The 55,611-nt window shown below is 63.1% G+C and carries 55 protein-coding genes and 1 tRNA gene (1 of these 56 only partly in view); 31 read left to right on the top strand and 25 right to left on the bottom strand.

Annotation, left to right across the window (positions count from 1 at the left end; translation table 11 throughout):
* The 5 genes from KHO18_RS15325 to lpxC all read left to right on the top strand — a co-directional run.
* Window positions 1-345 carry the 3' end of a cell division protein FtsQ/DivIB gene (locus tag KHO18_RS15325; RefSeq protein ID WP_144201258.1) on the top strand. Its footprint begins 567 nt before the window's first position, so only the last 345 of its 912 coding nucleotides appear in the window; its start codon lies off the left edge, out of view; the stop codon is at window positions 343-345.
* Entirely contained in the window at window positions 342-1,574 is a 1,233-nt protein-coding gene (gene ftsA, locus KHO18_RS15320; RefSeq protein ID WP_092298565.1) for a cell division protein FtsA, read from the top strand. Before KHO18_RS15325 ends, ftsA begins: the two co-directional genes overlap by 4 nt.
* Before the next feature lie 191 nt (window positions 1,575-1,765).
* Window positions 1,766-2,956, top strand: a complete 1,191-nt coding sequence (gene ftsZ, locus KHO18_RS15315; protein WP_092298568.1) for a cell division protein FtsZ — start codon at window positions 1,766-1,768, stop codon at window positions 2,954-2,956.
* 361 nt (window positions 2,957-3,317) lie between these two features.
* The gene (locus tag KHO18_RS15310; protein WP_211943469.1) at window positions 3,318-3,824 is read left to right on the top strand and encodes a peroxiredoxin; all 507 of its coding nucleotides are present in this window, start codon (window positions 3,318-3,320) and stop codon (window positions 3,822-3,824) included.
* Window positions 3,825-3,993: 169 nt separating this feature from the next.
* Window positions 3,994-4,911, top strand: coding sequence for a UDP-3-O-acyl-N-acetylglucosamine deacetylase (gene lpxC / locus KHO18_RS15305; RefSeq protein ID WP_144201263.1), 918 nt, complete (start codon window positions 3,994-3,996; stop codon window positions 4,909-4,911).
* A gap of 69 nt (window positions 4,912-4,980) precedes the next feature.
* On the opposite strand, the gene KHO18_RS15300 is transcribed toward lpxC, so the two are convergent.
* Complete coding sequence (locus KHO18_RS15300) at window positions 4,981-5,490, bottom strand: DciA family protein (protein ID WP_144201265.1); 510 nt, start codon at window positions 5,488-5,490, stop codon at window positions 4,981-4,983.
* A gap of 103 nt (window positions 5,491-5,593) precedes the next feature.
* Between KHO18_RS15300 and KHO18_RS15295 the strand changes: the two genes are divergently transcribed.
* The 6 genes from KHO18_RS15295 (at window position 5,594) to KHO18_RS15270 (ending at window position 14,331) form a co-directional block, all read left to right on the top strand.
* Complete coding sequence (locus KHO18_RS15295; protein WP_211943468.1) at window positions 5,594-6,535, top strand: M23 family metallopeptidase; 942 nt, start codon at window positions 5,594-5,596, stop codon at window positions 6,533-6,535.
* Window positions 6,536-6,736: 201 nt separating this feature from the next.
* Window positions 6,737-9,529: a preprotein translocase subunit SecA gene (gene secA, locus KHO18_RS15290; RefSeq protein ID WP_144201269.1), complete on the top strand. Its 2,793-nt coding sequence runs from the start codon at window positions 6,737-6,739 to the stop codon at window positions 9,527-9,529.
* A 110-nt stretch (window positions 9,530-9,639) separates the two neighbouring features.
* Window positions 9,640-10,866 (top strand): bifunctional glutamate N-acetyltransferase/amino-acid acetyltransferase ArgJ, encoded by a 1,227-nt coding sequence (gene argJ / locus KHO18_RS15285; RefSeq protein WP_144201271.1) that lies wholly within the window; start codon window positions 9,640-9,642, stop codon window positions 10,864-10,866.
* Between the two features lie 21 nt (window positions 10,867-10,887).
* Window positions 10,888-11,787: an ATP-binding protein gene (locus tag KHO18_RS15280; RefSeq protein ID WP_144201273.1), complete on the top strand. Its 900-nt coding sequence runs from the start codon at window positions 10,888-10,890 to the stop codon at window positions 11,785-11,787.
* Window positions 11,784-12,224: an NUDIX domain-containing protein gene (locus KHO18_RS15275; protein WP_144201275.1), complete on the top strand. Its 441-nt coding sequence runs from the start codon at window positions 11,784-11,786 to the stop codon at window positions 12,222-12,224. Before KHO18_RS15280 ends, KHO18_RS15275 begins: the two co-directional genes overlap by 4 nt.
* Window positions 12,225-12,288: 64 nt before the next feature.
* Window positions 12,289-14,331, top strand: a complete 2,043-nt coding sequence (locus KHO18_RS15270; protein ID WP_211943467.1) for an OPT family oligopeptide transporter — start codon at window positions 12,289-12,291, stop codon at window positions 14,329-14,331.
* A gap of 29 nt (window positions 14,332-14,360) precedes the next feature.
* Here KHO18_RS15270 and KHO18_RS15265 read toward each other — a convergent pair whose 3' ends face one another.
* The 6 genes from KHO18_RS15265 to pilB form a co-directional block, all read right to left on the bottom strand.
* Window positions 14,361-14,552, bottom strand: coding sequence for a DNA gyrase inhibitor YacG (locus KHO18_RS15265; RefSeq protein ID WP_144201279.1), 192 nt, complete (start codon window positions 14,550-14,552; stop codon window positions 14,361-14,363).
* A 10-nt stretch (window positions 14,553-14,562) separates the two neighbouring features.
* Window positions 14,563-15,321: a cell division protein ZapD gene (gene zapD, locus KHO18_RS15260; protein ID WP_144201281.1), complete on the bottom strand. Its 759-nt coding sequence runs from the start codon at window positions 15,319-15,321 to the stop codon at window positions 14,563-14,565.
* A gap of 200 nt (window positions 15,322-15,521) precedes the next feature.
* Window positions 15,522-16,130, bottom strand: coding sequence for a dephospho-CoA kinase (coaE, locus tag KHO18_RS15255; RefSeq protein WP_144201283.1), 609 nt, complete (start codon window positions 16,128-16,130; stop codon window positions 15,522-15,524).
* 54 nt (window positions 16,131-16,184) lie between these two features.
* Complete coding sequence (locus KHO18_RS15250; RefSeq protein WP_144201285.1) at window positions 16,185-17,051, bottom strand: prepilin peptidase; 867 nt, start codon at window positions 17,049-17,051, stop codon at window positions 16,185-16,187.
* Window positions 17,052-17,054: 3 nt separating this feature from the next.
* A complete protein-coding gene (locus KHO18_RS15245) occupies window positions 17,055-18,320 on the bottom strand; it encodes a type II secretion system F family protein (RefSeq protein ID WP_144201287.1) in 1,266 nt (421 codons plus the stop codon).
* 36 nt (window positions 18,321-18,356) lie between these two features.
* A complete protein-coding gene (pilB, locus tag KHO18_RS15240; protein WP_144201289.1) occupies window positions 18,357-20,084 on the bottom strand; it encodes a type IV-A pilus assembly ATPase PilB in 1,728 nt (575 codons plus the stop codon).
* A 395-nt stretch (window positions 20,085-20,479) separates the two neighbouring features.
* On the opposite strand from pilB, the gene KHO18_RS15235 reads away from it, so the two are divergent.
* Both KHO18_RS15235 and KHO18_RS15230 read left to right on the top strand, forming a co-directional pair.
* Window positions 20,480-21,583: a site-specific integrase gene (locus tag KHO18_RS15235; RefSeq protein ID WP_211943466.1), complete on the top strand. Its 1,104-nt coding sequence runs from the start codon at window positions 20,480-20,482 to the stop codon at window positions 21,581-21,583.
* An 83-nt stretch (window positions 21,584-21,666) separates the two neighbouring features.
* A complete protein-coding gene (locus KHO18_RS15230; protein WP_211943465.1) occupies window positions 21,667-22,128 on the top strand; it encodes a TrbI/VirB10 family protein in 462 nt (153 codons plus the stop codon).
* Between the two features lie 442 nt (window positions 22,129-22,570).
* Here the strand turns inward: KHO18_RS15230 and KHO18_RS15225 are convergent, their stop codons facing one another.
* Window positions 22,571-23,053: a very short patch repair endonuclease gene (locus KHO18_RS15225; protein ID WP_211943464.1), complete on the bottom strand. Its 483-nt coding sequence runs from the start codon at window positions 23,051-23,053 to the stop codon at window positions 22,571-22,573.
* Between the two features lie 41 nt (window positions 23,054-23,094).
* Here KHO18_RS15225 and KHO18_RS15220 point away from each other — a divergent pair, with 41 nt between their 5' ends.
* Entirely contained in the window at window positions 23,095-24,648 is a 1,554-nt protein-coding gene (locus KHO18_RS15220) for a DNA cytosine methyltransferase (protein WP_211943463.1), read from the top strand.
* A gap of 48 nt (window positions 24,649-24,696) precedes the next feature.
* On the opposite strand, the gene KHO18_RS15215 is transcribed toward KHO18_RS15220, so the two are convergent.
* From KHO18_RS15215 to KHO18_RS15200, 4 genes are read right to left on the bottom strand one after another with little or no spacing between them, the layout of a single operon-like run.
* Window positions 24,697-26,742 carry an AIPR family protein gene (locus KHO18_RS15215; RefSeq protein WP_211943462.1) on the bottom strand — a complete coding sequence of 682 codons (2,046 nt, stop codon included), beginning with the start codon at window positions 26,740-26,742 and terminating at the stop codon, window positions 24,697-24,699.
* Entirely contained in the window at window positions 26,732-27,697 is a 966-nt protein-coding gene (locus KHO18_RS15210; RefSeq protein WP_211943461.1) for a PD-(D/E)XK motif protein, read from the bottom strand. The genes KHO18_RS15215 and KHO18_RS15210 overlap by 11 nt, the downstream gene beginning before the upstream one ends.
* On the bottom strand, window positions 27,681-30,392 hold the full coding sequence (locus tag KHO18_RS15205; RefSeq protein ID WP_211943460.1) for a Z1 domain-containing protein: 2,712 nt from the start codon (window positions 30,390-30,392) through the stop codon (window positions 27,681-27,683). The genes KHO18_RS15210 and KHO18_RS15205 overlap by 17 nt, the downstream gene beginning before the upstream one ends.
* Before the next feature lie 2 nt (window positions 30,393-30,394).
* Window positions 30,395-31,900, bottom strand: a complete 1,506-nt coding sequence (locus tag KHO18_RS15200; protein ID WP_211943459.1) for an ATP-binding protein — start codon at window positions 31,898-31,900, stop codon at window positions 30,395-30,397.
* An 899-nt stretch (window positions 31,901-32,799) separates the two neighbouring features.
* Between KHO18_RS15200 and KHO18_RS28450 the strand changes: the two genes are divergently transcribed.
* Complete coding sequence (locus tag KHO18_RS28450; RefSeq protein ID WP_244844818.1) at window positions 32,800-33,135, top strand: hypothetical protein; 336 nt, start codon at window positions 32,800-32,802, stop codon at window positions 33,133-33,135.
* A 97-nt stretch (window positions 33,136-33,232) separates the two neighbouring features.
* Here KHO18_RS28450 and KHO18_RS15190 read toward each other — a convergent pair whose 3' ends face one another.
* Window positions 33,233-33,748: a hypothetical protein gene (locus KHO18_RS15190; protein ID WP_244844821.1), complete on the bottom strand. Its 516-nt coding sequence runs from the start codon at window positions 33,746-33,748 to the stop codon at window positions 33,233-33,235.
* A gap of 290 nt (window positions 33,749-34,038) precedes the next feature.
* On the opposite strand from KHO18_RS15190, the gene KHO18_RS15185 reads away from it, so the two are divergent.
* The 7 genes from KHO18_RS15185 to KHO18_RS15155 all read left to right on the top strand — a co-directional run bounded on the left by KHO18_RS15185 (window position 34,039) and on the right by KHO18_RS15155 (window position 38,088).
* Window positions 34,039-34,257 (top strand): hypothetical protein, encoded by a 219-nt coding sequence (locus KHO18_RS15185; RefSeq protein WP_211943458.1) that lies wholly within the window; start codon window positions 34,039-34,041, stop codon window positions 34,255-34,257.
* Window positions 34,258-34,631: 374 nt separating this feature from the next.
* A complete protein-coding gene (locus KHO18_RS15180; RefSeq protein ID WP_244844817.1) occupies window positions 34,632-34,958 on the top strand; it encodes a plasmid mobilization protein in 327 nt (108 codons plus the stop codon).
* Entirely contained in the window at window positions 34,948-36,600 is a 1,653-nt protein-coding gene (traI, locus tag KHO18_RS15175) for a TraI/MobA(P) family conjugative relaxase (RefSeq protein WP_211943457.1), read from the top strand. The genes KHO18_RS15180 and traI overlap by 11 nt, the downstream gene beginning before the upstream one ends.
* Before the next feature lie 26 nt (window positions 36,601-36,626).
* Window positions 36,627-36,962: a hypothetical protein gene (locus tag KHO18_RS15170; RefSeq protein WP_211943456.1), complete on the top strand. Its 336-nt coding sequence runs from the start codon at window positions 36,627-36,629 to the stop codon at window positions 36,960-36,962.
* 133 nt (window positions 36,963-37,095) lie between these two features.
* Entirely contained in the window at window positions 37,096-37,326 is a 231-nt protein-coding gene (locus KHO18_RS15165) for a hypothetical protein (protein WP_211943455.1), read from the top strand.
* Window positions 37,323-37,679, top strand: a complete 357-nt coding sequence (locus KHO18_RS15160; protein WP_211943454.1) for a cyclic-phosphate processing receiver domain-containing protein — start codon at window positions 37,323-37,325, stop codon at window positions 37,677-37,679. Before KHO18_RS15165 ends, KHO18_RS15160 begins: the two co-directional genes overlap by 4 nt.
* A 121-nt stretch (window positions 37,680-37,800) precedes the next feature.
* Window positions 37,801-38,088 carry a hypothetical protein gene (locus KHO18_RS15155; protein WP_211943453.1) on the top strand — a complete coding sequence of 96 codons (288 nt, stop codon included), beginning with the start codon at window positions 37,801-37,803 and terminating at the stop codon, window positions 38,086-38,088.
* A gap of 40 nt (window positions 38,089-38,128) precedes the next feature.
* Here KHO18_RS15155 and KHO18_RS15150 read toward each other — a convergent pair whose 3' ends face one another.
* The 8 genes from KHO18_RS15150 to KHO18_RS15115 all read right to left on the bottom strand — a co-directional run bounded on the left by KHO18_RS15150 (window position 38,129) and on the right by KHO18_RS15115 (window position 43,777).
* Entirely contained in the window at window positions 38,129-38,380 is a 252-nt protein-coding gene (locus tag KHO18_RS15150; protein ID WP_211943452.1) for a hypothetical protein, read from the bottom strand.
* A complete protein-coding gene (locus KHO18_RS15145; protein ID WP_211943451.1) occupies window positions 38,364-38,906 on the bottom strand; it encodes an HAD domain-containing protein in 543 nt (180 codons plus the stop codon). The genes KHO18_RS15150 and KHO18_RS15145 overlap by 17 nt, the downstream gene beginning before the upstream one ends.
* A gap of 84 nt (window positions 38,907-38,990) precedes the next feature.
* Window positions 38,991-39,236 (bottom strand): toxin-antitoxin system HicB family antitoxin, encoded by a 246-nt coding sequence (locus KHO18_RS15140; RefSeq protein ID WP_211943450.1) that lies wholly within the window; start codon window positions 39,234-39,236, stop codon window positions 38,991-38,993.
* Between the two features lies 1 nt (window position 39,237).
* Complete coding sequence (locus tag KHO18_RS15135) at window positions 39,238-39,879, bottom strand: division plane positioning ATPase MipZ (protein WP_211943449.1); 642 nt, start codon at window positions 39,877-39,879, stop codon at window positions 39,238-39,240.
* A 134-nt stretch (window positions 39,880-40,013) separates the two neighbouring features.
* On the bottom strand, window positions 40,014-40,403 hold the full coding sequence (locus KHO18_RS15130; protein WP_211943448.1) for a hypothetical protein: 390 nt from the start codon (window positions 40,401-40,403) through the stop codon (window positions 40,014-40,016).
* 632 nt (window positions 40,404-41,035) lie between these two features.
* Complete coding sequence (locus tag KHO18_RS15125) at window positions 41,036-41,914, bottom strand: plasmid-related transcriptional repressor protein (protein WP_211943447.1); 879 nt, start codon at window positions 41,912-41,914, stop codon at window positions 41,036-41,038.
* An 807-nt stretch (window positions 41,915-42,721) separates the two neighbouring features.
* Window positions 42,722-42,798 (bottom strand) — tRNA-Pro (locus KHO18_RS15120).
* Between the two features lie 49 nt (window positions 42,799-42,847).
* The gene (locus tag KHO18_RS15115; RefSeq protein ID WP_144201291.1) at window positions 42,848-43,777 is read right to left on the bottom strand and encodes a polyprenyl synthetase family protein; all 930 of its coding nucleotides are present in this window, start codon (window positions 43,775-43,777) and stop codon (window positions 42,848-42,850) included.
* Here KHO18_RS15115 and KHO18_RS15110 point away from each other — a divergent pair.
* From KHO18_RS15110 to proB, 5 genes are all read left to right on the top strand, one after another.
* Window positions 43,755-44,039: a hypothetical protein gene (locus KHO18_RS15110; RefSeq protein ID WP_144201293.1), complete on the top strand. Its 285-nt coding sequence runs from the start codon at window positions 43,755-43,757 to the stop codon at window positions 44,037-44,039. The two genes, KHO18_RS15115 and KHO18_RS15110, sit on opposite strands and share 23 nt — an antisense overlap.
* Window positions 44,040-44,314: 275 nt before the next feature.
* Window positions 44,315-44,626: a 50S ribosomal protein L21 gene (gene rplU, locus KHO18_RS15105; protein ID WP_006576525.1), complete on the top strand. Its 312-nt coding sequence runs from the start codon at window positions 44,315-44,317 to the stop codon at window positions 44,624-44,626.
* A 53-nt stretch (window positions 44,627-44,679) separates the two neighbouring features.
* Complete coding sequence (gene rpmA / locus KHO18_RS15100; RefSeq protein ID WP_061955320.1) at window positions 44,680-44,940, top strand: 50S ribosomal protein L27; 261 nt, start codon at window positions 44,680-44,682, stop codon at window positions 44,938-44,940.
* A gap of 96 nt (window positions 44,941-45,036) precedes the next feature.
* Window positions 45,037-46,152, top strand: a complete 1,116-nt coding sequence (gene cgtA, locus KHO18_RS15095) for an Obg family GTPase CgtA (RefSeq protein ID WP_144201295.1) — start codon at window positions 45,037-45,039, stop codon at window positions 46,150-46,152.
* Window positions 46,153-46,225: 73 nt separating this feature from the next.
* The gene (proB, locus tag KHO18_RS15090) at window positions 46,226-47,344 is read left to right on the top strand and encodes a glutamate 5-kinase (RefSeq protein ID WP_144201298.1); all 1,119 of its coding nucleotides are present in this window, start codon (window positions 46,226-46,228) and stop codon (window positions 47,342-47,344) included.
* A gap of 114 nt (window positions 47,345-47,458) precedes the next feature.
* On the opposite strand, the gene KHO18_RS15085 is transcribed toward proB, so the two are convergent.
* Window positions 47,459-48,022, bottom strand: a complete 564-nt coding sequence (locus KHO18_RS15085) for a CNP1-like family protein (protein ID WP_144201300.1) — start codon at window positions 48,020-48,022, stop codon at window positions 47,459-47,461.
* Window positions 48,015-48,725, bottom strand: coding sequence for an RNA pyrophosphohydrolase (locus KHO18_RS15080; protein WP_144201302.1), 711 nt, complete (start codon window positions 48,723-48,725; stop codon window positions 48,015-48,017). Before KHO18_RS15080 ends, KHO18_RS15085 begins: the two co-directional genes overlap by 8 nt.
* Before the next feature lie 185 nt (window positions 48,726-48,910).
* On the opposite strand from KHO18_RS15080, the gene KHO18_RS15075 reads away from it, so the two are divergent.
* Genes KHO18_RS15075 through KHO18_RS15065 form a run of 3 tightly spaced genes read left to right on the top strand, consistent with a single transcriptional unit; the run spans window position 48,911 to window position 52,343 of the window.
* Window positions 48,911-50,632 carry a proline--tRNA ligase gene (locus tag KHO18_RS15075; RefSeq protein ID WP_211943446.1) on the top strand — a complete coding sequence of 574 codons (1,722 nt, stop codon included), beginning with the start codon at window positions 48,911-48,913 and terminating at the stop codon, window positions 50,630-50,632.
* Window positions 50,633-50,664: 32 nt separating this feature from the next.
* Entirely contained in the window at window positions 50,665-51,420 is a 756-nt protein-coding gene (locus KHO18_RS15070; RefSeq protein WP_144201306.1) for a lytic transglycosylase domain-containing protein, read from the top strand.
* The gene (locus KHO18_RS15065) at window positions 51,417-52,343 is read left to right on the top strand and encodes a 2OG-Fe(II) oxygenase (RefSeq protein WP_144201308.1); all 927 of its coding nucleotides are present in this window, start codon (window positions 51,417-51,419) and stop codon (window positions 52,341-52,343) included. The genes KHO18_RS15070 and KHO18_RS15065 overlap by 4 nt, the downstream gene beginning before the upstream one ends.
* A gap of 42 nt (window positions 52,344-52,385) precedes the next feature.
* Here the strand turns inward: KHO18_RS15065 and KHO18_RS15060 are convergent, their stop codons facing one another.
* On the bottom strand, window positions 52,386-52,928 hold the full coding sequence (locus KHO18_RS15060) for a hypoxanthine-guanine phosphoribosyltransferase (RefSeq protein WP_144201310.1): 543 nt from the start codon (window positions 52,926-52,928) through the stop codon (window positions 52,386-52,388).
* Window positions 52,929-52,986: 58 nt separating this feature from the next.
* The gene (gene ffh / locus KHO18_RS15055; protein WP_144201312.1) at window positions 52,987-54,390 is read right to left on the bottom strand and encodes a signal recognition particle protein; all 1,404 of its coding nucleotides are present in this window, start codon (window positions 54,388-54,390) and stop codon (window positions 52,987-52,989) included.
* 115 nt (window positions 54,391-54,505) lie between these two features.
* Between ffh and KHO18_RS15050 the strand changes: the two genes are divergently transcribed.
* A complete protein-coding gene (locus KHO18_RS15050; protein WP_144201314.1) occupies window positions 54,506-55,456 on the top strand; it encodes a cytochrome C assembly family protein in 951 nt (316 codons plus the stop codon).
* Window positions 55,457-55,611 lie beyond the last annotated feature (155 nt).

The following is a 55,611-nucleotide window of genomic DNA, read 5'->3' as shown; positions in this document are numbered from 1 at the left end:
CGGCTGTCGAACGGCATGGTGATCGAGCTGGGCCGAGAGCAGACCGATGAGGATCGGGCAGCCATGGAGGCGCGGGTCAAGCGCTTCGTGGCCGCCTGGCCGCAGGTGACCGAGCAGGTGGGCAAGCAGGTGGAGTACGCCGACCTGCGCTATCCCAACGGCTTCGCGATCCGCGCGGCCAACGTCAGGTTCCTGACCGACGCCCAGGCTGCCGCGGCAGCAAAAGCGGCAAACGCGGCGGCGGCCAAAGCCTCCGGGGGAACGACGCCGGCAGCGGCGTCGGCAGGCAATCCCAATAACAATCCGACGCGACTCAAGAGCAAGAACGCGGAGAAAACCCGATGAGCAAGGAATACAAGGACTTACTGGTCGGTCTCGACATCGGCACCTCGAAGGTGGCGGCGGTGGTCGCGGAACTGCGCCCCGACGGCAGCTACGAAGTGATCGGGATGGGCCAGTCCGAGTCCAAGGGTCTGAAGAAGGGGGTCGTGGTCAATATCGAGGCCACCGTGCAGTCGATCCAGCGCGCGCTGGAGGAGGCCGAGCTGATGGCCGACTGCAAGATCGCCGAGGTCTTCACCGGCATTGCCGGCAGCCATATCCGCAGCTTCAACTCGAGCGGGATGGTGGCCATCAAGGACAAGGAGGTCACGCAGACGGACGTGGCCCGGGTGATCGAGACCGCCAAGGCGGTCAACATCCCGACCGACCAGCAGATCCTGCACATCCTGACGCAGGAATTCATCATCGACGGCCAGGAGGACGTGCGCGAGCCCATCGGCATGAGCGGCATCCGCCTGGAGGTCAAGGTCCATATCGTCACCGGCGCGGTCAGCGCGGCGCAGAACATCGTCAAGTGCGTGCGCCGCTGCGGGCTGGAAGTGCATGACCTGATCCTGCAGCCGCTGGCGTCGAGCCTGGCCGTGCTGACGGAGGACGAGAAGGAACTGGGCGTGGTGCTGGTCGATATTGGCGGCGGCACCACGGATATCGCCATCTTCAGCGAGGGCGCGATCCGGCATACGGCCGTGATCCCGATCGCCGGGGACCAGATTACCAACGATATTGCGATGGCCCTGCGCACGCCGACGCCGGACGCCGAGGACATCAAGATCCAGTACGGCATTGCCAAGCAGGCGATTGCCGACCCGGACGACATGATCGAGGTGCCGGGCGTGGGTGACCGTGGCACGCGCACGCTGAGCCGCCAGGCGCTGGCGGCCGTGATCGAGCCGCGCATCGAGGAACTGTATTCGCTGGTGCACCAGGTGGTGCGCGAGTCCGGCTACGAGGAACTGCTGTCCTCCGGCGTGGTGATCACCGGCGGCACGGCGATGATGCCGGGCATGGTGGAGCTGGGCGAGGACATCTTCCTGAAGCCGGTGCGCGTGGGCGTGCCCGAGTATCGCGGCAACCTGCACGAGGTGGTGAAGAGCCCGCGCTACTCCACGGTGATGGGCCTGCTGCTGGAAGGCCGGGTGCAGCGCATGCGTGGCCGCAAGGTGGCCGTGCAGAGCGGCTCGGTGAAGCAGGTGTGGACGCGCATGAAGGAATGGTTTGTCGGCAACTTCTGACGCCGGATGTGGTCAGGTTGTTTTAGGGATTTTTTTAGGCGTTTTACGAGTCAGCCATGCGTCGCGGTCAGCGAATCGCACGATGGCACGTTGAGCAGGTTTCTTCTTCTATTTTGGTTTCTTGTTCAGGAACCAAGGGCTGCGGCGGGGAGGCTGCAGCGTTTGGGGACTGATTTTTCACGGAGGCAGTGATGGACTTTGACATGATCGAATCGGAGATGCAGGACGGCACCATCATCAAGGTGGTGGGCGTGGGCGGTGCGGGCGGCAACGCCGTGCAGCACATGATCAGCCGTGGCGTGCAGGGCGTGGAATTCATCTGCATGAACACCGATGCCCAGGCGCTCAAGCGCTCCACGGCATCGCGCGTGCTGCAACTCGGTAACACGGGTCTGGGCGCCGGCGCCAAGCCGGAGGTGGGTCGCAACTGCGCCGAACAGGCGCGCGAGCAGATCGCCGATTCCCTGCGCGGTGCGCACATGGTCTTCATCACTGCCGGCATGGGCGGCGGCACCGGTACCGGCGCCGCCCCGATCGTGGCGCAGGTGGCCAAGGAAATGGGCATCCTGACCGTGGGCGTGGTCAGCAAGCCGTTCGACTTCGAAGGCGCACGTCGCGCCAAGGTGGCCGAACATGGCTCGGGCGAGCTGGAATCGTCGGTGGACTCGCTGATCGTGGTGCTCAACGAGAAGCTGTTCGAGGTGATGGGCGACGACGCCGAGATGGACAAGTGCTTCCAGTGCGCCGACGACGTGCTGCACAACGCGGTGGCCGGCATTGCCGAGATCATCAACGTTGACGGCCTCGTGAACGTCGACTTCGAAGACGTGAAGACGGTGATGGGCGAGCAGGGCAAGGCCATGATGGGCACGGCTACCGTGTCCGGCGTGGATCGCGCCCGCCTGGCTGCCGAGCAGGCCGTCGCCAGCCCGCTGCTGGAAGGCGTGGACCTGTCCGGCGCGCGCGGCGTGCTGGTCAACATCACGGCCAGCCGCTCGCTGAAGCTGTCGGAAACCAAGGAAGTCATGAACACCATCCGCAGCTACGCCGCGGAAGATGCCACGGTGATTTTCGGCACGGTGTACGACGACTCGATGGGCGACGCGCTGCGCGTGACCGTGGTGGCAACGGGCCTGGGCCGTTCGGCCAAGAAGCAGCAGCCGATGACGCTGCTGAAGACTGGCACGGACAACATCCCGATGCAGATGATGGGCGGCATGACCGCTGCCCCGGCGCATGCCTCGCCGGACTACAGCGGCCTGGATACGCCGGCCGTGTGGCGCAGTTCGCGTGAGTCGGCATCGGCTCACGTGGCGGCGCTGCAGGAAAAGGGTGTGGACACGTACGACATCCCGGCCTTCCTGCGCAAGCAGGCGGACTGAGTTGGCTACCGGCAGGGCGGCGGCTGCGGCCGTGCGCCTGGCGGGTTGCACGTGGTCTGATCCGCGAAGCCTGAGCGCTCCCTATCCGCTCGGCATTCGCCAGGACTGACGTAGCCCGTCAGCGCGCCCGGCTGCGCCGCGCCCGCGTCGGCACTGTCTCCGCCCGCATCCCGTTGCCGGGACAGGCGTGCCATCGGCCGCCTCCCCGGACTGTTTCCCGCCTTCCCGCGGCGGGATGCCTCGTCGTCCGCGCGGCGTGCCGAACCGGTGCGCCGCGCAGTCGTTTTTGTGGCCTATGATTGCAGTCAGGGTTTTCACCAGCCCCGACTTTCGTCTGTTCGGTCTTTAGGAAATCGCCCCCATGATCAGTGTTGGCCAGCGCGTCCCCGACGCCACCCTGTACGAATTCTTCGAAGCCGAGACCGGCGGTTGCGCGCTCGGTCCCAATGCCTTCCCGGTGGCCGAGTTGGTCAAGGGCCGCCGCATCGTCGTGTTCGGCCTACCCGGCGCGTTCACGCCGACCTGCTCTGCCAAGCACGTGCCCGGCTTCGTGCAACTGGCCGACCAGTTCCAGGCAGCCGGTGTGGACGAGATCTGGTGCCACGCGGTCAATGACGCCTTTGTGATGGGCGCCTGGGGCCGTGAGCAGCAGACCGGCGGCAAAGTCCGCATGATGGCCGACGGCGCTGCACAATGGGCTCGCGCGCTCGGGCTGGACCAGGACCTGAGCCAGCGCGGCCTGGGCGTGCGCGCCAAGCGCTACGCGATGGTGCTGGATGACGGCGTGGTCACCCACCTGTTCGTGGAAGCCCCTGGCGAATTCAAGGTCAGCAGCGCCGAAGCCGTTCTTGAGGCGTTGCGCGCCTGACACGGATTGGCCCGGTCGGAGTGATGTTTGGTCGACTTTGGTAACACTGGTTAACACCCCGACACAAAGTGGTGCGGCGCAATACACCAAGCGGTGGTAGTATCGCGTTATTAAAATTTGTGCCCAATAGCTTTTTATAATGTGGGCCACCTAAGAGATTGAGGCTGTCATGCTCAAACAGCGCACCATCAAATCCCTGGTGAAGACGGTTGGCATCGGTTTGCACTCGGGTCGCAAAGTGACGCTGACCCTGCGACCGGCCCCCGTCGATGCAGGCATCGTGTTCACCCGTGTCGATCTGCCGGAACCGGTGGAAATCCCCGTGGCCGCCAGCGCCATCGGCGACACGCGCCTGGCGTCCGTGCTCCAGAAGAACGGCGCGCGCGTCTCGACGGTGGAACACCTGATGTCGGCCTGCGCTGGCCTGGGGATCGACAATCTCTATGTCGACGTGGATGCCGAGGAAATCCCGATCATGGACGGCAGCGCAGCGTCGTTCGTGTTCCTGCTGCAGTCGGCGGGGATCGAGGAGCAGTCGGCGGCCAAGCGTTTCATCCGCGTGAAGCGCGCCGTGGAAGTGCGTGACGGCGACAAGCTGGCCCGCCTGGAGCCGTATTTCGGCTTCAAGCTCTCGTTCACGATCGACTTCCGTCATCCGGCCGTCGACAAGACCGGCCAGGCGTTCTCGATCGATTTCGCCGACACGAGCTACGTGCGCGAGATCGCCCGGGCCCGCACCTTCGGTTTCGCCCACGAGGTGGAAGCGCTGCGCGAGATGGGCCTGGCCCGTGGCGGCAGCCTGGACAACGCCATCGTGCTGGACGAGCACCGCATGCTGAACAACGAGGAACTGCGCTACGGCGACGAGTTCGTGCGCCACAAGATCCTCGACGCGATTGGCGACCTGTACGTGGTCGGCCATCCGCTGATCGGCGCGTATGTGGCCAACAAGTCCGGCCACGGCCTGAACAACCAGCTGCTGCGCGCGCTGCTGGCGGACCAGGAAGCGTACGAAATCGTGACGTTCGACAAGCTGGAGGAAGCGCCCACCGCCTTCCTGCCGCAGGTGCAGCCGGCGTTTGCCTGAGCATCCGCCCCCCCGGCGCAAACGACAACGGCCTCCCTTGGGAGGCCGTTTCTATTGAGTACCGCGGCGTCAGCGGTTGCGATGCCGCGCCAGCAGCGCCTCCACCGCTTCCTTCAGCGGCGAGGATTCCAGGCTTTGCGCCAGTTGATCCATGCTGGTCAGCCCCAGCGGCGGCAGGTTGGCCGTGCGCGGCTGCCGCGTGACCGGGCCAGTGTCCCAATCCCCGCGCCCGACCTCCGGTTGTACCCGTACCCGGATTGCGGTAACCTGCGAGCCCCGCTGTTGCAGCCGGGTAAGCAGGGTCGGCACCACTTGCCGTACCCGCGCGGCCGCCGCGCCATGCGCGGCCAGCAACAGCAATGTCGCTTCCGGCTGCGGGCCCCGGTTGTCATGCTTGACACCGGCCACGGCGATTCCGTCCTGCAGGCCGCGTGGCAGGAGCGACAGGACTTCCGTTTCCAGTGACGCCAGTTCGCGCGCCGTCTGCATCAGCGCCGAAACCGGCCCGGACTTGGTCAGCCAATCGTTGAGTGGCTTGGCAACCGGCGTCTGGAGAGCGTGGTGAGTGAACATGCGCATGCGCGCATTCTAGCGCGCAATCCTGGCCACCGAGAGCCGGGATGCCACGCCCGCATGCGCGACGAGGCCGGTCGGCCTCTTTTTGTCGGCGAAGGGGTAGGTCATGCAAATCATCGTGCTGCATTCGCGCGCGCCGCGGGTGTTCCGTCTTCAGCTCACGCCGCTGCGCGCCGGGCTGCTTGCCATCGTGGTGTGCCTGCTCGTGGCCGCCGCATCTTCCGCCATCACCTGGTATGTCGCCCGTGCCCAGCCGGGCGGCGAGGCCTCCGGGCAGGCGCGCGACAACGCCTACCTGCGCGCCAACCTTGCCGTGCTGGCCGCCCGCGTCGGTGAACTCCAGGCCCAGATGGTCCGGCTCGATGCGCTCGGCGAGCGCGTGTCCGGGCTGGCCGGCATCGCCCCCCAGGACTTCGACTTCCGCCATCGCCCAGCCCGGGGCGGCCCCGCCGGCGCCGAGCGATCCACCGCGCTGACGCTGCCCGACCTGCGTGACGAACTGGCGCGGCTTGGCAAGCAGGCCGAACATCGCGTGGATTTCTTTGATGTGATCGAAGGGGCACTCATCGACCGCCAACTGCGCGAGCGCCGCACGCCGAGCGTGATGCCGGTGGCGGTGGGCTACGATGGTTCGAGCTTCGGCACCCGCATCGATCCGTTCTCGGGCCGGCGCACCCGGCACGATGGCGTGGATTTCGTCGCCCCGACCGGCACGCCGATCGTCGCGGCGGCCGGCGGGGTGGTCGTGGCGGCCGAGTGGCACCCCGAGTACGGCAACATGATCGACATCGACCATGGCAATGGGCTCAAGACCCGCTATGCGCATGCGTCGAAATCACTGGTGAAGGTGGGCGATCTGGTCCGCGCCGGGCAGGAGGTGGCGCGCGTGGGCAGCACGGGCCGGTCCACCGGCGCGCATCTGCACTTCGAGGTCCATGTCAACGGCGTGCCGCGTAACCCGATCGGGTTCCTGACCGCCGCCGCGCCGAACCCGGCACCGGCGATTGCCACGGCGCCCGTGCCGACCGATCGCGCCGCCATCCGCTAACGGCGCGGAACATTGAAGGCGGCGGGATAGTCCCAACCTGTCGAAGGTGGTCTGGCGGCTGTTGCGCCAGCGCAGAAGGAGCCCGTTTGGGCCCCGGCCACGACACCGCCACATGATAAACTCGGCGTTTTGCGCCAATCCACCCATTCCTCGCCGTCGTCCAAGCCGTATCCGGGCCGCGCGCGCAGGGGAAAGCACTCGATGATCACGGGCCTTCTCAAGAAAGTCTTCGGCAGCCGCAACGAACGGCTGATCAAACAATATCGCGGCATGGTCGCGAAGATCAACGCGCTCGAGCCGAAATTCGAACAGCTTTCGGATGACGACCTGCGCGGCATGACCGAGACCTTCCGCCAGCGCCATGCGGGCGGGGAGTCGCTCGAGGCGCTGCTGCCGGAGGCGTTCGCTGTCTGCCGCGAGGCCAGCAAGCGCGTCATGAAGATGCGCCACTTCGACGTGCAGCTGATCGGCGGCATGGTCCTGAACGACAACAAGATCGCCGAAATGCGTACCGGCGAGGGCAAGACGCTGACCGCCACGCTGGCCGTGTACCTCAATGCCATTACCGGCAAGGGCGTGCACGTGGTGACCGTGAACGACTATCTGGCCCAGCGCGATGCCGAGTGGATGGGCCGCCTGTACAACTTCCTGGGGCTGTCGGTGGGGGTCAACCTCTCGCAGATGCCTCATGACGAGAAGCAGCGCGCCTATAACTCGGACATCACCTACGGCACGAACAACGAGTTCGGCTTCGACTACCTGCGCGACAACATGGTCTACGACCCGTCGCAGCGCGTGCAGCGCCCGCTGCACTACGCGATCGTCGACGAAGTGGACTCGATCCTGATCGATGAGGCGCGTACGCCGCTGATCATCTCGGGCCAGGCCGAGAACCAGACCGACCTGTACCAGCGCATGAACGGCATTCCCAAGCTGCTCGTGCGCCAGATCGGCGAGGAAAAGGCCGACGGCACCGGCGTGGAGACGCCCGGCGACTACTACGTGGACGAGAAGGGCCATCAGGTCTACCTGACCGAGGCCGGCCACGAGAAGGCGGAAGAGATCCTGGCCCAGCAGGGCCTGATCGGCGAGGGCGAATCGCTCTACGCGCCGCAGAACATCACGCTGATGCACCACCTGTACGCAGCCCTGCGCGCGCACAGCCTGTTCCACCGCGACCAGCACTACGTGGTGCAGAACGACGAAGTGGTGATCGTCGATGAATTCACGGGCCGCCTGATGACGGGCCGCCGCTGGTCCGACGGCCTGCACCAGGCCGTGGAAGCCAAGGAAGGCGTGACGGTCCAGCAGGAAAACCAGACGCTGGCGACCATCACCTTCCAGAACTACTTCCGCATGTACGAGAAGCTGGCCGGCATGACCGGCACGGCGGACACGGAAGCGTACGAATTCCAGGAAATCTACGGCCTCGAGGTCGTGGTGATCCCGACCAACCGCCAGGCCCAGCGCAAGGACCTGCAGGACCAGATCTACAAGACGTCGAAGGAACGCTACGACGCCGTGGTGCGCGACATCCGCGACTGCTACGAGCGTGGCCAGCCGGTGCTGGTGGGCACGACGTCGATCGAGACGTCCGAGTACCTGTCGGACCTGCTGAACAAGGAAAAGCTGCCCCACCAGGTGCTGAACGCCAAGCAGCACGAGCGCGAGGCCGAGATCGTGGCCCAGGCGGGCCGTCCCAAGATGATCACGATCGCCACGAACATGGCCGGTCGCGGTACCGACATCGTGCTGGGCGGCAATGTGGAGAAGCAGGCCGGCTTCATCGAGATCGACGCAAGCCTGTCGGATGCCGACAAGGCCGCCCGCATCACCCAGCTCAAAGACGAATGGCAGTCGCTGCACGACCAGGTCAAGGCGGCCGGCGGCCTGCATATCGTCGGCACCGAGCGCCATGAGTCGCGCCGGATCGACAACCAGCTGCGTGGCCGTGCCGGCCGCCAGGGCGACCCGGGTTCGTCGCGCTTCTACCTGTCGCTGGACGACCAACTGCTGCGCATTTTCGCCGGCGACCGCGTGCGCGCGATCATGGAACGGCTGAAGATGCCCGAGGGCGAGCCGATCGAGGCTGGCATCGTCACACGCTCGATCGAATCGGCGCAGCGCAAGGTGGAAGGCCGCAACTTCGACATCCGCAAGCAGCTGCTCCAGTACGACGACGTGGCCAACGACCAGCGCAAGGAGATCTACAAGCTCCGCAACGACGTGCTGGAATCCAACGACGTCGGCGAGATGGTGGGCAACCTGCGCGAGAGCGTGCTGGTGGAGCTGTTCCGCGACCACGTGCCTGCCGAGACCATGGAAGAGCAGTGGGACATCGCCAGCCTGGAAGCGCGCCTGCGCGACGACTGGGGCCTGGACGTGCCGCTGGCCAAGACCATCGAGGGCGCCCAGAGCATCGAGGACGAGGAACTGCTGAACCTGGTGATGACCACGGCGCGCGAGACCTACGACGCCAAGGTCAATCAGGTGGGCCGGGAATCGTTCGCTGGCTTCGAGCGCTCGGTCATGCTGCAGAGCATCGACACGCACTGGCGCGAGCATTTGGCCGCGCTGGACCACCTGCGCCAGGGCATTCACCTGCGCGGCTATGCGCAGAAGGACCCGAAGCAGGAGTACAAGCGCGAGTCGTTCGAACTGTTCGCGCGCCTGCTGGACGTGATCAAGAGCGAAGTCACCCGCGTGATCTTCAATGTGCAGATCCAGTCGCCGGAGCAGCTCGAGCAGGCTTCGGAGCAGATCGAGGAAGGGCTGGCGCACCTGGAGAATGTGCAATACAAGCACGACGAGTTTGCCGAGCGCGCCGAGCCGGTGGAAGACGCCTCGCTGGCGCGCCGCAGTACCGCGCAGGCTGCCATGGCCGCGATGGGCGCGGACGTGGCGGTGGCCGGCATGCCGAAGGTGGGCCGCAACGATCCGTGCCCGTGCGGATCGGGCAAGAAGTTCAAGCAGTGCCACGGCAAGCTTAGCTGAGCCGGGGACCCTCTCCCTCTCCCGCGACATCGTCCGGGAGAGGGAAGTCACAGACCGCACAATGCCCGCGCAAGCGGGCATATTTGTCAGATGCAACCAAGGAGCCGCACATGCCCGTGAACCTGCCGCTGCCCCAGGCAGAGAATTTGAAATCCGTTGCCGGCGTGGAGCTGGGTTGGGCCGAGGCGGGCATCCGCAAGGCCAATCGCAAGGATGTGCTCGTGGTCCGCGTGGCCGAGGGCAGCACCGTGGCCGGCGTGTTCACGCAGAACCGCTTCTGCGCCGCGCCGGTGCAGGTCTGCCGCGAGCACCTGGCCACGGGCCCGGGCATCCGCGCGCTGGTGGTCAACACCGGCAATGCCAACGCCGGTACCGGCGAGCCGGGCCTGAAGGCTGCGCGCGCCACGTGCGACGCGCTGGCCGCTCAGCTTGGCATCGCCGCCAGCCAGGTGCTGCCGTTCTCGACCGGCGTGATCCTGGAGCAACTGCCGGTCGATCGCCTGACTGCCGCGCTGCCGGCCGCCATCGCCAATGCACGCGCCGACAACTGGCTGGCCGCCGCCGAGTCGATCATGACCACCGACACACAGCCCAAGGCCGCGTCGCGCACGGTGCAGATCGACGGCAAGACGGTCACGATGTCCGGCATCAGCAAGGGCGCCGGCATGATCCGCCCGAACATGGCGACCATGCTCGGCTTCATCGCGCTGGACGCCGCCGTGGCGCAGCCGGTGCTCCAGGCGCTGGTGTCGCACGCCGCCGACCACTCGTTCAACAGCATCACGATCGATGGCGATACGTCCACCAATGACTCGTTCGTGCTGATTGCCACGGGCAAGGCCGGGGTATCCATCGACCGCGCCGACGGCCCGGCCTTCGCCGCGCTGCGCGACGCCGTGACGTCGCTGGCGCAGGAACTGGCCCAGATGATCGTGCGCGACGGCGAGGGTGCCACCAAGCTGATGACGATTCGCGTGGAAGGCGGCAACAACGTGGCCGAGTGTCGCCAGATCGCCTACGCGGTGGCGCACTCGCCGCTGGTCAAGACCGCGTTCTACGCCTCGGACCCCAACTTGGGCCGCATCCTGGCCGCCGTGGGCTACGCCGGCGTGAACGACCTTGATGTCGATCGCGTGAACCTGTGGCTCGATGACGTCTGGGTGGCCCGCGACGGCGGCCGCAACCCCGACTACCGCGAGGAAGACGGCCAGCGCGTGATGAAGCAGGCCGAAATCACCGTGCGCATCGCACTGGGCCGCGGCAATGCCGAAGCCACCGTGTGGACCTGCGACCTTTCGCACGACTACGTGTCGATCAACGCCGACTATCGTTCGTAATTTCCTGAATTCGCCCCCGCCATGTCTGACCTTGCTGCCCGCCTCGATAGCTTTCTCGCCCGACTGGAACAATGGCTGCCGCCGCAACTCAGCGACGCGGACTGGCAGGAGGCGGTAGCGTTCCGCTGGCGCAAGCGTCAGAGCCTGTTCGGCAACATCGGCTATCTGCAGGCGATCAAGCAGCTTCCGCCGATCCATCTGGACGATCTCAAGAACATCGAGCGCCAGAAGGACGCCATCGTCGCCAATACGCGCCAGTTCGTGCAGAAGCTGCCGGCCAACAACGTGCTGCTGACCGGCGCGCGCGGTACCGGCAAGTCGTCGCTGATCAAGGCTTGCCTGAACGCGTATGTGAAGGAGGGGCTGCGGCTGGTGGAGGTGGACAAGGACGACCTGGGTGACCTCGGCGATATCGTCGAACAGCTGGCCCAGCGGCCCGAGCGCTTCGTGATCTTCTGCGATGACCTGTCGTTCGAGGACGGCGAGTCGGGCTACAAGTCGCTGAAGTCCGCGCTGGACGGCTCGGTGGCCGCCCAGTCGGACAACGTGCTGATCTACGCCACGTCCAACCGCCGCCACCTGCTGCCCGAGTACATGAAGGACAACGAGACCTACCAGCACACGGCCGATGGCGAAATCCATCCGGGCGAGGTGGTCGAGGAGAAGATCTCGCTGTCCGAGCGCTTCGGGCTGTGGCTGTCGTTTTATCCGCCCAAGCAGGACGAGTACCTGGCCATCGTCGGCCATTGGCTGGGGCACTTCGGCTGCAGCGCCGAGGACATTGCCGCCGCGCGTGGCGATGCGCTGGTCTGGGCGCTGGAGCGCGGTTCGCGCTCGGGCCGGGTGGCGTGGCAGTTTGCGCGCGACTGGGGTGGCAAGCACGGCAAGCCGTTCGTGGCCGACGTGGAACCCCAGGCATGAGCGGCGCTGGCACGGTGGTCTCCGCGGACGGCCAGGCGCGCCCGGTCACGGAGGTGGCCGTCGGCGTGCTGGTGCGGCCCGATGGCCGCTTCCTGCTGGCGCAACGCCCGGCGGGCAAGCCGTACGAGGGTTACTGGGAATTCCCGGGCGGCAAGCTCGAGCCGGGTGAGACCGTCGAGGCCGCGCTGACGCGCGAGCTGCACGAGGAACTCGGCCTCGACGTCACGCGCAGCGAGCGCTGGCATACGCTCGAACATGACTACCCGCACGCCTATGTGCGGCTCTATTTCTGCAAGGTCACCGACTGGGTTGGCCAGCCGGTCGGCCGCGAAGGCCAGGCGTTCTCATGGCAGTACGCCCCGGTTGATGTCGGCCCGCTATTGCCGGCGACGATCCCGGTCGTGGCATGGCTCGCGGAGGAGCGCCCCACGCCCTGAGTGGCCGCATGCCAGTCCCGTCGCCCCCGTCACCAGAAGCTGAACAATAAACACTGGAGGCCCAATGCAACGTGTCGACCGCATCGACGATGCCATCTCCCTGCCCGAGCTGACGCTACGCGGCATCATCCTGGGCGCGCTGATCACCGTGGTGTTCACTGCGTCCAATATCTACCTCGGCCTGAAAGTCGGCCTGACCTTCTCCTCCGCCATTCCGGCCGCCGTGATCTCGATGGCCGTGCTGCGGCTGTTTCCGGGCGCCAATATCCTCGAGAACAACATGGTGCAGACGCAGGCGTCCGCCGCGGGCACCTTGTCGTCGATCATCTTCATCCTGCCGGGGCTGGTGATGCTCGGCCACTGGCAGGGCTTTCCGTTCTGGCAGACGCTGTCGATCTGCGCGGCGGGCGGCATGCTTGGCGTGATTTTCAGCATTCCGCTACGTCACGCGATGGTCGTGAAGAGCGATCTGCCGTATCCCGAGGGCGTCGCGGCGGCCGAGATCCTGCGCGTGGGCAGCGCCAGCCAGGCGCCCGGCGAGACCCGGCAGGCCACCGGACTGGCCGACCTGCTAGCCGGCGGCGTGGCGGCGGGCCTGTTCAGCTTCGCGGCGGGCGGGCTGCGTGTGCTGGCCGAAGGGGCCAATGCGTGGCTGGCTGCGGGCGCATCGGTGGTGCGGCTGTCGATGGGGTTCTCGCTGGCGTTGGTCGGCGCCGGGTATCTGGTCGGCATCGTCGGCGGGCTGGCCATGCTGCTGGGCCTTGTGCTCACCTGGGGCGTCGCCGTGCCGTGGCTGACCGCGATCACGCCGATGCCGGCCGGGGCCACGCTGGCGAGCTTCGGTACCTCGGTCTGGAGCTCGCAGGCACGCTTTATCGGTGCCGGCACCATCGGGATTGCCGCGATCTGGACGCTCGCCACGCTGTTCAAGCCGATGGTCGAGGGCGTGCGGGCGTCGATGGGCGCGCTGCGCGGGAACGGCCGGGGCCAAGGCGCGGAGGAGGGCGGCGAGATGGCCCGGACCCAGCGCGACCTGCCGGCGGTCTGGATCGGCGCCATCACGCTGGTGCTGCTGGCCGTGCTGGCGGTCACGTTTGGCCATTTCCTCGCCCCGTCGCCGCTCGATGCCGGCGCGATGTGGCGGCTGGTGGCCTGCGCCGTGCTGTTTGCCTTCGTGTTCGGCTTCCTGGTGGCGGCGGCCTGCGGCTATATGGCGGGGCTGGTCGGCTCGTCCGCCAGCCCGATCTCGGGCATCGGCATCATCGCCGTGATCCTGGTGTCGCTGCTGATCCTCGGCGTGGGCACGCTCGACGGGCTGATGGGCACGCCGGAAGGCGGCAGATTCGCGATTGCGCTGGCCATCTTCACCACGTCGGCGGTAGTGGCGGTGGCGTCGATTGCCAACGACAACCTCCAGGACCTGAAGACGGGCTGGCTGGTCGGCGCCACGCCGTGGCGCCAGCAGGTGGCGCTGCTGATCGGCTGCGCCGTGGGCGCGGCGGTGATTCCGCCGGTGCTGGAGCTGCTCTACAACGCGTACGGCTTTGCCGGCGCGCTGCCCCGGGCCGACATGGACCCCGGCCAGGCACTCGCGGCGCCGCAGGCCACGCTGATGACGGCCATCGCCACGGGCATTTTCACGCACCAGCTGAACTGGACCATGATCCTGATCGGCGTGGCGCTGGGCGTGGTGCTGATTGCCATCGACGAAATGCTGCGCCGCCGGGGCGGCGTGGCGCGCCTGCCCGTGCTGGCGGTGGGCATCGGCATCTACCTGCCGCCGACCATCAGCTCTGCGCTGGTGGTGGGCGCGGTGCTGTCGTGGTGGCTGCTGCGGGGCGAGCGCCGCCGCGCCGAGGCACGTGGCGATGACGTGACGCTGGCGGTGGCGCACGCCGAGCGGCGCGGCACGCTGCTGGCGTCGGGGCTGATCGTCGGGGAGAGTCTGGTCGGTGTGGCGCTGGCGGGCATCATCGGCCTGTCCGGCAAGGAAGCGCCGCTGGCGCTGGTCGACGCGGGGTTTGCCACCACAGCCGAGTGGCTGGGGCTGGCGGTCTTCGTGCTGGTCTGCGTGGGATTCTACCGGCGCGTGCTGGCGGCGCGGTAGTCAGGAGAGGCCGGGCGGCGGGGCGCCGCTCAGTCGTCCTCGTCTTCGGGCAGGTCCGCCGAGGGCGTCTCGCCGGGCTTGCCGCCAATCACATACTTCTCGGCCGCCCAGGCGCCCAGGTCGATCTGCTTGCAGCGGTCGGAGCAGAAGGGACGGAACTTGTTTTCCTGCACCCACGGCACATCCTTGCCGCAGGTGGGACATTTGACGACGGCTGGCATCGGGAAGACTTCAGAAATTGCAGAGCTTGAGCAGGAACGGGATGTCGGCATCGACCGAACGCGGTCGCATGTCGCCGTCCTGCTGGGTGAAACGGACCCAGAGCATGTACTTGTTGGCGCTCATCTCGGGGATGAAGGCCAGCAGCGAGTCGTCGAGGTAGACCTGCATCAGCTGGTAGCTGCGGCCTGACAGCATCTGCTGGTAGCTGCCGCCCGTGGCGATGACCTTGCCGCTCTGGCCGGACTCGCGCAGCAGCCGCAGCACGATCGACGTGCCCATGCGCAGCGACGTGAGCGGGCGCGCCCACTTGAGGATATCGGCCTGGCGGTCCTCGGCAGGGCGGTGCTGCCACGCGAAATAGGCCGGCAGGTCGAATTCGCAGGTGCCGCCCGGGATGATGGCGCGGCTGCGGATGCTCGTGAGCCACTCGTTGTCGGCCAGCAGCTGGCCAGCCTTGCCCACGGTTTGGTTCAGCGCGGTAATGCCCTGTTCGATCTCGGCAATGACGTTGGCCAGCGCGTCCTGGTCGATCTGCGGATTGGCGCGCAGCGGCGAGAGCGCCTGGCGCTGGCGCTCCAGTTCCTTGATCAGGTCGGTCTTGAGGTCGGCGCGGCCGGCCACGTCGATGATCTCGAAGATCGTCGTAATGGCCACGTGATGCTGCTGCGGGTGAACCTGCCCGAGGAAATAATCCAGCCGATCGAACAGGTCTTCCAGGCGCAGGAGCGTCCTGATGCGTTCGTTGAAAGGATATTCGTACAGGATCAAGGGAGGTATCCGTGCTGCGCGCCGAGGGGCCGGAAGCCGAAGGGCAGTTTCAATCGAGTGCCGGAGGACGGCGGTCTGGCGGAACTTCGGAAAATCCGTCAGTTAGCACGCTTTTCCCGGCATGTTCAGCGCATTCTATGCGAGTCGCGCCCCGAGGACAAATGCAATCTGCCCGTGCGGCGTACTCGGGGCGTGCCGTGCTAGCCGGCGTGCTGGCGATACTTGGCGTCGAGCCGCGCCACCTGGGGCGCGAGGGCTTCGGGCGGGCCGTCGTTGTCGATCACATCGTCGGCCACGGCCAGCCGCGCGGCGCGCGTGGCCTGCCGGGCCATGATCGCCAGCGCCTGCGCGCGCGTGAAGCCGTTGCGCGCCATCACACGGGCGATCTGGGTCTCTTCCTGGCAGTCGACCACCAGCACGCGGCCCACGCGGGCGCGCCAGCTGCCGGATTCCACCAGCAGCGGCACCACATAGATCAGATACGGATGCTGGCCGCCCGCGCGGACGGCGGCGGCACGGGACTCCGTCAGCGAACGGATCAGCGGATGGGTGATGCCCTCGAGCGTGGCCTTGGCCGTGGGGTCCGAGAAGACCAGGGCGCGCATGGCGTCGCGGTCCATGGCGCCGTCCGGCCGCAGGCAGCCGGGGCCGAACGCCGCCACGAGCGGGCCGATGGCGGCGCCGCCGGGCGCGGTGATTTCATGCGCGAGCAGGTCGGTATCGATCAGCGCGGCGCCGCGTGCGGCAAACATGTCGGCAACGCGGGTCTTGCCGGAGCCGATGCCGCCCGTGAGTCCGATTTCCAGCATGGAGAAGCGTGTCGGTAGCGTGGAGGAATGGCGCCAACGATACCAGTTTTCCCGTCAGCGGCTGAAGGTCAGCCCCAGCGGCAGCACATCGGCGCCGAAGAACAGCACGATCAGCCCCGCGCCGGCGATGAACGGCCCGAACGGGAACGGCGTCTCGCGGCCCTGGCGCCGCACGACCAGCAGCACGATGCCGAACACCGCGCCCACGATCGACGACAGCAGCACCAGCGCCGGCAGCGCCTGCCAGCCGAACCAGGCGCCCAGCGCGCCCATCAGCTTGAAGTCGCCATAACCCATGCCCTCCTTGCCGCGCACGAGCTTGAACAGCCAGTAGACGCTCCACAGCAGCAGGTAGCCGGCGGCGGCGCCAATCACGGCATCGGCCAGCGGCGCGAAGGCGCCGTTCAGGTTCAGCAGCAGCCCGAGCCAGAGCAGGGGCAGCGTGATCTGGTCCGGCAGCAACTGGGTGTCGGCGTCGATCATGGTCAGCGCGACCAGGCTCCAGACCATGACGATGGCGGCCAGCGCCTGCACGGTCGCGCCGAAATGCCACATCGCCAGCGCGCTCAGCACGGCCGTGGCCAGTTCCACCAGCGGATAGCGGATACCGATGGGCGCCTTGCAGGCCGAGCATTTCCCACGCAGGAGCAGGTAGCTGATCACCGGCACATTTTCCCAGGCGGCGATCTGGTGGCCGCAGTGCGGGCAGGCCGAGCGCGGCACCATGAGGTTGTAGCGGTCCGGGTGGGGCAGCGGCTCGTCTCGGAGTTCGGCCAGATAGTTGGCCTCGTCGTGCTCCATCATCCGGGGCAGGCGATGGATCACCACGTTGAGGAAACTGCCCACCAGCAGGCCCAGCAGGCCGGCCGCCACGATCAGGAACAGCGGCGGCACGGCTTCAAGCGCGGATACAGCCTGCATCGGTCACACCACCTGGCCCAGCTTGAAGATCGGCAGGTACATCGCCACCACCATGCCGCCAATCAGCACGCCCAGGATCACGATGATCAGCGGCTCGATCAGGCTGGAGATGGCCGCCACGGCGTCATCGACCTCGCGCTCGTAGAATTCCGCCACCTTGAGCAGCATGTTGTCCAGCGCGCCAGACTCCTCGCCAATCTGCGTCATCTGGAGCACCATGTTGTCGAACACGTGCGTGGCCTGCATGGCGTTGGTCAGGCTGGTACCGATCCGCACGGCCTGTTCGATTTCCCGCGTGGCATCGTAATATAGCCAGTTACCGGCGGCGCCGGCCACGGATTCCATCGACTCCACCAGCGGCGTGCCGGCGGCGAACATCGTGGCCAGCGTGCGGGTCCAGCGTGCGATCACGGCCTTGCGGAACAGGCTGCCGAAGATCGGCAGCTTCAGCAGTGCCTTGTCGTGCCAGCGCTGGACCTTTTCGGAGGTCTTGCGCGCCCGGATGTAGAAGATGATCGAGGCAATCGGTATCCCGATCACCAGATACCAGTACGTGACGAAGAAGTCGGACATGTTGATCACGACCATCGTCGGCGCAGGCAGGGCGGCGCCGAAGCTCGAGAACACGCCCTTGAACGCCGGAATCACGAACAGCATCAGCACCACGGTCACGGCGAAGGCCACGCAGAGCACCGAGATCGGGTAGATCATCGCGGACTTGATCTGGCTCTTCAGCGCGATGGTCTTTTCCATGTAGAGCGAAAGGCGCTCCAGCAGGGCATCGAGAATACCGCCCTGCTCACCCGCGTCGATCAGGTTGCAGTACAGCGTGTCGAAGTACTTCGGCTGGCGCCGGAACGCCGTGGCCATGCTGCTGCCGGCCTCGATGTCGAAGCGGATGTCGGACAGCAGCTGGGTGAAATTGGGGTTGGCGTGGCCGCGCGCGATGATGTCGATCGATTGCAGCAGCGGAATGCCGGCCTTGAGCATGGTCGAGAGCTGGCGCGTGAAGTACGCAATATCCTTCTCGGTGATCTTCTTGCCGCGCGCCGCCTTGCGCTTCTTCATCTTGACGACGGTCAGCCCCTGCTTGCGCAGCGTGGCGACGACCTCCGCCTGGCTTTCGGCCCGTTGCTCGCCCTTGAAGCCCTTGCCCTTCCGGTCCTTGGCTTCCCACTCGAAGATGTATTGCGTGGGCGCCTTCCGCCCTGATTTGGCCCGCGACGGCGCTGCCGTCCGGGCGCCCGCCGCTGGTGCGCGCGTCGCCATGATTTGACCCCCGACTAATGTCTATTGACTATTGTTTTACGTATTGGTGGTCGCCAGCACTTCTTCGAGTGACGTGACGCCCTGTTTGACCTTGAGCAGGCCAGATTCCCGCAAAGATAGCACGCCGTCCCGGCGCGCCTGCTCGGCGATTTGCAGCGCCGTGCCGTGCGACAGAATGATCTGCTGCATGGCTTCCGTAATCGGCATGACCTGGTAAATACCGCAGCGGCCCTTGTAGCCGCTGCCATTGCAGCGCTCGCAGCCCACCGGGTGGTAGGGCTGCCAGCTGCCGTCGGTGTCGGCCTCGGTGAAGCCGGCGTCGAGCAGGGCCGGCTTGGGAATGTCGCCCGCACGCTTGCAGGTGCAGAGCCGGCGCGCCAGCCGCTGCGCCGTGATCATCAGCACCGACGACGCGATGTTGAACGGCGCCACGCCCATGTTCATCAGGCGCGTGAGCGTGGTCGGGGCGTCGTTGGTGTGCAGCGTGGAGAGCACCAGGTGGCCCGTCTGGGCGGCCTTGATCGAGATATCGGCGGTTTCCAGGTCGCGGATTTCGCCGACCATGATGATGTCCGGATCCTGCCGCAGGAACGACTTCAGCGCCGCCGCGAAGGTCAGGCCGGCCTTGTCGTTCACGTTCACCTGGTTGATGCCGGGCAGTTGGATTTCCGCCGGATCCTCGGCCGTGGAGATATTGATGTCGCCCTGGTTCAGCATGTTCAGGAACGTATAGAGCGACACCGTCTTGCCGCTGCCGGTGGGGCCGGTGACCAGCACCATCCCGTACGGCCGCTTGATCACCTCCAGCAGCAGCGCCTTCTGCGCGGGCTCGTAGCCGAGCTGGTCGATGTCGAGCTTGTCGGACGAGGATTCCAGAATCCGCATCACGATCTTCTCGCCGAACAGCGTGGGCAGCGTGGAGACGCGGAAGTCGATCGCTTTCTCGATGACCTCCTTGGCGTCCTTGTCCTTGGGCAGCGAGAGCAGCAGCTTCATGCGGCCGTCCTGCGGCACGCGCTTTTCCGAGATGTCCAGGCGCGACAGCACCTTGATCCGGGTGGCGATCTTGTCGCGGATATCGAGCGGCGGACGCGCCACTTCCTGCAGCACGCCGTCCACGCGGAAGCGCACGCGGTAGAAGAACTCGAAGGGCTCGAAGTGCAAGTCCGATGCGCCGCGCTGGAAGGCTTCGGTCAGCAGCTTCTGGAGGAAGCGCACCACGGGGGCATCGTCGATTTCGTTGCCCGGCGTGCCCTTGCGGGCGCCGGCCGCAGCGGCCACCGGGTCGTACTCGATCATCTTGGTGGCGGTGGGCGTCACGGGGGAGATGTTCTTCATCGTCCCGAGCGCCTCGCCGGCGGCGCGCACGTGCTTCATCAGCTTGTCGTGCTCCACCACCACGGTTTCCACCGGCAGGTTGAACTTCTGCTTGATGGCGTCCACACCGGCCTGGTTGGTCGGGTCGGACAGCGCCACGATGAGCCGGTTCTCACGGCGGCCCAGCGGCAGCAGGCGGTGGGCGTGGAATTCGCGGTTGCCGGCCAGCGCGGGCGGCACGCGGTTGAGGTTGTACTGGGCCAGGTCCAGCAGCGGCAACTGGTACTTGTCGGCGGCGAAGATGGCCACGTCGTGGGCAGACATGGTGCCGCTGCCGATGATCTCGTCAATCAGCTGCGACTTCTTCTCCCGGGCCGATTGCTCAAGCTGCGCGAGTAGCGCGGGGGCGATCCGTCGGCTCTGGGCGAGCGCAAGGCCTAGTGTCATGGCGAAATACGAGCGATAAGCGCACGATCGGATGAAGCCGGCCGGCGGCGCGTTTGACTGCGGCGGGATCGGGTGCAAAGGGTCCCGGACCGGGGCAGTTTGCCGTCGGGGTCACTTTTTGTAAAGCGACGGGGCGGGCGCGTTGGCGTTTGCGCGACACGTCCGCAACCCTACTTGCGCGGGGGAAGGAGAAGGGGGGCGGGAAACGAAAAAAGCCGCACATTGCTGTGCGGCTTTTTCGTGGACATCACGCTGGCGCATGACATCGAAATCTGGTCGGGGTGAGAGGATTCGAACCTCCGGCCTCTACGTCCCGAACGTACTATGAGTCGCTTATTTGACGGGAGTGTGAGGCAAAAGTATCATTTGTTGGGACAATTTTGGGACAGTTTGGAATGGGCACGATCACCAAGCGAGGGGAGCTTCAATGGCAGGCGAAGGTTCGGAAAGAGGGGTTTCCGAATCAATCCCGCACGTTCATGTACAAGGAAGACGCCGAGAAGTGGGTGCGGACCATCGAGCGCGAACTGGAGACAACCGGCTTCGTGGATCGTCGCGAGGCTGAAAAAAACACGCTTGGAAATGTGCTTCAGAGGTATCGGAGGGAGGTTACGCCTTCCAAGAAGTCGGCCGATATCGAGTCGATCAAGATCAACGTCATCCTAGGTGACGCAATTCTCCCCAAGCTCAAGATGTCTGCCGTCACTAGCAGCGCTGTGGCCAGCTGGCGGGACCGTCGCCTCAAGACGGTCAGTGGGGCGACCGTGAATCGCGAGATCGACGTGCTGTCCACGGTGTTTAACCATGCCCGCCGCGAATGGGGCATCCACGTCGAGAATCCAATTCGGTATGTGAAGCGCCCCGACAAGGCCAAGGCGAGAGATCGTCGCTTTTCAGCAGATGAGGAGGCCTACTTGCTCGCCGCCTTAACGGGTGGGACTCGCCAGGCTGATGGCACGTTCAGTAAGGGGGCTCGCAACCCGTGGTTAATGCCGCTTGTCCGGCTCGCCATGGAAACGGCCATGCGCCGCGGTGAGTTGCTTGCCCTTGACTGGGAAAACGTGGACTTGAAGCGCCAGACCGCACATCTGCCCGACACAAAGAATGGTGACGCCCGTACGGTGCCTCTTTCGACCAAGGCAGTTGGCATCCTTGAGGCGCTTCCCTCGCCCGATGCAGACGCAGATGTGGCTGATGCTACGCGTACAGGGAAGGTCTTTGCGACAACTGCCTTGGCGCTTCGCAAGGGTTTTACGCGAGCCATCACGCGCGCGCAGGAGCAGTACATCGCCGATTGTAGGGAGGCCAAGCGAAAGCCGCTGGCCGGCTTTCTTGTTGATGTTCACTTTCATGATACGCGTCACGAGGGGGCTTCCCGGCTGGCCGAGAAGCTGTCGAATGTCCTAGAGTTGTCTGCCGTGACCGGGCACCGGGACCTGAGGATGCTCAAGCGTTACTATCACCCGCGTGCCGAAGAACTCGCGAAAAAGCTCGGCTAAATTGCCCTCCCATCTGTGATGAAAGTATCAGCTGTCGACGTCTTGACTGTAGAATGCGAAGTGAAAGTCTCACGGGAGGGGAAATGAAGAATTTGAGATCCACATTCGCTTTGCTTGCAGCGCCCGTCCTTGTTACGTCAGCGCTTGCCGTTGAGCCAAAAGTGCTTCAGCTAGAGGAGCCTATTCGGCTTTCGGCAAGACAGGTGCAGCCGTTTGAGGTGGTTTCGGGTACGTACATTCCCCTTGTCTTGCTAAATGTGGATGCAGTAATGGTTACGGCTCAGGTCTCAAGGGATGTGTACGATTTCTACCAGAATGTTGTAATTCCAAGGGGCAGCCGGCTGGTAGGTAAGGAGACGCGGCAGATAAAGGAAAGGCACGAAGTTATTTGGACCGGTTTGCAGATCCCATCTATCGCCGGGACGCTTCGCCTTGATCCTCCTATCCACGCAACGATGCCTGATGGATCTTCAGGTGTGGTGGATTTCAAGCCGGCAGCGATTGTCGGTGCAGTTACGAGTGAGCCGTTTGTCGTTCCACATTAACTAGGGCGCAAAAGGGGTCCATTTGCCTTTTGTGTGTAGGTGGATTCCGTGGGCTGTCCTGCTGTGGCGCAAAATCGAGTAAATGAAAGCGCGAGCGCGCGGGAAAGTTGAGAGTCTTGGTTCGACCCCAAGCCGACGGTCGTCACTGGCAGGAGCGGCCGCTTAAGGAAGTCCCCGGGTCGCAGGCGCAGGTTTGGATAGCGCTCAGGCGCTCCGTTTTAACCAGAACGTGCGCCTGCTCAATGCCGCTGCTGCCATGTGGCTTGGCAATAAGGTCGGGCGCAATGCCACTGCCTCTGTTCGCGCTGCGGCAATCTGCATCAGTGGGGGCTACTGCTATGCGCGGGACTCAAGGCCGGTTCAGAAAGTCCCTTCCCCACGATCAAATTTTTGCCCATTCGACCAATTCAGAGCACGTTTGAACGCCTGCTTTTATTGGTGCTCAGCTTAGAAATTCTCGCTGCTTCGCTACATCATTGCCACGAGCCGGCCATTCATAAACCGCGTCCGGCATTCCGGTGATGATGTCAGGTAACCATGCGAGCTGGGTTACCGCATTCGCCTCCCGTAGCCCGCATTCCCAGATTATAATTACGGTCCAGCCAGCAGCTCGTAACGCTTCGACATTCTTCGTGTCCCGAGACACGTTCGCTTCGAATTTCATTTGCCACTTCTGATCGTTGGACCGCGGATTGGTCGCGTACCTGCATCTTGGATGACGATGCCAGAAACAGCCGTGGACGAAAATGGCAGTCCGGTACTTGGGCAGCGCCAGATCCGGCCGCCCGGGCAATTTCTTGTCGTGCAGCGTGTACCTGAATCCACGCCGGTGCAAGAAGCGACGCACAGCTAACTCCGGCTTCGTATCCTTGGATCTGATTCCGGCCATCATCCGGGAACGCGTAGCCTTGTCGACAACGTCCATATCCTGGTATCCTGGCTGGTAAAGAAACTAATTCAGAAGGTATGCGCCTCAATAGCCACATTCCCATCGTCGACCTGTTTGCAGGTCCTGGAGGCCTAGGGGAGGGATTTTCATCCGCTGAGGGGCAACCGTTTCGCATTGCCGTATCCGCTGAAATGGAGCAATCCGCCCACGCGACGCTGCGGCTGCGTGCTTTCTATCGGATCCTGAAGCGAGGAGGCGAAAGTGCGCTTGCGCCATATTACAGCTTCTGCAACGGTGACGCCGAAGTGCCATATGACACCGCCAGTCTCGATGCATGGGACGAGGCAGGCAAGGAAGCGCTGCAGCTTACGCTCGGCGAGTCGAAAGACAACAAGATTCTGGACGACACCATCCGGCAGAGCGGCATCGGACCTGACGTCGACTGGGTGCTGATTGGTGGCCCGCCCTGTCAGGCCTACTCGCTGGTTGGGCGCTCGCGCAATCGAGGCAAAAAGGATTACCGGCCGGAGGACGATCACCGCCATTTTCTCTACCGTGAATACCTGCGCATCATCCGGCGCTACCGGCCATCGGTATTCGTGATGGAAAACGTGAAGGGCATCCTTTCGTCGTCCGTGAACGGTCAGAAGATCTTCCACAGCATTCTGAGCGACTTGGCGCGCAGTGGCTACCGCATCCACTCGCTGTCAACCGATACGCATTACAACCGGCAAATGGATCCGGACGAGATTGACGCTCGCGATTTCATTGTCCGTGCCGAGGACCATGGCATTCCACAGGCCCGGCATCGCGTCATCCTTGTTGGCGTCCGGGACGACCTTGACGTGTGGCCCCGCCCCCTTGCCCAAGTACCGAAGTCAGAACGATCGACCGTCTCCGAAGCGATCGGGAAGCTGCCGAAACTTCGCAGCCGAATCAGCAAGGGCAAGGACGATGACGAGACTTGGTTGGCTCTGCTTGCCGCCCATCTCAAGCACTTGGCGAAAGAGTCCGCCAAGGAGGTAGAGCTGCGTCCGCTGTCAGAGGAGTTTGGCCAGCACGCGCGTTCATTGATTGCCAACCTTTCGACTGGTGGACTGAGGACGGACAAGTACACCTCCGCATCATGCTCAGTTCCAGAGCTTCGGAAATGGTACGGTGCGAGCAAGCAGCTCAAGGTCTGGCTGAATCACGAGGCTCGAGGCCACATGCAAGAGGACCTTCGTCGGTACGTCTATGCTGCAGCGTTTGCGGAGACGTATGGGCACTCACCGAAGGGCCATGAGCAGTTCAGCTTGCCGGGATTGAAGCCGAACCATGAGAACTGGGAGACCGGCAAGTTTTCGGACCGCTTCCGCGTGCAAATCGCAAACGACCCGGCAACGACCGTGACCAGCCACATTGCGAAGGACGGGCACTACTTCATCCACTACGACCCGAAGCAGTGCCGCAGTCTGACGGTACGGGAGGCAGCACGGCTGCAGACCTTCCCCGATGACTACTTCTTCAAGGGGAGTCGCACCCAGCAGTATCATCAGGTGGGGAACGCCGTCCCGCCGCTATTGGCAAAGAAAATTGCTGACACGATCGCAGCGGCAATTAGCGAACAACGCGTAAAGTCGGCGGCGTAAAAGTAAGCCGAGCCAATCTCGCTGATTGGCTCGGCTTACGCAGCCTTGTTATCCGTTGGCACCGTCAAATATGCCACGGATCTCGACAAGCCTTAGCGCCTGCTTTTCCGTCGGTATCTTTCTTGGCATGGCACAGGCGATATCCAGAATCGTCAGATCCGACGGTTTGAGATCGACGCTTGCCCCGGCCCAGTGGCGGACGCTCTTCCAGTAACCTGAACCCGCGTTCACCACGCTGATGTAGGCTTCAGCCTCGCTGAGGCCCTTCTGTTCCTTCCTGGCATCCTTCGTGTCTGCGAGCGCATCGCCACGTTCCTTGAGCAGCTGCACGAACGCGTCGGAAAGAGATAACGGCACCTTCTGCGTCGCATCCCAGCACGCTTTGCGCTTGCACCATTCCGTAACGTTGATGACGTTGTTTCTCGCCGCTCCGTCAATGATCTCTTGCTGCGCCAGCCGGCAGGACTCCAGAAGCTGCTCCTCGAATGCTCCGCTGAGCCCCTGCTCGCGCCAGATGCGCTGCAGATCCAGCTCCAGCTCCATTTCCTGTACCCTCCGAACGAGCATTGCGATTCCATACGTGACTGTCTGGGCACGATAGCCTTGCGCATACCATGGAGCCCGCCGCACCAGTGACTCGGCTCGCCTGAATATGATGGCTTCCGCCACAGCGCGCTTGAACCAGAGTTCGTTGAAGTCATGCTGGCTATGCTCCCAAGCCGCGCCAATGTACTCGGCGAACTTGGCGAAGTTCTTTTGCCCGCCCAGGCTGACGTCGTGCGGCAAACAGCGGAATGTCTGCACGTACTTTGCAAGGTCGGTTTTGTCGATGACCTGGGTCTTGGGATTCCTGGTCTGGAATTCGCGCTTCTTTGCCTCCGTCAGGTATGAGGCGGCATTGATGTATTGGCCTTTGGTGCGCTCGTAGAACCAGTGGGTCAGTATCTGGGAGCCGTCCTTGGCCGGGGCTGAAAGGCGACGGGACAAGTTCTCGATAACGATATGGAAAGGGTGGTTGGAGAAAAAGTCCGAGTCGCTTATCCGGTTCTGGCTGTTGGCGAACCGGGGAATCTTGGGCACAAGCTCCGAGGCGATTTCGGGCGGTACAACGGACAGTTTCATCTGCACGCTGACCTGGTCTATTGGCGCGCCCTTGTCCTTCTTGAATGCGTTGAAGATTGAGGCGGTGGTCTGCCCACCGTTGACGATCTGAAGGTTCGTGACCTTTTGCAGATAGGTGACGCCGCCATGGCGCTGCTCGGCCACTTCTTCCGCAGTAGCAGAGATGCCGTTGTTGTAGGGGAAAAAGCGTGTCGGCTCGTCGAGTATGGTTTTTCGGATGCCCTTGTTGACCCTGCCGCGCGCTTGCAGAAACGTTCGTACGTTCTGTTCGAGCAGTCGGCTTCCGTAGTGGTCGTAGATGCGTGCCAGCCAATCTCCGGGAATCACAGCGAGGAAGCACTGCACTTCACCGCTGCCGTCGTCGGCGGGAAGGCACACCAGCGGCTGTCCGAAAAGCTCTTCGAAATCGACGACGATTTCTTCCGGCTTTCCGGTGCCAATTGTGCGTGCGAGTCGCTCGAGGTCCCAAATGCGATACGACCAGTCCCGGCCGCTCTCTTGGCGGGAAGGAAGCTCCTTCACACTTCCAGTCAACTGCGCATTCGTCAGGAGATAGAACCTCACGCGCTGAATCTGGTCACCCTGCTCAAGTATTGTCCTGGCAAGGCCGTACGCCGGGTGCGCAACCTCCATCTGTTCGACGAATGACGTCGTGCAAGCCTTTTCGAAGAACGTCTCGGCGCGTTTAAAGCCTTGAGTCATTTCCGCTTTCGACATGCGCTCGACTTCGTTGCCAGGTCTGCAGTCAACGACATAGAGCTCCAGCAGACCGTCTTCCCAGTTTAGCGAGTACCCGTCAACGCGCATGCCGCGATGGATGTACTTGCACGGCACGAAGTCCTCGATGGAACCGGCCTCCCCAAGATACTCGGCCACGACCTCGGCAAACGCGTCGTCGGTGAAGTTATCGGACGTATCGGCGCGGACGAGAACATCCTGGGCCAGTTCTTCGCGAAACGCGTCAAGATCCACTGCTTGCTCCCATGGTTGTCCAATCAGGTTCGCTCTCGAACGGCAGACAGGCTTGCAGCTCGAGGACATATTGCACGCTTCGCACACCAACCGGAATATGCTCGGCGACTATGCGAGGAAACCCTTCCCTCACTTCGAAAAATGTCGCGGAAGAAATTGCAAAGAATCGGATTGCGTATTCGGGGCGGTCCAGGTAACCAGCCTGAAGCAGGCGGTCCTCAAATGCATCACGTGCTTCGGCATTGGTCAGACAATCCCGTATGTCGTCGACGAGGGCTGCCGGCGATCGTGCCGCATGTCCCTGCTCGGATGCCTCGCCGATCCCGTAGCACACGAGATGCAAGGTGCCCCCCAACGGCCACAGCTGCGTTGCCGACGAAATTGTGACGGCAGCCGCGCCACCTACAAGCCTCGTCTTCACTTCGAACGCCGCGGTACCGACAGTGAAGTCCTGAGGAGCTCCGGACGGCCCGTTCCAGAAAAGTACTGCCGACTGCCCGAACCTTCGAATGAGCTCGGACTGCAGAAAGGTGAGTTCCCCGAAAAGTCCGCGCAGTTCCTGGTCGCTAAGAACTCCGGCATTCGACTTGCCAAAGAAGCGCTGCCAGATTTCGAGGTGGGACCGTACGGCATCCGGTACCAACGTGGCCGACGCAATGCGTCTCGTACGCTCCAGCAAACTGTGACAGAGTGCAACAAAGATATCTTCGGTGCTGCCGTCAATCAGCCGCAAAATCAGCCGGTCGAACGAATGCTCCACCGCAACGCCCTTCAGATTCGGCATCGGGCAATCGGAATCCTGTTCTGCTCCGCGGTACAGAAAGAGCTTGCGTCCCTTAGCGTCAAGCGCCCAGAAGAAGTCGTGCGGATGCGTCGCATCGGCGCGGCGTGCGCGGAGTTCCCCGACATTGGCGGTTGCTTCGATACCGGCCCATGGGTTAGTTGCCGACGGCATCGGTGACCTCATCATCCTCGTCTTCAATCTGTTGCTGATATTGCTCTTGCCACCAGACGGTGTTCACCATGTATTCCACTTCCGCTCCGCGCCCATTCTCCTTGGTTCCCGGGAAGCTGATACCCCATGCGCAGACCGGCCTAGCCAAGGAAGCCTGGTTTTCATCGCCTTGACGGAACAGATCGAGAACGTGCAGCATCAGTAGCGGCCTTGTCCGACGGCTCCGATAAGCGGCGTCCGATACATTTGCGTTCTCGGCCTCGTCAGCGACCGCGTCAATCTGTTCCTTCGTCAGGCCGGCTCGCTCTGCGCCACGGGAGGCGACTCTCATCTTGGCGCCACCAACTTGGTAGCAGCCGCCCGTAAACACACATGCGCGTGCCTGCGGCACGATGTGCAAGGGACCCACTTGCTGCTTTTCTCCCTTTTTCAGGGTGTACAGGCAGACGTCCCACTCGCCGAGATTCTCCGGGTCGGCCTTGATGAACTCGATAATGGGACGGGACTGGGTGATGGCACCGGCATCGTCATGGTTTTCGAAAGACTGCAGGAACTGGCAAACGTCATTCGCGTTGATATGGGACCACATGTACCCAAGGTCAGATTCGACGTTATCGTTGTGCTGCGCCGCCTTCGCGGTCTCCAGCGCTTCGATAAATGCACCCAGTTTCTTGAAGTTGCTCTCAATCACGGACGGCGCCGATTTTAGGAAAACCGTTTCGACCAGCCTTCCCGCCAGCGAGACGGAATGGACGACTTTACGGCCAGTTCGCATCTTGTTGCGTGCCGTGACGATGAGAGAATCTGGGTGGGTTCTGACTTTCAAACCGAATTCCTCCGGCTTGCGTCCCTGCTGCTCCATAAATCTGAACTCGGCCCTGAGCTCGTCGATGGCCATCGAGATGTGCGAATACCAGCCGACCGCTTCGTCGGTCATGTAGATGCTGCATAGGTCGAGGTAGCCGTCCCGGTAGCCGAACCAGCGCCCCATCTGCAGCAGCGTGTCGTACATGATGGAGTTGCGGATGAAGTAGCTCGTGGTTAATCCTTCAAGGGTGAAGCCACGGGAGAGGCTGAGGCCACCAACTGCAATCACGTGCAGGCCATTCTCGCGGTAATTCCGGTAATCGAGACGGTCGGGAGATGAGTTGTTGATCGTCCTGACCACCACAGCGCCCGCGCTGTTTGCGAGGACTGGCTTGGCTTGTTCCCAAGTCTCGCCATCGGACGGCGGAAACCGGTCCCATGTTTCCTTCAATGACTGCATCGTGGGGTCGCGCAGTGCCACCTTGTCGGGCAAAGCCGCATGGAGCTTGACCGCATTCAGCACTTCTTCGAGATAGTTGGTGAGCAGCGCGGTGACTTGTCGCTGTACCGAATTGAACCTCGAGACGTTCACCAGCATCGACGAATGGTCCTGTCCTCGCCCGCGCAGAATGCGTACTGCTCGGCCCAGCACGAAACGGCGAGCCGCTTCAAGCAAACTGGGCGGAAGCGTCTCCACCTTGTGGTCAATCTTGTGTTTTTCCGGAAAGCATGCGACATGATCGGAAACCGACTCGACCAGATGTGCAAGGTCGCCGTTGTCGCCAAAGATGCGCGCAGCACTGACATAGTTGTCCGGCGCATCCAGGTTGACGATGAAATCCTTGGGGAAGAGGTCATCTTCCAGCATCGCATGACTGGAATCAGGGTCGATGAAGATGTTGGCGAACGGCGTCGCCGTATAGCCCACATAACTATTCTGTTCGAACAGCGCGAGCAGCTTCCGAATTAACCCGTTTATCTTTGTCGGGTCGCCCTCGCCCTTGGCCACGTTTACCGACGCGTTGTCGGCCTCGTCGTCGATGAGCAGCATCGGAATGCCCTGAATCTTCCCGCCCTTGATGTCATTCAGGCTAAGAAACCACTCGTGAAGATTCTGCAGCACGGTGGCCTGCTTCTTGATGACAAATACGACAGGCTCGCTGATCGCATTGAGTGAAAACGTGGCCGCCTTTGCAGAATCCTTGCGGAAGTCGTGTTCGCGTGACGTCAGACTGAACGGCAATCGGGTGACGTCGGAAATGCGGCCGACGCCCGTCTTGATGTCCTTGAGCGGCAGGTTTCGGTCTTTCTTGTCAGTATCGACGCCGATGAAGGCTTCCTCCACCCGCTGCTGAGTCTGACTTCGCAGGTTGTTGTGCACGCCAGCAAGGAGAATGATGACCTTGTAGCCGTAGTCCGCACTCTTGCAGACGACGCCATTGTAGTTGGCAGTCTTGCCTGACTGTACGTGGCCTACAACAAGGCCGCGCCTCTTCCAAGGACCACTTTTTTCCGGATTTTCGAGCAGGCCTACGATCTTATCGGTATCGCGGCCGATTGTGCCGACGACCTCTTTGGCGAATCCGGACTGCAGAAGCCAATCACGATAGCGGTTCCAGTAGAACAGGTCAGTGTCGGCGCGACGCTCCGGAAGCCATTCGTTGAACGGCAATTGCACCACGGCAGCATCCGGCATCGACAAGTCAAGCTTTTCTTCGATGGAACGCGATATTTGCTCGACGAACAGGTCTTCGCTCTCGAATTGGGGAGCGTCGTTTCCCTGAATCTGCAGGGTGAGTCGGACCACGCTGCGAATCAGGTCCGGTGTTACCGACGTACGATGGTTCAGATTGCTTCTGACTTGGTTCTCGAACTCCTGCGGACTCACGCTCAGTTCTCCTTGGATTGAAGACGTTCAATGTACTGGGACACGAATTCGGGCGTCGAGCAGAAAGGCTCAGTAATCTTCATGACCCTTTCTATTTCTGCCGGATCTGTTCCACTATCCCCGTACAGCATCGCCGCGAGGGCCTCTAGCGCTTCCGTTGTCTCCCTTGACGTATCAGTCTCATTGGGGTGGGAGGCTATGTCGTTGAACAGGGTCGCGAAGGGCAGGGAAGCGCCGATGACTGCCATGATTCCGTCAAAGCGAGGTCGCATCGCCGGCGGCAGGTCCGAGCGGAACTCGTTGACCAGTGGGTGCTCGAGGTTCGGCACATAGGAGATGCGCTCGTTGTGGTGCTTCCGGAGCCAGACGGGCTGCTTGGGTGAATTGAGCGCTGCCGTGCCCCGGTGCGTGTAGGGTCGCTTCGCGCTGTCGCGGATGCGGTCCAGAATGCCGCGCAGGCGCCGACGGACCGCTTCGGGTGGCTGGGCTCGCGACTTGCGAACGTCAATCGTCCAAAGGTGGTCCAGCGTGTTCGGAATGTCGACCTGGACACGCGCCAGTTTCGTGATTTCGTCCTGCCGTGCCATGCGGAACCACGTACCATGGATGATGAGACGGCGGTTGCGGTAGATGTAGAAGCCTTGGCCACGCAGGTAGCCCTCCTTGCCGCCCAAGGCCGTGTATTCGGATGCGCTGACCTTGCTGTGGTGTGGCAGAATATACGGGCACAACGTCACGGTCTTGCCTTCGATTTCCAGCACCTCTTCCCCGAGATGCATGGTCGCCGGGTGCCGGGCATTGAACGGATCGTAGCCGTCAATGGTCGAGCCATTAACACGGAAGGCAATCTTTGGCTTGCCCGGCTCGCCGGTAATGAACCGGTGGAAAACCAGGGCCACGTGGTCGCAGATGGTCACGATGCGCTCGTTCATCACCTGGTGGTGGTGCTTCGGGTCCGCACCCAAATCGAGACGGTCGAGCTGACGCCAGAGGACAATCGTACCCGATGAGCCAAGCTCCGCGACATCGATCGGAAATTCCGCTATTTCCGATGCCACCGGACGGCGCAATATCCAGCGGTTGCACTTTCTGACCAAATCCAGATTCCACTGCCGACAAGCAAGAGAACCACCTTGGCGGCTAATGACGGTCAGCTCGCGGCATTGGGAGAAAGAAGCGGTCTTCAGGCCCAGCCCGAATCGCCCAAGGTCGTCGGCCTTTCGTTTGCCGAGCGGATCCTTTCCACCAGGGCGCATGGCTTCGACCAGTTCAGTTTCACTCATGCCCTTGCCATCATCGATGATGGCGATCCACGGCTGTTGGTCATCGCTCCACCCAAACCGGATGTCGATGCGGCGGGCTGAAGCCGAGATGGAGTTGTCGATGATGTCAGCAGCTGCGGACTCGAGCGAGTAGCCGATGTCACGGAGCGCCTCTACGAGATTCGAGGCCGCCGGTTCGACGATGTCGAAATCTTCTTCCTGATTTTCTTTGTTTTGCGAGTTCATTTGACCAAGCAGTAGGCCGAAGGCGCGCCTGCAGGCACAAGCGAAGGCTCAGAGGCGCAGCAATGGCGCCCAAGGCGTCGCCAGCCCCTTTTGCAGAGTCCCATATACTAAAAGTAACATTTTCTTACACCACTGTCCTTTTGAACATAGGGAACGTACCCGAGAGGGAGAGAGGTGTAAAGAATCGGAATGGTTGAAAATCCGCTCATGGCTGGAATCGGCTCGCTCCAGATCAAGACGGAGGAACCCCGCGCGTGGGCGTGCGCCAAGCCGCGGCCGACCGCCTAAGCGCGATCGAGATCGACCACGAGCGTGTACCGGCAAGCCTTGCGAGGTAAACGGTCACAATTCGGGCGATCAAACTGGAGGGCACGGCCAGTTGGGCTGTGGCGTCCGCACCAATGTGCGCTCGTGATCTCCGCATCCGTAAACGTGCCCCATATAATCGAAGTGATGGAGCGCATACAGTCGATCAATCCCGCACGCATTCAATGGTTTTGTGGTGATTGCGTCACAAAACTGGGGCGCTCACCCTGGCTACGGGCATTGCACCAGCCACCATGCTTGGATTGTGAGTTTCATCGAGTTCGCGCCCCCACTGGAAAAACGGGTAAGGGCATCCAGTCGACGACCCATACTTCAAGTTTCGAATAGCGTCAGCAAGTCGCCCCATCGCAGCTATGATTGTTTTGCCCTACTGGAACGATACTACGTGCCTTGCCCATCCGGGGGACGAAATATCCTCTTGAGGCAGGCGAAGGTGCTCTAGCTTGGCGACCCTTTGTCGGCCTTTTCGGGGATCCTTGCCGCCTAAGCTGCCGAGGCAAGCTGTGCGTGTATACCAATATAGTGCAGTGAGAGTACGAACCGCGTGCGCGTGCGACCCCTGCGGCCGTCGCATGAGCCCTGACGAACCTGGCGAGTGGCAGGAGCGACTGTCGATTGACCACCTTGGCGGCTTCGAATCGGTCTTTGGCGACGGAAACACCGTCAGCCTCGACCTGTGTCAGCGCTGTGTCCAGGACGTCCTGGGCGCTTGGCTCCGCATCACGCTGCCCGCCGGTGCCGAATTTCCGCCGCTGTGCCCGGCGCCGGACTTGTTTGGGCTGTGGAGGGACAAGCAGCTTGATGGGCTGGCCTACCAGGAGGCGCTGCGCGGGTCGGTCGTCTGCTACGACGACCCGACGGAACCGGTCGAGGACACCGGCGATGAGAAGCGGCAGAAGAAGCGCTGACCATGGCAATGGCATAATGGTTGCAGGCTTAGCCAACGAGGTCGCCCCAGTATCCTTGGTGGCCGCCAGAAGCCCGCGTGAGCGGGTTTCTGTGTTTTTATGACTCAGATTCACACTCGGAAGGCAAGCTTGAGTGCCCGCGCGTCGTGTAGCGATGGTGCCGCCCGCCGTGCTCCATGAAGTAGGCTTCGAGTCGGCCGACGTCAATCGCTGCGGCTCCAATGTGACAGGCCTGCCAGCCAAGAGGCACCTCTCCAGCCAAGTCGACGAGCAGTTCCCAATCCTCGCCGTAGTCGAAGCACAGCACGCGCTCTGGCTCGTCCGCGAAGTGCGCGAGCCAGGCCAACAGAGCCGTGCGCAATGCCTCTAGCGTGAAAACGCACCCCGGATATTGACCGAGCTGCGGTAGCACAGCCTCACGCACGAAGGCGCTGCAGCTCGCTTGACTGAAGTCCGAGCGTTCACCGTAGAACTCGCGCCCATCGTCGGCGACAAGCGCGATACTGATCAGCTCGCAGTCGAGAAAATCAGTGAACTCACAATTGACAAAAAGGTGCACCGTAGTGGCCAGAGTGTGAATGACAGAATCCCAATGATGAAGCAACCACGTCACCCAGGCCAGTTGTTGCGCGAAGACGTGCTAGTACCACTGGGCATCGAGATTACCGAAGCGGGCCAGGCGACTCGGGATTTCGCGTACGGCGCCTTCTCGCGTGCTCCACGGCCATGCCGGCATCAGTCCTGACTTGGCCGTGCGGCTCGAACACGCAGGCGCAGCCCCGCCCGGTTCTGGACTAAGCTGGCAGTCCAAATAGGAGCTCAGCTTGGCCGAGCAGTGAGACCAGCCGCGGTTGTGCCCCTGCAATTGGCGCAGGTGGCCCGATCAGACAAGGAGTAGCCACGATGGAAACCCGCCCAATTTGCGACGAAGCGGACTACGAAAAGGCGTTGAAGGTCGCGGCTCGCCTTGTCGACGCAGATCCTGCTCACGGCACCCGCGAGGGGGACCAACTGGAGGCGCTGGCCACGCTGATCGAGTGCTATGAGGCCGAGCGCTTTCCGCTCGATCTGTCCGGCGCGAGCGAGGCCATCAAAATCCGCATGGAGCAGGCTGGGCGCTAGGCCAGCGACAAATGGCGCGGAGATGGATTGCAGTTGTCGGTCTGGGTCTGGACTGTTCTTACCCTTCGTAAGGCAAGGCCGCGAGTGCGCGGTAAGTGGGGGAAGCTGCAGGGTTAAGCAATTCAAAGCAATGAATTGTTTGACATTCAAATTCGTTGTTTTACGCCACGCGCCATAGGCGCCTCAAGAACATAACAGGATGGCCGTTGTAACACACATGCGGGGCATGTATGTTACAACGGACGCCGGGGCCATTCGGCGCTTCGCTTCTCACAGCCCCGGCTCATTCTGCAATGGGGGAGCTCCCCTTTACCCCCCGGTCGGCGCAACATTTCGGATTGTGTTTGCGCAAACTGCGGCACGCCTACTAGGGTATGAAGGAGATCAAGTTGCCGTTTGAAACACTGGGGGTGGAGCCGCTCGACGCGGTTCTGAATATGCGGCTCACGTCGGTGGAAAAGGCCAAGCTGAAAGAGGATGCGGACCTTGCCGGGTTGAGCATGTCCGAGTTGGTTCGGCGCCGCTACTTTGGCAGGCCGATCGTCGCAAGCGCGGATACCTTGATGCTCAAGGAACTGCGGCGCATCGGTGGCCTGCTGAAGCACGTGCACAACCAAAGTGGCGGAGCCTACAGCAGCGACACGGCTGGTGCACTAGTTGCGATCAAAACCTACATGGAGCAGTTGAGCCATGGTCGGTAAGAAGATCCTGAACTCGAAGGACAAGAGCAAGGCCGCGAGCATTCGCGACTTGGTTGATTACATTCGAGCGCCGGAAATGGTGAATCCAGAGGAGAAAGTGATTTATGCCAACGGCCGAGGGTTCATCACAGGTAGCCATGCCGCGCAGCGCGAAGAAATGGTCGCACTTGCGTCGGAGGCGGTGCGCAGCAAGAACCCGGTTAATCACTACATCTTGAGTTGGCGGGAGGGCGAGCAGCCAAGCCTGGCTCAAATCGAGGAGGCGGTTAGCATCTTCATGGCTGAGCTTGGGGTGGGGGATCATCAGGCCATCTATGGCCAGCACGCCGACACGGACAATATTCACTTGCACATCGCCATCAATCGTGTGCATCCGGACACGTTGGAAGTAGTCAAGATCAATGGTGGGTTCGACATCGAGGCTGTGCACAAGGCCCTAGCGCGGATTGAGCACGTTCAAGGCTGGCAACGCGAGCAGCGCGGCCGCTACCGCGTGCGGGACGGCGGCGAACTCATTCGGGAGCACCTCGTTACGGACACGCCAAAGGCGCGCCAACCTGGTCAGCGCAAGCGCGACATGGAGAATCGGACAGGCGAGAAGTCAGCGGAGCGAATCTGTATCGAAGAAGGCGCCCCGGCTATCGAGCGGGCGCAGTCGTGGGAGCAGCTTCACAGCGAGCTGGCCGAGCATGGGATGCGTTACGTGAAGAAGGGCAGCGGCGCGATAGTTTTCGTTGGCGAGGTTGCCATAAAGGCCAGCAGCGTAGACAGGGGCGCCAGCCTAGCCAAACTGCAAGAGCGGCTTGGTTTGTACCGGCCGCCGCAGTACCAGGCCCGGTTAGCTGTCCGGGAGCCAAAGGCGATCAAGCCCGATGCGCCGCGCTGGCGGGAATACATCACTGGGCGGAAAGAGCACTATGCGAACAAGGCGGCAGAAAAGCAGGCCCAGGACCAGCGGCAGCAGCGTGAGCGACACGAACTGTCGGCCCAGCAACGGGCGCGCCGCACAGGGCTCTTCGCAGGCAGTTGGCGTGGCAGGGGCGCTGCCCTGAATGTCCTGCGAAGCGTGATTGCCGCCGAGCAGGCCGCCGAGAAGGCCTTCATGAAAGAGTTGCACCGGCGGGAGCGCGATGCGCACAACTGGCGGTTCCGACCCTATCCAGACTTGGAGGCTTGGTATCGGCTGCAGGGCGAGCCAGAGTTCGCTGAGCAATGGCGGTACCGAGCAAGCTTGCCGCATTGCATCGAAGGCGAAAGCGACGGATCGCCCACGCCGCGCGATATCCGCGCGTTCACAGCCCAAGTTGTCGGCCTACAGGTGCATTACACCTGCAGAGAGGGCGTCGCCAATTGTCGGGTGGCTTTCGTGGACAAGGGCAGGCGAATCGACGTGCACGACTGGCGCAATCGGGCTGCGACGCTAGCCGCGCTGCAGCTATCGGCGCAGAAGTGGGGCAAGTTCACAGTGAAGGGGTCAGACGAGTACAAGGAACTGTGCGCTAAGCTGGCAGCAGAACACGGCTTCAAGCTCATCAACCCAGAGCTCCAGGAGATGATCCAAGGGGAGCGGCAACTGATAGGGCTGGAGAGATCGAAGGTGACCAAACCACGATATGAGGCAGGCCGTGACCTGGAGCCTTGACGAGACCTTGGAGAAGGTTGGGGATCATGGACGATCGTACGGAGCGAGTTCAATCCGAGATCCGGAGCCTGCTGCTCCACCAGCGTGTTGCCGAGAAGCTGGCCGCTAACCCAGCATTGCTCGGCTGTGCTGTTGTCAATTTGGACCGCTGGCGTGATGCTGATGCCGGAGAGTCCCCCGATCGCCAGGGATGGCGTCGGTTGCTCGACGGTCGTCTTGATGACGTGCTGGCGGTATTAGTTGACCCGGGAGAACGAGGTGTCCGAATGCGGAAGGCTTCGCCATTCCCGGGCGTTTTGACCGAAGACGAGCGGCGGAGCATCATTGAGGCGTGGAAAAGCGGGGTGCCCAACGCCGAGTGAGAACGATCCGCAACGGATCGCCCCTGTTGAGCGCGTTCCATTTTCCACGGAGAAGAGCGTGCGACGCGTTAAGGTCCTATCCCTTGTCGCTCAGTCGAACTATCGACTCGCGGCGCAACCCGGAGGTGACAACGTGAGTACAAAGGCGACGCTGGCGCACCATGCGGGCGACCTGTCCTGGCACCTTTACGAGGAAGCCTTTGAGGCGGGCGTCGTGTACTTGGAATTGCAGGGCGTGGCTGTGGAGTTGATCACGCGCAAGACTGCCGGCGCAGATGTCGTTCTGCGACTGCCGATAGAAACAGCCAAGCAACTTGGCCTGCATACGAGGGTGCCGCCAGAGCGTTGGGCGGCGATCAAATGAAGGTCTACCTCGATGACGAACGCGATACCCCGGCGGGATGGATCTGTGCCAGTTGGCCAGACGAGGTTATTTCGTTGCTGGAGACAGGCTCGGTCGTGGAGATAAGCCTCGACCACGATCTGGGCGATGACGAGCGTGGGACGGGGTATGACGTCATCCTCTGGATCGAGGAGGCTGTCGCTCTTCGCGGTTTCATCCCGCCGAAGATTTCCGTGCATTCGGCGAACGCTTCAGCTGCGGAGCGGATGAGAGCCGGCATCGATGCCATCGAGAAATTGGTACGCGAGCGGGCCATGCAACAAAAGCGGCGAGAAGCCATAGCTCCTTCCCACTCGGGAGACTTTGGGCTCTGATGCACAGAGTGCGGTCTGATTTTTCCCGATTTGGAGGGGCTACACGAAGTACGTGTTGAACTCGGACATTTGCGTTATGCAACTTGCATAACGTTTGAAAACAAGGCCTCGGGAGAAAAGTATGGGGAAACGCCTTCTTCGATCCCACACCTGGAAAGGTGTTACGTTGCGCGCCGGCCTGCATCTCTGGTCCAATCCATCGCTGCGCGGCACCGACGCCGCAATCCCGATCGTCATGAGTGCTCCGACCCTGTTCGACCTGGTAGTGCTCGCGGAGCAAAAGTCGGTAGAGGAACTAAAGGGGGTGAACGATCGGCTGTTGGCCCAAGGCGAGATCACTGAGCGCCAGCATGCCCGGACCAACGATTTCTTGAATCGAATCGAGCAGGTCAACCATGGTCGTCCGTGAGATTTGAGCTACGTTGCTACGTGTTGAACTCGGACATTCCTCAACCAATGGCCCGTACCACTAGGGTAAATGGCAACAACACGGCCTTTTCTACTTCGTGCGCGAGCTCAGGGTCTGCCACCAGCCCAGCCGGCATCTTTCCCTGATTTGCACGTACCGCCGTGATCAGCTCAACAATCGAAGGGTCGGGGCCGTCGATCACGAAACGCATCAGGTAGTCGCGCCGCATGCGTAGACGGAGGTTGCGGCGCCGTAGCGCGCGCCGCTTATTGCGGTCAGCTGCCAGCGACATTCGATTCCTCCTGTAGCAGGATAAGCTTGGCTCGTAGTTCATTTTGAGCGAGCGACGACGATAGGCCTACTTCTCCGTCGGTCTCGACCAAGCGCTCGCGCTGTGTGTCAGCCCACCCGTCCGCGTCGTCATCAATGGCCAGCCAGTTGCTGGTGCGGACGCCGGCGCGGGAAATGTAACGCGCGATCTGCTGGTACCGGCTCAACTCGACGAACCATGATATGTCAGTGCGGTGCGCCCCCTCGGCATGGCGGCCCATAGCGGAATGCCATGTGCCGCCAATCACCTTCGAGAGAAGCTCCAGAGGCAGGAAGTTGCAAGCTTTGCCAAAGCCGAGTACCCGTACCCACGAAGTTGAGAGGATGATCTTGATCTCCGGATACGGGCGCAACAGCTCAACCAAAACCGGTGCCCACATGAACAGCTCGCCTTCGGCTTTTAGCACTGGGCGTCCACTGATCAGATAGGCGGCGTCGGGATGCAAAACGCCGTCGTAGTCTAGGAAGAGAAACGATGAAGCAGCCATAAATCACTTCTCGTTCAGGTGGGTTGTGGTTAGGCGCCTGGACGGCTGCAACCAGCCTCAGCATCGCTTCTAAACTCTCGGCTTTTAGCCGAGCTCTCGTGTAATCAATAGCCGCACGAGCTGCGCAATGGAGATGCCTAGTTCGGTCGCGCGCAGCTTTAAGCGTCGATGCACTTCTGGATCCAGATCGAGGTTCAGTCGGACGGGCTTGGGCGGCCGCTCACCTGTTTGAGATTGCACCATGGCAGCGCCGGAGACAAATTCAGCGGTGGAGGTCGGCACGGCGGCATCGCTTATGCCGCCGGCTGGTTTGATCTTGAATTTACTCAAATCAATTACTCAACTCAAAGAACTCATCGACCAGCAACTGGATCTCTGCGCGGGCGGTGGCGTTGTCGAGTTCCACCACTCCCTTTCCTCCCAAGAGCGCGTCCCGGTACACCTTTCGTTCGCGGATGACCGTATCCGCGAGCTTCAGTTGGTCGAACTCGGTCAGCAGTTCACGGGCCTCCTCCACCTCGCGGATCGTAGGGTTAGATGGAGCCATCGACAGCACGGCCGAGGCCTTGAGTTCCGGGTTCAGGCCGCGCGCCAGGTGAATCAGTTCATTGACCTTGGGCAGCGTTTCCAGATCCGCCTGGCTTGCCCTCACCGGTGTCAGCAGCAGGTTGGCGACGACCATTGCCGAGCGCATTTCCCGCGAATCCCGACCACCTGCGTCGACAATCACGACTTCGTAACGCCGCGCCAAGTCCCGCAGCGTTGCTGAAACTTCCCCCGTGCGCTGCACACACGGGACATGTGGCTGGATTGCAGCCTCATCACGCCGTTCTACAAATCTGGCGCAGGTAGCTTGGGCATCGGTGTCGAGCAGCACCACGTCGACGCCGCTGTGTGCCAAGTGGATCGCGAGGTTGCTCGCAATCGTCGATTTGCCCACCCCGCCTTTCTCGGCCGCAACCAGAACAATCATTGCTGTGCTCTACTTTGAGTTGAGTAATTGAGTTGAGTGAAGTTGGCTTTCTAATTTTGTAACTCACTGATTTTTCGCGATGCTCTAGTAGAGCATCGAAGGTAGGGCAGGGCACCCAGTCGCTTTCTGACGTTCTAAGGCGCTGATTTTTTGGAATTCTCGGCTCGGGAATCGCTGGGACCCTGCGTCGCCAGTTGGCGCTGAACAGCCGCGATCTTTCCCAGCACCTCACAGGTCCGCTCGTATTGAAGCGCTGCAATCTCGTCGACGGCGTAAAGGGCATCATTGATCTGCCTGAGTTCGTCGACGGGCCTACGCCGGGCCAATTCGACAAGGTCGAATAGTGTGGGCGCGGTCATGACGATTGCCGCTTCGGCATTGGTGCCGCGCAGAATCGGGTCGGACCAAAGGTGCGTGCCGGCACTGAATGTGATGCCATGCCAAGTGAAGAAAGGCCTGCCAGGTGGTGGTAAAGCGTCGGTCGGTGGCTGTCGACTTGTAAACATGGGGGCGACACCGCGCATATGACTCCTTCATCGTCTGCAGTGAGGGACGTGGTTTGCGATGGCATTGAACGGTCTGGTGATCCAGATTCGAGAAATCGCCACGATGACTACCCTGGATGACGTCAGGCCGGCACGGATCGCCACATCCATAAGGTAGGAAACAATCCACCGCATTTCGAGCGCAGAGCCGAATCGTCCCTACGGGCCGGCGCTCTCCCCGCAAACGGGTTCCCGTGCGCCTCGATTCGGGCGCGACGGTGCGCGCGATGCGGCGCTGGTCCACTGGGTGCTCGACTTGCAGGGAAGGGGGGTATCCGGGGTTGGGGGGTATATCAATCCCGCTTGGTTGGGCAAGGTCCGCAGTGTGCGGCAAGGTGGAAAAGCGGTGTGTCAGATGTGGGCAACCCCAGCGGGGTTGTCCATGCCTGTCCACGGCTTTTCCACCGGTCCCGGCGCCAGCCGGGATGTCCACACGGAGGGCTGCGTAAGCCTGTAGGTACTTTTCCACAGTCGGTTGTTGGTAGATAAAAGATAGAAAGAAGGTAGAGGGCAAAAGGCCACCATTTTCCATAATTAAATCAATGTGTTACGGCGAGTGGCTGGAACGCTATGCCACCAAGACGGAACGCTATGCCACCGGTCGGGGAACGCTATGCCACCGGTTGCGGAAGCCAAAGTGCAAGTTGCGGCTCGCCCTTGGTGCTGCTCTCAATGCGTCCCCTGCTGACGATCCCCAGCCGCTCTAATTCTCTGACCGCCGCCTCCAGCGACTGCCTGAACTTTCGCATGGGGCTGGCGTATTCCATTTGTGCCTTGAGTCGCTCCAAGTTGAACCGCTGCACGGGGTCGGAGGATGTCGCCACCAGTCGCTGGAGGGTTTTGGCCATGTCCAGACTGCGCCCGATCTGCATTCGCCTATCCCAGTCGATCAGCGAGTACTCTTGATTGCCGAACAACTTCACCCACCTAGCGTCCATGGTGTAGGTGTAACTCTCGGTGTCCTCGCTGTAGGCGAGCGCCTTTATGATGTTGAAGGACTCCATGTGGCCGATCTTGTACCGGGTCGAACCGTCCGGTTTTTTTGCCTCTAGGAATAGGGTGCCTTCGCGCAATGCCTTCAACCGTCGGTGCAGCCATTTGTATTGAGTGTCGCCGATGCCTCGCTCTGGCCGGATCTTGCGAATGAGTTTTTTCCGATTCAGCGGAACTGGCGTATCTAGTTGTTGCTTCTGAGCGAAGTAGATTAGCGCTATGATGAGGTCGCCATCAGCCTCGTCCAGTTGCTCTCCGGTGTACTCCAAGACGCAGTCCCTGCGGCTTATCATTACCGTCTGCCTGTGGAACTTGCGCCGTCCACGAGCGATTGGCGCAATAAGGCTGGAGCGATTCAGGTGGTTGGGCATCGCGCCAATATCGAACCCCGGCAGGAACAATTGAAGTGGTGTTGGTGGCGCTTTGGCTTCTTTCTGTGCCGCAAAGCGTTTCGAATACTCGTGCGCACGGCGCAGCGCTGGTGACGCTACCTCCATGGCTCACCGGCTAGAAAGGCGTGTTGCTGCCCAGCGCTGGCGCGCCAGTTGTTCTGCTTTGGTGGGGCGCCCTCGCGGGCGCTTTGGGGGAGGCGGCTCTGCGGGTCGGTGAGCCTCAATCCAAGCCAGTACCTCGTGTTCGTACCAGCAAAGACGCCTGCTATGTGGCATCTTGAAAGGACGCGGAATCATGTCCTTGTCTTTGTATTGCTGGCTTGTGGCGTACGTGCGTATGGAGGTGGCACTCTTACCGATCAGCGTGGAAAGCTGCTCAATGACGAGGATGCGGATGGGGGACGGGCTGCTGGCCGGCGAGTCAGCGTGCGCTTCCGTCAGATGAGGAACGGGCATGTTCATCCATAGTCGGATGGACCGATAGCGGTCCTTGCAGCGATCTATGGATTAGGTGGTATCTCAACCTTATGCGCTGAAACTCTAGGGGAGGAATGGCACACAGCGCCCGTCCCAGCAGCATACGCGCTTGCTCGCGCTCACGACCTGCGCCTGTAACTACGCGCACTCAGGGGTTCGGCAATCGTGTGTGAGTTTCACGCTATCGCTTTTTCGCGGAGGGACTTGCTGGCTCATTCCTATGCTCACCGGGCGAGGGATACCAACCCACTCACCACACCAGCCACACGACGGATCGTGAACAACAAGATAAAGTAATTTGACGTCACCCGTCAATGGCTTCCGCTTGGGACGCTGATGAGACAGCGAGCCACCGAAATTACTTTGAATTGTTGTGAATAGGTGTACAAAGTAAAAGAGCCGAATCAACGAAGTCGTTGATTCGGCTCTGAAATCTGGTCGGGGTGAGAGGATTCGAACCTCCGGCCTCTACGTCCCGAACGTAGCGCTCTACCAGGCTAAGCTACACCCCGATTTCTTGGTACTGCTAGGGTTTTTTCGCGCTGACTTGTCGGTGCGTTGTTACGACTGACGTTGCAGCGAGAAAGCACACAAGTGTATCAGCGTTTCCTTCAGTTGGGAAGAGGGAAATTGCATTGCTGCCTTTTCCGCGGCTTCCGCTTCGCGCTGGGCGGCGGCGAACGTCACCTCCAGCGCGCCGCTGGCGTGAATGGCCGAGAAGACTGCATCAAAGTGTTCCGTCCCGCCTTCGACGATGGCCTCGCGTGCGAGTTCGCGCTGTTCCGCCGTGCCGTGCTCGAGCAGGTGCAGCAGTGGCAGCGTGGGCTTGCCTTCGCGCAGGTCGTCGCCGGCGTTCTTGCCCATCTGCTCGGCGCTGGCCGTGTAGTCGAGCATATCGTCGATCAGCTGGAATGCCGTGCCGATGCGGCGGCCGTACTCGGCTGCGGCTTCTTCCATGGCGGGATCCGCGCCGGCCAGCACCGCGCCCAGTTCCGCGGAGGCTTCGAACAGCTTGGCGGTCTTGTAGCGGATGACCTGGAGGTAGCGCTCCACGGTCACGTCCGGGTCGTGCATGTTCAGCAGTTGCAGGACCTCGCCCTCGGCAATCACGTTGGTTGCATTGGAGAGGATCTCCATGATGCGCATGCTGCCGGCTTCCACCATCATCTGGAAAGCGCGCGAATAGAGGAAGTCGCCCACCAGCACGCTGGCCGCGTTGCCGAACACCGCGTTGGCGGTCTGGCGGCCACGGCGCAGCTCGGATTCGTCCACCACGTCGTCGTGGAGCAGCGTGGCGGTGTGGATGAACTCCACCACCGCGGCGAGTTCGTGATGGCGATGGCCGTCGTAGCCGAACGCGCGCGCCGAAAGCAGCAGGATGACTGGACGCAGCCGTTTGCCGCCAGCACCGATGATGTATTCGCCGATCTGCTCGATCAGGGGCACTTCAGAGGACAGGCGGCGCCGGATGACGGCATCGACGGCGCGCATGTCGGCAGCGACCGGGGCAAGCAAGGCAGTGGCGGAAGACTGGGACAAGATGGAATCACCGGTTCGCAAAACCGGAGGATTATATGCGATCGCGGTGTCGCCATGGCCGCTGGCATGCGGCCGGAACGCCCCGGAAGGGGCGGCGCCAATCTATAATGACGGCATGAACAAGGCCCCTGCCACCCGTCGGCAGGTCCGCCGCACCGCCTGGTGGGTGGCGTTTGCCGCCCTTGCCGGGTTCCTGCTCGCCGACCTGACCTGACCCGCATCCCCGGCGCGAAGTGCGTCAGTCGCCGCTGCGCAACGCTCCGGCGGGCTATCTATTTGTTTCCGTTGGCTTTTCTTTGACCTTTCCGTATCACGCCCTTTGCGCTTTCGGGAAAACTGGTCTACAATCGCCGGTTCCTTCGGTTGGTTTGCGCTGTATACGGGCGAATCGCCGGACGGCAAAGCAGCAAGTCGGCGCACGAAACGGCGCCGGTCCCGTGAGATACCGGGGCAGCATTCAACGTTTCATTCACATCGAGAGGTTCGACAATGTACGCGGTCGTAAAAACCGGCGGCAAGCAATACAAGGTTGCTGCTGGCGAAAAACTTAAAGTAGAACAGATACCGGCAGACATTGGCGCAGAAATCACGCTGGACCAGGTGCTCGCAGTGGGCGCCGGCGACCAAATCAAGTTTGGTACGCCGCTGGTGAGCGGGGCTTCCGTCAAGGCTACCGTGATCTCCCAAGGTCGTCACGACAAGGTGAAGATCTTCAAGATGCGCCGTCGCAAGCACTACCAGAAGCGCCAGGGCCATCGTCAGAATTACACCGAACTGCGCATCGAAGCCATCGTTGCCTGAGCATTGCTCGGACATCAGGCATTCAACGCAATCAGGTAAACAGGAGTTAAGACATGGCACAGAAAAAAGGCGGCGGTTCCACGCGGAACGGCCGTGATTCGGAATCGAAGCGTCTGGGCGTGAAGGTGTACGGTGGCCAGGCCATCAACGCCGGCGGCATCATCGTTCGCCAACGCGGCACCCGCGTGCACGCTGGTGACAACGTGGGTATCGGCAAGGACCACACCCTGTTCGCGCTGGTGGACGGCCACGTGCAGTTCGCCGTCAAGGGCGCTGCCAAGAAGCAGCAAGTCAGCGTCGTTCCGGCGGCCTGATAACAGCCTTTGCAGCCCGAAGGCCCCGCAACACTTGCGGGGCCTTTTCATTTCTGGCATGAATAAAGCCGGCCCGATCCATCTGGGAAGACCAATATGAAGTTCATCGACGAAGCCCGAATCGAGGCGATTGCCGGCAATGGCGGCAACGGGAGTGCGTCGTTCCGGCGCGAGAAGTTTGTGCCCTTCGGTGGCCCCGATGGCGGTGACGGCGGGCGGGGCGGCAGCGTGTTCGCGCAGGCCGACCGCAATATCAATACCCTGATCGACTATCGCTATTCCAAGAAGCACGTGGCGCGTAACGGCGAGAACGGCCGTGGCTCGGACTGCTACGGCGCTGCCGGCGAGGACGTCACGCTGCGCATGCCGGTCGGCACGCTGATCATGGACATGGACACCGGCGAGGTCATCGCCGACCTGACCGAGCACGGCCAGACCGTGTGCCTGGCCGAAGGCGGCATGGGCGGCTGGGGCAACCTCCACTTCAAGTCGAGTACCAACCGCGCGCCGCGCCAGCAGGTCGACGGCAAGCCCGGCGAGCGCCGCATGCTGCGGCTCGAACTCAAGGTGCTGGCCGACGTGGGCCTGCTCGGCATGCCGAACGCGGGCAAGTCGACGTTCATCTCGCATATCTCGAACGCGCGGCCCAAGGTGGCCGACTATCCGTTCACGACGCTGCATCCGAACCTGGGCGTGGTCCGCGTGGATCACGAGCAGTCGTTCGTGGTGGCGGACATCCCCGGCCTGATCGAAGGCGCCGCCGAAGGCGCCGGCCTGGGTCACCAGTTCCTGCGCCATCTCCAGCGCACGGGCCTCTTGCTGCACATTGTGGACATCGCCCCGTTCGATGAGAACGTCGATCCGGTGGCCGAGGCGCGCGCCATCGTCAATGAGCTGAAGAAGTACGACGAAACGCTGTACGAGAAGCCGCGCTGGCTCGTGCTGAACAAGCTCGACGTGGTGCCCGACGAAGAGCGCGCCACGCGCGTGAAGGACTTCGTCAAGCGCTACAAGTGGAAGGGACCGGTATTCCACATTTCGGCGCTGACCGGCGAGGGCTGCCGTGAACTGATCTACGCGATCAAGGACCATCTGGCCGCGATCAAGGCCGAGGAGGCCGCCGCGCTGGCCGAGCCCGATATCCGCCTGGACGACCGCCTGCACAACGTGGCGCCCGATGCCGGCGCCGGCGACCAGGGCAACCAGGCCTGACGCCTCGCGGCGAGGGCCAGCCAGCACCGCAGAATAACCAGAACACCCGGCACCCGGAGACAGGATCCTCGCCATGCAATCGGTCATCGCCCAGGCAAAACGCATCGTCGTCAAGGTAGGCTCGAGCCTGGTCACCAATGATGGGAAAGGGCTGGACCACGACGCCATCGCGCGCTGGGCGGCCCAGATCGCCAAGCTGCGCGGCGCGGGCAAGGAGGTGGTGCTGGTCAGCTCCGGCGCCATCGCCGAGGGCATGCAGCGCCTGGGCTGGGTGCGCCGGCCCAAGGAAATCCACGAGTTGCAGGCCGCCGCCGCCGTCGGGCAGATGGGGCTGGCCCAGGTCTACGAGAGCCAGTTCGGGCGCTACGGCATCCGCACCGCCCAGGTGCTGCTGACTCACGCCGACCTGGCCGACCGGGAACGCTACCTGAACGCCCGCTCCACGCTGCTGACGCTGCTCTCGCTTGGCGTGGTGCCGATCATCAACGAGAACGACACGGTCGTGACCGACGAAATCAAGTTCGGCGACAACGACACGCTGGGCGCGCTCGTCACCAACCTGATCGAAGGCGATGCGCTGGTCATCCTGACCGACCAGCGCGGGCTGTACTCCGCCGATCCGCGCAAGGACCCGAACGCCACGTTCGTGGACGAGGCGCTGGCCGGCACGCCGGAGCTGGAAGCCATGGCGGGCGGCGCCGGGTCGTCGATCGGCAGGGGCGGCATGCTGACCAAGATCCTGGCGGCCAAGCGCGCGGCGAAGTCCGGCGCGCACACCACCATCGCCTCGGGCCGCGAGGCCGACGTGCTGGGCCGGCTGGCCGAAGGCGAGGCCATCGGCACCCAATTGCTGGCGCCGACAGGCCGCCTGACCGCGCGCAAGCAGTGGATGGCAGATCACTTGCAGCTGCGCGGCCGGGTGGTCATCGACAATGGTGCGGTGGAGAAGCTGATTAGTGGCGGCAAGTCGCTGCTGCCGATTGGCGTGGTGGAAGTGCAGGGCGAATTTGCGCGTGGCGAAGTGATCGCCTGCGTGAGCCCGGCCGGCCACGAGGTGGCGCGCGGCATCACCAACTATTCGAGCGCCGAGGCGCGGCTGATTGCCCGCAAGCCGTCGTCCGAGATCGAATCGGTGCTGGGCCACCTGAACGAGCCGGAGCTGATTCACCGGGACAACCTCGTACTCGTCTGATTTCTACGAGGCCCCAAGCAAAACCAAGCAAGACCATACAAAACGGCGAGGCCCTGGGGCCTCGCCGTTTTGCATTCCAGCCTTGCCGGGGTGCCGGCCTAGCGGCCTAGCGGCCTAGCGGCTGGGCGCGTAGGCGCGCAGGTCCTTGATCATCTTCTCCGGGGTGCCGGCCACGGTGCGGCCTTCGCAGAAGAAATCGGTCGCCAGCGTGGCCGAGTAGGCGTTGCGGGAGCGGGTTTGCATCCGGTACCAGGTGTCGCGGTCGTCGGCGCGGTTCGGAATCCACTCGGTGGCGCCCTGCGGCAGCGTGGCGTAGAGCTTGCGCTCGAAGGCGTCGCAGCGCATGCCCTCGAAGTTCACGTTGCGGGCGCCGCCCGGGCTGGTGATGACGACGGTGAAGCGCACCACCCGGTCCGGCCCCACGCTGATGGACTTGCTGTCCACCGCGAAGCGGAATTCTCCGCTGCCGTTGACCGAGAACGGAATCAGGTCCGCATCCTTGGGCGGCGGCGGCAGGCCGATCTCGGATTCCTTGAAGGCCCTTTCCTCGAACGGATTGACAAAGCCCGACTCTTCCTCGGGCAGGCCCTTGCTGGTGGTCTTGCAGCCGGCCAGCGCCAGGCAGGCTGCGGCAAGCAACAGACCGGCGCGTACGCGCCGGCCGGTGAAACTAGTCATCGGAACTCCGTTGGGTAGGTGCCGGGCTGGCCGGCGAAGCGGGCACGGCTTCCTGGATCGCCGTGGCGGCGGTCTCAGGCACGGCACCGGACACGGCCACTGGCTGCTCCGGGCGTGGCGCGTCCCCATGCCGGCTTTCGCCGCCATGGTGCCCGTTGTGGCCGGGGTGGCCGTGATTCCCGGGGAAACCATGGTGGCCATGGGTGCCGTAGGGGCTCAGCGGCGCGCGGCCACGGTTCAGGAAGCGCGACAACTCGGTCAGCGCCATCTGGTAGACATCGCGCTTGAATTCGATGACCGCGTCCAGCGGCACCCAGTACTGGCTCCAGCGCCAGGCGTCGAATTCGGGATGGTCCGTGGCACGCAGGTGGATGTCGCAATCGCGGCAGACCATGCGCAACAGGAACCAGATCTGCTTCTGGCCCTTATAGTGGCCGCGGATTTCGCGGCGGATGAACTTGTCCGGCACCTCATAACGCAACCAGTCGCGCGTGCGACCGACGATCCTGACGTGCTCCGGAAGCAGGCCGACTTCTTCCTGCAGCTCGCGGTACATGGCCTGTTCCGGCGTCTCGCCGTACTTGATGCCGCCCTGCGGAAACTGCCAGGAGTGTTCGCCGATTCGCTTGCCCCAGAAAACCTCGTTACGTGCGTTGATGAGGATGATGCCGACGTTCGGGCGAAAGCCTTCACGATCGAGCATGACTGCACCTCGAATCCTTTAGAATTACGTCGATTATAAAGGAAGCGCGCGGGTCGGCCTGACGCCGGGAATGCTGGTTTTCCCCGAGCGGGAAGGGCAGTTTCCGGCGCGTCCCGCCAAATGAAATGCCGCGCCTGGCCAGGCCGGCGCTGCCGGGCACTGCCCGACTCACGAGAAAGCAACGGATGAAAGCCTCGCAATTCTTCATTTCCACCCTCAAGGAAGCCCCCGCCGACGCGGAAATCGTGTCGCACAAACTCATGATGCGGGCTGGCATGATCAAAAAGGTCGGCGCCGGCATCTACAGCTACATGCCGGTGGGGCTGCGCGTGATCCGCAAGGTGGAGAACATCGTCCGCGAGGAAATGAACCGCGCTGGCGCCCTGGAACTGTCGATGCCCGTGATCCAGCCGGCCGAACTCTGGCAGGAGACCGGCCGCTGGGACAAGATGGGCCCCGAGCTGCTGCGCCTGAAAGACCGCCACGAGCGCGATTTCGTCATGCAGCCTACCTCCGAGGAAGTGGTCACGGACATCGCCCGCAGCGACATCCGCAGCTACAAGCAGCTCCCGGTCAACTTCTATCAGATTCAGACCAAGTTCCGCGACGAGCGCCGGCCCCGCTTCGGCATCATGCGCGGCCGCGAGTTCACCATGAAGGACGCTTATTCCTTCGACCGCGACCTGGACGGCCTGAAGGCGTCGTACCGCAACATGTACGACACCTACACGCGCATCTTCCAGCGTTTCGGGCTGGAATTCCGTGCCGTGGCGGCCGATAACGGCGCCATCGGCGGCTCGGGCTCGCACGAATTCCACGTGATTGCCGATACCGGCGAGGACGCCATCGTCTACTGCCCCACCTCGGACTACGCCGCCAACATGGAGGCTGCCGAGGCCCTGCCGCTGGCCGCCGCCCGCCCCGCGCCGGCCGAGGCCATGGCCAAGACCCACACGCCGGGCAAGGCCAAGTGCGAGCATGTGGCGGAATTCCTGAACATGCCGCTGGCGCGCACGGTGAAGTCGATCGTGCTGGCCAAGGACACCGACGCCGGCGCCGAGATCTGGCTGCTGCTGTTGCGTGGCGACCACGAGCTGAACGAGGTCAAGGCGTCGAAGGTGCCCGGCCTGCTCGATTTCCGCTTCGCGACCGAAAACGAGATCGTCGACACCTTCGGCTGCCCCCCGGGCTACCTCGGCCCGATCGGCACGAAGAAGCCGGTGAAGCTGGTGGCGGACCGCACGGTAGCCAACATGGCCGATTTCTGCTGTGGCGCCAATGACCGCGACTACCACTACACCGGCGTGAACTGGGGCCGCGATCTGCCCGAGCCGATGGTGGCGGACCTGCGCAACGTGGTGGCCGGCGACGCCTCCCCGGACGGCAAGGGCACGCTGGAAATCTGCCGGGGCATCGAGGTGGGCCACGTGTTCATGCTCGGCACCCGGTATTCGGAGTCGATGAGCGCCACCTACCTCGACGAGAACGGCAAGACCCAGCCGATGCAGATGGGCTGCTACGGCATTGGCGTGACGCGGATTCTTGGCGCCGCCATCGAACAGAACTACGATGAGCGCGGCATCATCTGGCCGGCCGCCATCGCCCCGTTTGCGGTGGTGGTCTGCCCGGTCGGCTACGACCGCAACGAAGCCGTGCGCGCGGAAGCCGACCGCATCCATGCCGAACTGCTGGCGGCCGGTGTCGATGTGATCCTGGACGACCGTGGCGAGCGCCCCGGCGTGATGTTTGCCGACTGGGAACTGATTGGCGTGCCGCACCGCGTGGTGGTGGGCGACCGTGGCCTGAAGGAAGGCAAGGTCGAATACCAGGGCCGCCGCGACGCCCAGGCCACCCCGGTGGCCGTGGCTGACGTGGTGGGCCATGTGCGCAGCCGGCTGGCCAGCTGAAATCCGCTGTTGATGTAAGGAAAAGGAAGCCGATGCGCGCGTTACGCCTGTTCACCCCCCGCCGCTGGCCCGCGCTGGCCGGCGGCCTGCTGCTGGCCGCTGCGGCGGCCACGGCCCATGCGGGGGCGCAGAAGGAGGAGGCGCTGGCCGACTCCGTGCGCGGCGCGCTGGCGGCGGCCATTGCCGATGGCCGGCCGGTCCGGCCGGCGTTCGCCTCGGGCGGCGAGCGGCTCGGCTACCTGAAATGGCTGGGCGAGATGTCGCGCCGGCTCGAATCCCGGATTCCCGAGCCGCAGATCCGCGTGGAACTGATCGAGACGGTCTACTACGAGGCCAAGCGGGCCGGGCTGGAGCCGTCGCTGGTGCTGGGGCTGGTCCAGGTGGAAAGCGGATTCCGGAAATATGCGATCAGCTCGGCCGATGCACGCGGGCTGATGCAGGTCATGCCGTTCTGGGTGCGCACCATCGGCGATGGCGACGTGCGCAAGCTGTTCCACCTCCAGAGCAACCTGCGCTACGGCTGCACCATCCTGCGCCACTACCTGGACCGCGAGAACGGCGACCTGTTCCTGGCGCTCGGCCGCTACAACGGCAGCCGTGGCCGCCCGGAGTACCCCAACGCCGTGTTGGGGGCGTGGAAGCGCTGGCAGTACTCGGAATCGACGGTGACGATCGCCGGCGACCCGGGCGCGGCCACCGTGCCGGCCCCGGCTGCCTCGCGCCGCCTGCCGCCGGAGTCTCCCGCGCGCAACCCGTTTTCGCCGCAGCGACTGGCCAATCCGTCATGACATTCGACTCCCGCACCGATGCCGGGGCCGCCGGGAAACAGGGCTACCACGCCTCCTCGCCGGAGCTGGAGCGCTGGCTGGCCCGCCATATCAAGCAGGGATTCAAAGCCGATGCGCTGGTGCTGTCGATGCAGCGCGCCGGCTACGATGCCACCTTCGCCCGGGCGATGGTGGCTGACGCGCTGGGCCAGCCGCACCCGGCCGCCGCCGATGCCGCCGGTGCCACCAAGGCGCCCGCCGCCAGGGCACGGCCGAAGTCGGACATGGTGGGCCCGGACCCCGCCGGCAACGCCATCCGTGACGCGGGCCGGGACATCCCGGTGCTGTTCCGCATCGAGGCGCCGCGCGTGATGCTGCTCCAGGGCCTGCTCAGCGAGGCCGAGTGCGACGCCATGGTGGCGCTCTCGCGTGACCGCATGCAGCGCTCGTCCGTGGTCAATCCCGCCACGGGCGACGAGAACGTCCACGAGGCCCGCACCAGTACCGGCGCGATGTTCCAGGTCGGCGAGCACCCGCTGCTCGAAGTGCTGGAGGCGCGCATCGCCGCCGTGACCGGCGTGCCGATGGAGCACGGCGAGGGCTTCCAGGTGCTCAACTACAAGCCCGGCGCCGAATACCAGCCGCACTACGACTATTTCAATCCGAAGAATCCGGGCGAGGCGCGCCAGATGGCCGTGGGCGGCCAGCGCGTGGCCACGCTGGTGATCTACCTGAACAGCACGCCCGCCGGCGGCGCCACCACCTTCCCGCGTATCGGGCTGGATGTGGCCCCGGTCAAGGGCAATGCGGTGTTCTTCAGCTACAGGCTGCCGGACGGCACGCTGGACGACCGCACGCTGCACGGCGGCATGCCGGTGGTGTCGGGGGAGAAGTGGATTGCCACCAAGTGGCTGCGCGAGCGGCCGTACCGGGTCGGAAGCTGAGTCCGACGGACGGCCGCGCGCCGTATCAGGCCAGTCCGGGAATCAGACCAGCGCGCGGATGGCGCCGAGGTTGCGCCAGTAGCCCTTCACATCCATGCCACAGCCAAAGACATAGCGGTCCGGCACCTTGAAGCCGCAGAAGTCCGGATGCATCGGCTTGGCCTTGGCCAGGGTCTTCTCGCACAGCACGGCGGCGTGGAATTCCTTGGCGCCCATGTCCAGGATGCGCTCGCGGATGGCCGCCATGGTCTCGCCTTCGTCGAGGATGTCGTCCAGCACCAGCACCACCCGGTCCTTGACCGATTCGCGCGGCGCCACGCGCCATTGCATCTCGCCGCCTACCGTCTTGTTGTTGTAGCGCGACAGGTGGATGTAGTCGAATTCCAGCGGAAACTGGAGCTTCGGCAGCAGCATGCCGGTGAAGACCACCGCGCCGCCCATCACTGACAGCACGAGCGGGAAGGCATCGCCCATGCGCGCGGTGATGTCGTCGGCCATGCGGTTCAGCGATTCCTGCACTTCGGCGGCGCTGACGATTTCCTCGGAGCTGGCCCAGAGTTCGCGGGCCTGGTCGGCGGTCATCATGATGTCTCTGTCCTTATCTATCTGTGGGTCCGGGCGGGTGGGGCGGTTTGGGCGGGATCTAGCGGTTGAACAGGCCCTTCATGCCGCCCTTCATCGCGCCCATCTGGCGCATCATCTTCATCATGCCGCCGCCCTTGAGCTTCTTCATCATGCCCTGCATCTGCTCGAACTGGTTCAGCAGGCGGTTCACTTCCTGCACCGGCACGCCGGCGCCGGCCGCAATGCGGCGCTTGCGGCTGGCCTTGATCAGCTCCGGCTTGGCGCGCTCGGCGGCGGTCATGCTGTTGATGATGCCCTCCATGCGGCGCACCGACTTCTCGGCCTGATCCATGTTGGCGCCCTGCGCCTGCTGGGCGAACTGGGCCGGCAGCTTGTCCACCAGGCTGCCGATGCCGCCCATCTTCTTCATCTGGCCGATCTGCGCCTTGAAGTCCTCGAGATCGAACCCGCCGGTCTTCTTGATCTTCTTGGCGAGCTTCTCGGCGGCGTCCATGTCCACGCCGCGCTGGGCTTCTTCCACCAGCGCGAGGATGTCGCCCATGCCCAGGATGCGCTGGGCCATGCGGTCGGGGTAGAACGGCTCCAGGCCGTCGAGCTTCTCGCCCACCCCCACGAACTTGATCGGACGGCCGGTAATGTGACGTACAGACAACGCGGCACCGCCGCGCGCGTCGCCATCGAGCTTGGTCAGCACCACGCCGGTCAGCGGCAGCGCGTCGTTGAACGCCTTGGCGGTGTTCACGGCATCCTGGCCGAGCATGGCGTCCACCACGAACAGCGTTTCCACCGGTTTCAGTTCGGCGTGCAGCGCGGCGATTTCCTGCATCATCGCCTCGTCGATACCGAGCCGGCCGGCCGTATCGACGATCAGCACGTCGTGGTAGTGCTTGCGGGCCCAGTCCAGCGCCGCGCGGGCGATGTCCACGGGCTTCTGGTCGGGCTCGGACGGGAAGAAGTCGGCGCCAACCTGCTCGGACACCGTACGCAGCTGGGCGATGGCGGCGGGGCGATACACGTCGCACGACACCGTCAGCACCTTCTTCTTCTTGTTCTCCTTGAGCCACTTGGCGAGCTTGCCGGAGGTGGTGGTCTTGCCCGCGCCCTGCAGGCCGGCCATCAGGATGATCGCCGGCGGCTGGACGTTCAGGTTCAGTTCGCCCGATTTCTGCTCGCCCGGCTTGGGGTCGACGGCTTCGTCGCCGCCGATGACCGCGGTCAGCTCGCGCTGGACCACGCCAACAAGGGCCTGGCCCGGGGTGAGGCTGCTGACGACTTCCTCGCCGAGCGCCTTTTCCTTGACGCGGGCGACGAACTCGCGCACCACGGGCAGTGCCACGTCGGCTTCGAGCATGGCAAGGCGCACTTCGCGCAGCATCTCGGCGGTGTTGGCCTCGGTCAGTCGGGCCTCGCCGCGCATGGTCTTGACGACCCGCGCCAGGCGTTGTGTGAGGTTATCCAGCATGGCAGTGGGGAGGAGTTCGGCTCGTGAATCGGCGTGGATGGGGCGCGCGCGTGGCGTTGTCGTGAGGCATCACGGACAAGGGCACGAGGGACAGGCCCTAGGGTAAACTGCGCAAATGGCCATTGTACTGTATGCCTTGACGGCACTTCTCTATTGCGGCCTGGCCTTTCACGGCTGGGCAACGCGCAATCCCCGGCTGGCGGCCGCTGGCGGGGAGGCTGCCCATCCGGGCCATCCCGGCCCCGGCGGGCGCCCTGGCGCCGCCACGGCCGTGCTGATGGCGCCGCCCGGCGAGGGCCGCGCCGACGGCCAGCCCGCATGGTGGCACGCCGTGGTGCTCGGCGCGCTGGTCAGCCACGGCATCCTGCTGCACGAGACCATCTTCCCGGCGGACCGCATGATGTTCGGCTTCGCCTTCGCGCTCTCCGCCATGCTGTGGCTGGGCGTGGGCATCTACTGGATCGAAAGCTTCTTCTTCTCGCTGGCCGGGCTCGGCCTGATCGTCTTTCCGGTGGCGATGCTGGCCAGCCTGATGCCGCTGGCCTTCCCGGGCGCGCAGATCCTCGGTTACGCCGCGCGGCCGCTGTTCAAGCTCCATTTTGTCATCGCCAACGTGGCCTACGGGCTGTTCACGCTGGCGGCGTTCCATGCGTTCCTGATGCTGCTGGCCGAGCGCCGGCTCCATGGCTTCAACCGGCCGACCAGCGCCGAAGCATCGTCCGGGCAATGGCTGGGCCGCTGGCTGGACCTGCTGCCGCCGCTGCTGACGCTGGAAAAACTGCTGTTCCGGCTGATCGGGGCGGGCTTCGTGCTGCTGACGCTGACCATCCTGTCCGGCTTCCTGTTCTCTGAGCAGCTGTTCGCCCGGGCGTTCCGCGTGGACCACAAGACCGTGTTCGCGATCCTGTCCTGGGTAATGTTCGGCGGCATCCTGGCGGGCCGCCATTTCCGGGGCTGGCGCGGGCGCACCGCCCTGCGGTGGGTCATCGCCTCGTTCGGCATCCTGCTGCTGGCCTACGTGGGCAGCCGCTTCGTGATCGAAGTGGTGCTGCACCGCCTCTCCTGACCTCCTGACCTCCTGATCCCCTGATCGTCATCGCCCCATGGCAAGAATCTTCCTCCTGCTGGCCGTCGTGCTGGCGATCATCTGGTGGCTGCGCCAGCGCGCGGCCGCCCGCGACGCGCACGAGCCGCCCGCCCGCCCGGGCCCGGCGCAGCGCG

Origin of the sequence: Cupriavidus campinensis (genome assembly GCF_905397395.1) — a bacterium.
Classification (GTDB): domain Bacteria; phylum Pseudomonadota; class Gammaproteobacteria; order Burkholderiales; family Burkholderiaceae; genus Cupriavidus; species Cupriavidus campinensis.
The sequence above is the reverse complement of the archived record's forward strand: the minus strand, read 5'-3'. Positions and strand labels throughout refer to the sequence as shown.

What these genes read in the sequence shown, in the direction of transcription:
- ftsA (WP_092298565.1), top strand. Translation starts at nt 342, where the DNA reads ATGAGCAAGGAATACAAGGACTTACTGGTCGGTCTCGACATCGGCACC.
- ftsZ (WP_092298568.1), top strand. Translation starts at nt 1,766, where the DNA reads ATGGACTTTGACATGATCGAATCGGAGATGCAGGACGGCACCATCATC.
- KHO18_RS15310 (WP_211943469.1), top strand. Translation starts at nt 3,318, where the DNA reads ATGATCAGTGTTGGCCAGCGCGTCCCCGACGCCACCCTGTACGAATTC.
- lpxC (WP_144201263.1), top strand. Translation starts at nt 3,994, where the DNA reads ATGCTCAAACAGCGCACCATCAAATCCCTGGTGAAGACGGTTGGCATC.
- KHO18_RS15300 (WP_144201265.1), bottom strand. Translation starts at nt 5,490, where the DNA reads ATGCGCATGTTCACTCACCACGCTCTCCAGACGCCGGTTGCCAAGCCA.
- KHO18_RS15295 (WP_211943468.1), top strand. Translation starts at nt 5,594, where the DNA reads ATGCAAATCATCGTGCTGCATTCGCGCGCGCCGCGGGTGTTCCGTCTT.
- secA (WP_144201269.1), top strand. Translation starts at nt 6,737, where the DNA reads ATGATCACGGGCCTTCTCAAGAAAGTCTTCGGCAGCCGCAACGAACGG.
- argJ (WP_144201271.1), top strand. Translation starts at nt 9,640, where the DNA reads ATGCCCGTGAACCTGCCGCTGCCCCAGGCAGAGAATTTGAAATCCGTT.
- KHO18_RS15280 (WP_144201273.1), top strand. Translation starts at nt 10,888, where the DNA reads ATGTCTGACCTTGCTGCCCGCCTCGATAGCTTTCTCGCCCGACTGGAA.
- KHO18_RS15275 (WP_144201275.1), top strand. Translation starts at nt 11,784, where the DNA reads ATGAGCGGCGCTGGCACGGTGGTCTCCGCGGACGGCCAGGCGCGCCCG.
- KHO18_RS15270 (WP_211943467.1), top strand. Translation starts at nt 12,289, where the DNA reads ATGCAACGTGTCGACCGCATCGACGATGCCATCTCCCTGCCCGAGCTG.
- KHO18_RS15265 (WP_144201279.1), bottom strand. Translation starts at nt 14,552, where the DNA reads ATGCCAGCCGTCGTCAAATGTCCCACCTGCGGCAAGGATGTGCCGTGG.
- coaE (WP_144201283.1), bottom strand. Translation starts at nt 16,130, where the DNA reads ATGCTGGAAATCGGACTCACGGGCGGCATCGGCTCCGGCAAGACCCGC.
- KHO18_RS15250 (WP_144201285.1), bottom strand. Translation starts at nt 17,051, where the DNA reads ATGCAGGCTGTATCCGCGCTTGAAGCCGTGCCGCCGCTGTTCCTGATC.
- KHO18_RS15245 (WP_144201287.1), bottom strand. Translation starts at nt 18,320, where the DNA reads ATGGCGACGCGCGCACCAGCGGCGGGCGCCCGGACGGCAGCGCCGTCG.
- pilB (WP_144201289.1), bottom strand. Translation starts at nt 20,084, where the DNA reads ATGACACTAGGCCTTGCGCTCGCCCAGAGCCGACGGATCGCCCCCGCG.
- KHO18_RS15235 (WP_211943466.1), top strand. Translation starts at nt 20,480, where the DNA reads ATGGGCACGATCACCAAGCGAGGGGAGCTTCAATGGCAGGCGAAGGTT.
- KHO18_RS15230 (WP_211943465.1), top strand. Translation starts at nt 21,667, where the DNA reads ATGAAGAATTTGAGATCCACATTCGCTTTGCTTGCAGCGCCCGTCCTT.
- KHO18_RS15225 (WP_211943464.1), bottom strand. Translation starts at nt 23,053, where the DNA reads ATGGACGTTGTCGACAAGGCTACGCGTTCCCGGATGATGGCCGGAATC.
- KHO18_RS15220 (WP_211943463.1), top strand. Translation starts at nt 23,095, where the DNA reads ATGCGCCTCAATAGCCACATTCCCATCGTCGACCTGTTTGCAGGTCCT.
- KHO18_RS15210 (WP_211943461.1), bottom strand. Translation starts at nt 27,697, where the DNA reads ATGCCGTCGGCAACTAACCCATGGGCCGGTATCGAAGCAACCGCCAAT.
- KHO18_RS15200 (WP_211943459.1), bottom strand. Translation starts at nt 31,900, where the DNA reads ATGAACTCGCAAAACAAAGAAAATCAGGAAGAAGATTTCGACATCGTC.
- KHO18_RS28450 (WP_244844818.1), top strand. Translation starts at nt 32,800, where the DNA reads ATGAGCCCTGACGAACCTGGCGAGTGGCAGGAGCGACTGTCGATTGAC.
- KHO18_RS15185 (WP_211943458.1), top strand. Translation starts at nt 34,039, where the DNA reads ATGGAAACCCGCCCAATTTGCGACGAAGCGGACTACGAAAAGGCGTTG.
- KHO18_RS15180 (WP_244844817.1), top strand. Translation starts at nt 34,632, where the DNA reads ATGAAGGAGATCAAGTTGCCGTTTGAAACACTGGGGGTGGAGCCGCTC.
- traI (WP_211943457.1), top strand. Translation starts at nt 34,948, where the DNA reads ATGGTCGGTAAGAAGATCCTGAACTCGAAGGACAAGAGCAAGGCCGCG.
- KHO18_RS15170 (WP_211943456.1), top strand. Translation starts at nt 36,627, where the DNA reads ATGGACGATCGTACGGAGCGAGTTCAATCCGAGATCCGGAGCCTGCTG.
- KHO18_RS15160 (WP_211943454.1), top strand. Translation starts at nt 37,323, where the DNA reads ATGAAGGTCTACCTCGATGACGAACGCGATACCCCGGCGGGATGGATC.
- KHO18_RS15155 (WP_211943453.1), top strand. Translation starts at nt 37,801, where the DNA reads ATGGGGAAACGCCTTCTTCGATCCCACACCTGGAAAGGTGTTACGTTG.
- KHO18_RS15150 (WP_211943452.1), bottom strand. Translation starts at nt 38,380, where the DNA reads ATGTCGCTGGCAGCTGACCGCAATAAGCGGCGCGCGCTACGGCGCCGC.
- KHO18_RS15145 (WP_211943451.1), bottom strand. Translation starts at nt 38,906, where the DNA reads ATGGCTGCTTCATCGTTTCTCTTCCTAGACTACGACGGCGTTTTGCAT.
- KHO18_RS15135 (WP_211943449.1), bottom strand. Translation starts at nt 39,879, where the DNA reads ATGATTGTTCTGGTTGCGGCCGAGAAAGGCGGGGTGGGCAAATCGACG.
- KHO18_RS15130 (WP_211943448.1), bottom strand. Translation starts at nt 40,403, where the DNA reads ATGCGCGGTGTCGCCCCCATGTTTACAAGTCGACAGCCACCGACCGAC.
- KHO18_RS15125 (WP_211943447.1), bottom strand. Translation starts at nt 41,914, where the DNA reads ATGGAGGTAGCGTCACCAGCGCTGCGCCGTGCGCACGAGTATTCGAAA.
- KHO18_RS15110 (WP_144201293.1), top strand. Translation starts at nt 43,755, where the DNA reads ATGACGGCATCGACGGCGCGCATGTCGGCAGCGACCGGGGCAAGCAAG.
- KHO18_RS15115 (WP_144201291.1), bottom strand. Translation starts at nt 43,777, where the DNA reads ATGCGCGCCGTCGATGCCGTCATCCGGCGCCGCCTGTCCTCTGAAGTG.
- rplU (WP_006576525.1), top strand. Translation starts at nt 44,315, where the DNA reads ATGTACGCGGTCGTAAAAACCGGCGGCAAGCAATACAAGGTTGCTGCT.
- rpmA (WP_061955320.1), top strand. Translation starts at nt 44,680, where the DNA reads ATGGCACAGAAAAAAGGCGGCGGTTCCACGCGGAACGGCCGTGATTCG.
- cgtA (WP_144201295.1), top strand. Translation starts at nt 45,037, where the DNA reads ATGAAGTTCATCGACGAAGCCCGAATCGAGGCGATTGCCGGCAATGGC.
- proB (WP_144201298.1), top strand. Translation starts at nt 46,226, where the DNA reads ATGCAATCGGTCATCGCCCAGGCAAAACGCATCGTCGTCAAGGTAGGC.
- KHO18_RS15085 (WP_144201300.1), bottom strand. Translation starts at nt 48,022, where the DNA reads ATGACTAGTTTCACCGGCCGGCGCGTACGCGCCGGTCTGTTGCTTGCC.
- KHO18_RS15080 (WP_144201302.1), bottom strand. Translation starts at nt 48,725, where the DNA reads ATGCTCGATCGTGAAGGCTTTCGCCCGAACGTCGGCATCATCCTCATC.
- KHO18_RS15075 (WP_211943446.1), top strand. Translation starts at nt 48,911, where the DNA reads ATGAAAGCCTCGCAATTCTTCATTTCCACCCTCAAGGAAGCCCCCGCC.
- KHO18_RS15070 (WP_144201306.1), top strand. Translation starts at nt 50,665, where the DNA reads ATGCGCGCGTTACGCCTGTTCACCCCCCGCCGCTGGCCCGCGCTGGCC.
- KHO18_RS15065 (WP_144201308.1), top strand. Translation starts at nt 51,417, where the DNA reads ATGACATTCGACTCCCGCACCGATGCCGGGGCCGCCGGGAAACAGGGC.
- KHO18_RS15060 (WP_144201310.1), bottom strand. Translation starts at nt 52,928, where the DNA reads ATGATGACCGCCGACCAGGCCCGCGAACTCTGGGCCAGCTCCGAGGAA.
- ffh (WP_144201312.1), bottom strand. Translation starts at nt 54,390, where the DNA reads ATGCTGGATAACCTCACACAACGCCTGGCGCGGGTCGTCAAGACCATG.
- KHO18_RS15050 (WP_144201314.1), top strand. Translation starts at nt 54,506, where the DNA reads ATGGCCATTGTACTGTATGCCTTGACGGCACTTCTCTATTGCGGCCTG.